Source organism: Serratia sp. EC4, from assembly GCF_059652115.1.
In genome coordinates this window covers 970,436-1,027,429 of record NZ_JBNIDE010000001.1, presented here as the reverse complement: position 1 = coordinate 1,027,429, position 56,994 = coordinate 970,436, and the positions used below count along the sequence as shown (strand labels likewise).

51 protein-coding genes, 2 tRNA genes and 1 pseudogene (1 of these 54 running past the window's edge) are annotated in these 56,994 nt (G+C 61.5%); 37 read left to right on the top strand and 17 right to left on the bottom strand.

The annotated features are described in order from the left end of the window. The first annotated feature begins 145 nt into the window (after positions 1–145). Positions 146–511 (top strand): diacylglycerol kinase, encoded by a 366-nt coding sequence (locus ACP39K_RS04820; RefSeq protein ID WP_004935528.1) that lies wholly within the window; start codon positions 146–148, stop codon positions 509–511. Positions 512–615: 104 nt separating this feature from the next. Further along, positions 616–1,515, top strand: coding sequence for an L-proline-binding transcription factor PsrA (psrA, locus tag ACP39K_RS04815; protein ID WP_016927033.1), 900 nt, complete (start codon positions 616–618; stop codon positions 1,513–1,515). Here the strand turns inward: psrA and ACP39K_RS04810 are convergent. Next, entirely contained in the window at positions 1,490–2,296 is an 807-nt protein-coding gene (locus tag ACP39K_RS04810) for a substrate-binding domain-containing protein (protein WP_497008324.1), read from the bottom strand. The two genes, psrA and ACP39K_RS04810, sit on opposite strands and share 26 nt — an antisense overlap. 27 nt (positions 2,297–2,323) lie before the next feature. Next, positions 2,324–3,619 (bottom strand): MFS transporter, encoded by a 1,296-nt coding sequence (locus tag ACP39K_RS04805; RefSeq protein ID WP_028127724.1) that lies wholly within the window; start codon positions 3,617–3,619, stop codon positions 2,324–2,326. A gap of 438 nt (positions 3,620–4,057) precedes the next feature. Between ACP39K_RS04805 and ACP39K_RS04800 the strand changes: the two are divergent. The 3 genes and pseudogenes from ACP39K_RS04800 (at position 4,058) to ACP39K_RS04790 (ending at position 6,350) form a co-directional block, all read left to right on the top strand. After that, positions 4,058–4,410 (top strand): annotated as a pseudogene (locus tag ACP39K_RS04800) (type II toxin-antitoxin system RelE/ParE family toxin). A 4-nt stretch (positions 4,411–4,414) separates the two neighbouring features. Then, on the top strand, positions 4,415–4,717 hold the full coding sequence (gene proR / locus ACP39K_RS04795) for a transcriptional regulator ProR (protein ID WP_016927038.1): 303 nt from the start codon (positions 4,415–4,417) through the stop codon (positions 4,715–4,717). A gap of 424 nt (positions 4,718–5,141) precedes the next feature. Beyond that, positions 5,142–6,350, top strand: a complete 1,209-nt coding sequence (locus ACP39K_RS04790) for an aldose 1-epimerase family protein (RefSeq protein ID WP_197829796.1) — start codon at positions 5,142–5,144, stop codon at positions 6,348–6,350. 71 nt (positions 6,351–6,421) lie between these two features. On the opposite strand, the gene ACP39K_RS04785 is transcribed toward ACP39K_RS04790, so the two are convergent. Continuing rightward, positions 6,422–6,497, bottom strand: a tRNA-Asn gene (locus ACP39K_RS04785). A gap of 455 nt (positions 6,498–6,952) precedes the next feature. On the opposite strand from ACP39K_RS04785, the gene ACP39K_RS04780 reads away from it, so the two are divergent. The 5 genes from ACP39K_RS04780 to ACP39K_RS04760 all read left to right on the top strand — a co-directional run bounded on the left by ACP39K_RS04780 (position 6,953) and on the right by ACP39K_RS04760 (position 11,991). Continuing rightward, a complete protein-coding gene (locus ACP39K_RS04780) occupies positions 6,953–8,071 on the top strand; it encodes a branched-chain amino acid ABC transporter substrate-binding protein (protein ID WP_212562425.1) in 1,119 nt (372 codons plus the stop codon). Positions 8,072–8,194: 123 nt separating this feature from the next. After that, positions 8,195–9,109 carry an ABC transporter permease subunit gene (locus ACP39K_RS04775; RefSeq protein WP_048797036.1) on the top strand — a complete coding sequence of 305 codons (915 nt, stop codon included), beginning with the start codon at positions 8,195–8,197 and terminating at the stop codon, positions 9,107–9,109. 10 nt (positions 9,110–9,119) lie between these two features. Continuing rightward, positions 9,120–10,406, top strand: a complete 1,287-nt coding sequence (livM, locus tag ACP39K_RS04770) for a high-affinity branched-chain amino acid ABC transporter permease LivM (protein ID WP_033639877.1) — start codon at positions 9,120–9,122, stop codon at positions 10,404–10,406. Then, a complete protein-coding gene (locus ACP39K_RS04765; RefSeq protein ID WP_016927043.1) occupies positions 10,403–11,278 on the top strand; it encodes an ABC transporter ATP-binding protein in 876 nt (291 codons plus the stop codon). The genes livM and ACP39K_RS04765 overlap by 4 nt, the downstream gene beginning before the upstream one ends. Then, positions 11,275–11,991, top strand: a complete 717-nt coding sequence (locus ACP39K_RS04760; RefSeq protein ID WP_004928599.1) for an ABC transporter ATP-binding protein — start codon at positions 11,275–11,277, stop codon at positions 11,989–11,991. The genes ACP39K_RS04765 and ACP39K_RS04760 overlap by 4 nt, the downstream gene beginning before the upstream one ends. A gap of 30 nt (positions 11,992–12,021) precedes the next feature. Here the strand turns inward: ACP39K_RS04760 and ACP39K_RS04755 are convergent, their stop codons facing one another. Further along, complete coding sequence (locus ACP39K_RS04755) at positions 12,022–12,444, bottom strand: winged helix-turn-helix transcriptional regulator (protein ID WP_497008323.1); 423 nt, start codon at positions 12,442–12,444, stop codon at positions 12,022–12,024. An 86-nt stretch (positions 12,445–12,530) separates the two neighbouring features. Here ACP39K_RS04755 and ACP39K_RS04750 point away from each other — a divergent pair, with 86 nt between their 5' ends. After that, positions 12,531–13,478 (top strand): aromatic alcohol reductase, encoded by a 948-nt coding sequence (locus ACP39K_RS04750; protein WP_033639879.1) that lies wholly within the window; start codon positions 12,531–12,533, stop codon positions 13,476–13,478. 17 nt (positions 13,479–13,495) lie between these two features. Here ACP39K_RS04750 and ACP39K_RS04745 read toward each other — a convergent pair whose 3' ends face one another. Beyond that, positions 13,496–14,182, bottom strand: a complete 687-nt coding sequence (locus ACP39K_RS04745; RefSeq protein WP_147882460.1) for an aspartyl/asparaginyl beta-hydroxylase domain-containing protein — start codon at positions 14,180–14,182, stop codon at positions 13,496–13,498. A gap of 260 nt (positions 14,183–14,442) precedes the next feature. Between ACP39K_RS04745 and ACP39K_RS04740 the strand changes: the two genes are divergently transcribed. From ACP39K_RS04740 to ACP39K_RS04715, 6 genes are all read left to right on the top strand, one after another. Beyond that, positions 14,443–15,633 (top strand): sugar transporter, encoded by a 1,191-nt coding sequence (locus ACP39K_RS04740; RefSeq protein ID WP_033632605.1) that lies wholly within the window; start codon positions 14,443–14,445, stop codon positions 15,631–15,633. 155 nt (positions 15,634–15,788) lie between these two features. Beyond that, the gene (locus ACP39K_RS04735) at positions 15,789–17,183 is read left to right on the top strand and encodes an MFS transporter (RefSeq protein WP_028128351.1); all 1,395 of its coding nucleotides are present in this window, start codon (positions 15,789–15,791) and stop codon (positions 17,181–17,183) included. A gap of 142 nt (positions 17,184–17,325) precedes the next feature. Continuing rightward, a complete protein-coding gene (locus ACP39K_RS04730) occupies positions 17,326–18,156 on the top strand; it encodes an alpha/beta fold hydrolase (protein ID WP_016927049.1) in 831 nt (276 codons plus the stop codon). 9 nt (positions 18,157–18,165) lie between these two features. Then, the gene (locus ACP39K_RS04725) at positions 18,166–18,591 is read left to right on the top strand and encodes a DoxX family protein (protein ID WP_033639880.1); all 426 of its coding nucleotides are present in this window, start codon (positions 18,166–18,168) and stop codon (positions 18,589–18,591) included. Further along, positions 18,584–20,194 carry an MFS transporter gene (locus tag ACP39K_RS04720; protein ID WP_212562422.1) on the top strand — a complete coding sequence of 537 codons (1,611 nt, stop codon included), beginning with the start codon at positions 18,584–18,586 and terminating at the stop codon, positions 20,192–20,194. The genes ACP39K_RS04725 and ACP39K_RS04720 overlap by 8 nt, the downstream gene beginning before the upstream one ends. 96 nt (positions 20,195–20,290) lie before the next feature. After that, on the top strand, positions 20,291–21,343 hold the full coding sequence (locus ACP39K_RS04715; RefSeq protein ID WP_016927052.1) for an NAD(P)H-dependent flavin oxidoreductase: 1,053 nt from the start codon (positions 20,291–20,293) through the stop codon (positions 21,341–21,343). Between the two features lie 107 nt (positions 21,344–21,450). Here ACP39K_RS04715 and ACP39K_RS04710 read toward each other — a convergent pair whose 3' ends face one another. The 5 genes from ACP39K_RS04710 to ACP39K_RS04690 all read right to left on the bottom strand — a co-directional run bounded on the left by ACP39K_RS04710 (position 21,451) and on the right by ACP39K_RS04690 (position 29,973). Further along, a complete protein-coding gene (locus ACP39K_RS04710; protein WP_497008322.1) occupies positions 21,451–22,833 on the bottom strand; it encodes a serralysin family metalloprotease in 1,383 nt (460 codons plus the stop codon). 502 nt (positions 22,834–23,335) lie between these two features. Beyond that, positions 23,336–24,625, bottom strand: a complete 1,290-nt coding sequence (locus ACP39K_RS04705) for an alginate export family protein (RefSeq protein ID WP_033639884.1) — start codon at positions 24,623–24,625, stop codon at positions 23,336–23,338. A gap of 41 nt (positions 24,626–24,666) precedes the next feature. Continuing rightward, on the bottom strand, positions 24,667–25,566 hold the full coding sequence (locus tag ACP39K_RS04700) for a VOC family protein (RefSeq protein WP_033639885.1): 900 nt from the start codon (positions 25,564–25,566) through the stop codon (positions 24,667–24,669). A gap of 527 nt (positions 25,567–26,093) precedes the next feature. Beyond that, positions 26,094–28,289 carry a catalase/peroxidase HPI gene (gene katG / locus ACP39K_RS04695; protein WP_251684053.1) on the bottom strand — a complete coding sequence of 732 codons (2,196 nt, stop codon included), beginning with the start codon at positions 28,287–28,289 and terminating at the stop codon, positions 26,094–26,096. Positions 28,290–28,548: 259 nt separating this feature from the next. Beyond that, positions 28,549–29,973, bottom strand: a complete 1,425-nt coding sequence (locus tag ACP39K_RS04690) for a coniferyl aldehyde dehydrogenase (protein WP_497008321.1) — start codon at positions 29,971–29,973, stop codon at positions 28,549–28,551. A 204-nt stretch (positions 29,974–30,177) separates the two neighbouring features. On the opposite strand from ACP39K_RS04690, the gene ACP39K_RS04685 reads away from it, so the two are divergent. The 4 genes from ACP39K_RS04685 to ACP39K_RS04670 all read left to right on the top strand — a co-directional run bounded on the left by ACP39K_RS04685 (position 30,178) and on the right by ACP39K_RS04670 (position 33,867). Further along, entirely contained in the window at positions 30,178–31,008 is an 831-nt protein-coding gene (locus tag ACP39K_RS04685) for an alpha/beta fold hydrolase (protein WP_016927061.1), read from the top strand. A gap of 67 nt (positions 31,009–31,075) precedes the next feature. Further along, positions 31,076–32,020: an NAD-dependent epimerase/dehydratase family protein gene (locus ACP39K_RS04680; protein WP_289526682.1), complete on the top strand. Its 945-nt coding sequence runs from the start codon at positions 31,076–31,078 to the stop codon at positions 32,018–32,020. 246 nt (positions 32,021–32,266) lie between these two features. Beyond that, entirely contained in the window at positions 32,267–33,142 is an 876-nt protein-coding gene (gene hchA, locus ACP39K_RS04675; RefSeq protein WP_043143133.1) for a glyoxalase III HchA, read from the top strand. Continuing rightward, positions 33,139–33,867 carry a PA1136 family autoinducer-binding transcriptional regulator gene (locus ACP39K_RS04670; protein WP_497008320.1) on the top strand — a complete coding sequence of 243 codons (729 nt, stop codon included), beginning with the start codon at positions 33,139–33,141 and terminating at the stop codon, positions 33,865–33,867. The genes hchA and ACP39K_RS04670 overlap by 4 nt, the downstream gene beginning before the upstream one ends. Here ACP39K_RS04670 and ACP39K_RS04665 read toward each other — a convergent pair. Further along, positions 33,864–34,754, bottom strand: coding sequence for a LysR substrate-binding domain-containing protein (locus tag ACP39K_RS04665; protein ID WP_497008319.1), 891 nt, complete (start codon positions 34,752–34,754; stop codon positions 33,864–33,866). The genes ACP39K_RS04670 and ACP39K_RS04665 overlap by 4 nt on opposite strands. Before the next feature lie 128 nt (positions 34,755–34,882). Between ACP39K_RS04665 and ACP39K_RS04660 the strand changes: the two genes are divergently transcribed. After that, on the top strand, positions 34,883–35,455 hold the full coding sequence (locus ACP39K_RS04660; RefSeq protein WP_306376869.1) for a hypothetical protein: 573 nt from the start codon (positions 34,883–34,885) through the stop codon (positions 35,453–35,455). A 204-nt stretch (positions 35,456–35,659) separates the two neighbouring features. Beyond that, positions 35,660–36,304, top strand: coding sequence for a leucine efflux protein LeuE (gene leuE / locus ACP39K_RS04655; protein WP_033639895.1), 645 nt, complete (start codon positions 35,660–35,662; stop codon positions 36,302–36,304). Positions 36,305–36,454: 150 nt separating this feature from the next. On the opposite strand, the gene ACP39K_RS04650 is transcribed toward leuE, so the two are convergent. Continuing rightward, entirely contained in the window at positions 36,455–37,339 is an 885-nt protein-coding gene (locus ACP39K_RS04650) for a LysR family transcriptional regulator (RefSeq protein ID WP_033639896.1), read from the bottom strand. A 262-nt stretch (positions 37,340–37,601) separates the two neighbouring features. Here ACP39K_RS04650 and ACP39K_RS04645 point away from each other — a divergent pair, with 262 nt between their 5' ends. Together ACP39K_RS04645 and ACP39K_RS04640 are read left to right on the top strand one after the other, a co-directional pair. After that, a complete protein-coding gene (locus ACP39K_RS04645; RefSeq protein WP_126186870.1) occupies positions 37,602–38,660 on the top strand; it encodes an alpha/beta hydrolase in 1,059 nt (352 codons plus the stop codon). A 138-nt stretch (positions 38,661–38,798) separates the two neighbouring features. Then, a complete protein-coding gene (locus tag ACP39K_RS04640) occupies positions 38,799–39,926 on the top strand; it encodes an MFS transporter (protein WP_497008381.1) in 1,128 nt (375 codons plus the stop codon). On the opposite strand, the gene ACP39K_RS04635 is transcribed toward ACP39K_RS04640, so the two are convergent. Both ACP39K_RS04635 and ACP39K_RS04630 read right to left on the bottom strand, forming a co-directional pair. Beyond that, positions 39,923–40,057: an Lrp/AsnC ligand binding domain-containing protein gene (locus ACP39K_RS04635; protein ID WP_315902113.1), complete on the bottom strand. Its 135-nt coding sequence runs from the start codon at positions 40,055–40,057 to the stop codon at positions 39,923–39,925. The two genes, ACP39K_RS04640 and ACP39K_RS04635, sit on opposite strands and share 4 nt — an antisense overlap. 165 nt (positions 40,058–40,222) lie before the next feature. Continuing rightward, positions 40,223–41,143 (bottom strand): AraC family transcriptional regulator, encoded by a 921-nt coding sequence (locus ACP39K_RS04630; protein WP_033639898.1) that lies wholly within the window; start codon positions 41,141–41,143, stop codon positions 40,223–40,225. A gap of 105 nt (positions 41,144–41,248) precedes the next feature. Here ACP39K_RS04630 and ACP39K_RS04625 point away from each other — a divergent pair, with 105 nt between their 5' ends. Then, positions 41,249–42,082 (top strand): oxidoreductase, encoded by an 834-nt coding sequence (locus tag ACP39K_RS04625; protein WP_033639899.1) that lies wholly within the window; start codon positions 41,249–41,251, stop codon positions 42,080–42,082. Between the two features lie 96 nt (positions 42,083–42,178). Here the strand turns inward: ACP39K_RS04625 and ACP39K_RS04620 are convergent. The 3 genes from ACP39K_RS04620 to dpiA all read right to left on the bottom strand — a co-directional run bounded on the left by ACP39K_RS04620 (position 42,179) and on the right by dpiA (position 46,247). Beyond that, a tRNA-Asn gene (locus tag ACP39K_RS04620) sits at positions 42,179–42,254 on the bottom strand. A 114-nt stretch (positions 42,255–42,368) separates the two neighbouring features. After that, positions 42,369–45,458: a beta-galactosidase gene (locus ACP39K_RS04615; RefSeq protein WP_222398223.1), complete on the bottom strand. Its 3,090-nt coding sequence runs from the start codon at positions 45,456–45,458 to the stop codon at positions 42,369–42,371. A gap of 102 nt (positions 45,459–45,560) precedes the next feature. Beyond that, complete coding sequence (gene dpiA, locus ACP39K_RS04610; protein ID WP_004940807.1) at positions 45,561–46,247, bottom strand: two-component response regulator DpiA; 687 nt, start codon at positions 46,245–46,247, stop codon at positions 45,561–45,563. A gap of 313 nt (positions 46,248–46,560) precedes the next feature. On the opposite strand from dpiA, the gene citC reads away from it, so the two are divergent. The 11 genes from citC to dhbA all read left to right on the top strand — a co-directional run. Continuing rightward, complete coding sequence (citC, locus tag ACP39K_RS04605) at positions 46,561–47,610, top strand: [citrate (pro-3S)-lyase] ligase (RefSeq protein ID WP_089184783.1); 1,050 nt, start codon at positions 46,561–46,563, stop codon at positions 47,608–47,610. A gap of 21 nt (positions 47,611–47,631) precedes the next feature. After that, complete coding sequence (gene citD / locus ACP39K_RS04600; RefSeq protein ID WP_019452464.1) at positions 47,632–47,940, top strand: citrate lyase acyl carrier protein; 309 nt, start codon at positions 47,632–47,634, stop codon at positions 47,938–47,940. Next, positions 47,924–48,844, top strand: a complete 921-nt coding sequence (gene citE / locus ACP39K_RS04595) for a citrate (pro-3S)-lyase subunit beta (RefSeq protein WP_016927085.1) — start codon at positions 47,924–47,926, stop codon at positions 48,842–48,844. Before citD ends, citE begins: the two co-directional genes overlap by 17 nt. Further along, entirely contained in the window at positions 48,844–50,349 is a 1,506-nt protein-coding gene (gene citF, locus ACP39K_RS04590) for a citrate lyase subunit alpha (RefSeq protein ID WP_028130661.1), read from the top strand. Before citE ends, citF begins: the two co-directional genes overlap by 1 nt. Before the next feature lie 3 nt (positions 50,350–50,352). After that, positions 50,353–50,901, top strand: coding sequence for a citrate lyase holo-[acyl-carrier protein] synthase (gene citX, locus ACP39K_RS04585; RefSeq protein WP_222398225.1), 549 nt, complete (start codon positions 50,353–50,355; stop codon positions 50,899–50,901). Beyond that, on the top strand, positions 50,882–51,766 hold the full coding sequence (gene citG / locus ACP39K_RS04580; protein ID WP_089184781.1) for a triphosphoribosyl-dephospho-CoA synthase CitG: 885 nt from the start codon (positions 50,882–50,884) through the stop codon (positions 51,764–51,766). Before citX ends, citG begins: the two co-directional genes overlap by 20 nt. 25 nt (positions 51,767–51,791) lie before the next feature. After that, the gene (locus tag ACP39K_RS04575) at positions 51,792–53,255 is read left to right on the top strand and encodes an anion permease (RefSeq protein WP_015378437.1); all 1,464 of its coding nucleotides are present in this window, start codon (positions 51,792–51,794) and stop codon (positions 53,253–53,255) included. A 146-nt stretch (positions 53,256–53,401) separates the two neighbouring features. Further along, positions 53,402–54,631: a bifunctional glucose-1-phosphatase/inositol phosphatase gene (gene agp / locus ACP39K_RS04570; protein ID WP_033639904.1), complete on the top strand. Its 1,230-nt coding sequence runs from the start codon at positions 53,402–53,404 to the stop codon at positions 54,629–54,631. A 161-nt stretch (positions 54,632–54,792) separates the two neighbouring features. Continuing rightward, positions 54,793–55,485: a 4'-phosphopantetheinyl transferase family protein gene (locus ACP39K_RS04565; RefSeq protein ID WP_060444566.1), complete on the top strand. Its 693-nt coding sequence runs from the start codon at positions 54,793–54,795 to the stop codon at positions 55,483–55,485. Positions 55,486–55,673: 188 nt separating this feature from the next. After that, entirely contained in the window at positions 55,674–56,864 is a 1,191-nt protein-coding gene (locus ACP39K_RS04560; protein WP_048796519.1) for an isochorismate synthase, read from the top strand. Between the two features lie 103 nt (positions 56,865–56,967). Then, positions 56,968–56,994 carry the 5' portion of a 2,3-dihydro-2,3-dihydroxybenzoate dehydrogenase gene (gene dhbA, locus ACP39K_RS04555; RefSeq protein ID WP_025303452.1) on the top strand. The gene runs 732 nt beyond the window's last position, so only the first 27 of its 759 coding nucleotides appear in the window; the start codon lies at positions 56,968–56,970; its stop codon lies off the right edge, out of view.

The following is a 56,994-nucleotide window of genomic DNA, read 5'->3' as shown; positions in this document are numbered from 1 at the left end:
TCAGGAGCAGGGTGACGGCGAGTGAGCGAATGCATCGTCTCCGGAAAGAGAACGGTTAAGGTTTTTAATTAATAAACTCAAGATAAATTCACGCTGCGTGATTTATTTGCGAGTGACTGTCGCAGTTTTGACGAGAGCTGATTGTATGCCTGTGGAAAAGAAAAAAGGAATAAGCCGATTAACCTACAGCATTAGGAATTCCTGGGCCGGGTTTATTGATGCCGTGCTTACCGAAGATGCGTTCCGCCAATTATTGGTTATTAATGCTATCTTACTGGTTGTTACATTTGGTTTAGATATTACAAATATAGAAAGGCTGTTATTAATCACCTGCAGTTTTCTGCTATTGGTGGTTGAGCTGCTTAATACGGCGATTGAAACCGTGGTCGATCGCATTTCGCTGGAATTGCATCCGTTATCCAAACGCGCCAAAGATTTGGGCGGCGCAGCGCAGCTGGTAGCCGTGGTGATGACTATCATTATTTGGGGAATGGTGCTGCTGGGGCGATAGGGGCCTTGGTGGTTCAACCACCAAAGCCGGTGAGCGTGGCGATATAAGCGGTTATCATCGTTGGTTTGCGTCTTATGCCATTTCAGCAAGGAGAGTTGGCCGTTATGCCCGTAAATTTTGATCTCAACGATCTCTATGCGTTTCGCGCGCTGGTGGAGTACGGCAATTTTCGGCTGGCCGCAGAGTCTATCTGCTTGTCGCAGTCGGCATTGAGCCGCAGGATTGAGAAACTGGAAAACGCGCTGGGCATCAAACTGTTTGATCGCACCACCCGGCGCGTGACCTTGACGCTGTACGGGCAGGCCTTTGCCGAACGTTCGGAGCAGTTGCTGATGAACGTCGAAGCGGTGATGGCCGATATCGATAAGGTCAGTCAAGAGCGGGTGGGGCTGGTTACCGTCGCCACGGTGCCCTCGGCGGCCTACTATTTCATGCCCGACGTGATACGGCGTTTCCGGCTGCGCTATCCGCGCGTGCGCGTCAAGCTGATCGACGGCAGCGCAGGCAATGTGATTGAGGCGGTCACCGGCGGCCAGGCCGATTTCGGCATCTGCTTTGCCGGGCGGCTGCAGCCTAATCTTGAATTTGTGCCGCTGGTGGGGGACGTCTACGTGGCCGCCTGCCGACGTGACCATCCGCTCGCCGGTAAAAAGAGCCTCACCTGGCGGGAATTTTATCAGCAGGATTACGTCTCGCTGGATAAAACCTCCGGCAATCGCAATCTGCTCGATCAGCGCCTGGAACACCTCGTGCCGGAACGCTCCAGCGTGTGTGAAACTCGCCATGTGACAACCATGCTGGGCATGGTTGAGGCGGGCATCGGCATTGCCGCCGTGCCCGCCATGTCGATGCCCGCTTCAGAACATTCGGTGTTGACGTCGGTGTCGCTGGTTGATCCGGTGGTGAAACGCACCGTCGGTCTGATCCGGCGCCGCGGCCGCATGCAGTCTTTCGTCGCCGCCGAGCTGGAAAAGCTGATTACTGAACAGTATCACTCTGCCTGACCGGCTGCTGCGCCGGCACGGTTCGCATGCCGGTCGCGCGAATGGTCGGCTGCGCCTGAGAGGAGGCGAGGAAGTTCAGCAGCGCTTTGCCTTCGCGGCGGTGCTCCGCCTTGGCGGTCACCGCGCCGGCGAAGCGGGTGATGTACTGCACGTTTTCCGGCAGCTCGCCGATAAAGGTGACGCCCGCCACGGGCAGCAATTCGCTGACTTGCTGGAAGCCCAGCGCGTATTTCCCCTGCGCCACTTCAGAGGCCACCGGAATGCGCTCAACCTTATGCGCTTTCCCTTTCACCTGTTCCTCGATGCCGAGCTTTTTGAACAGTTGGCCGCTGACATAGCGGCCGCTGGCGCTGTCGGAATAGGCGAAAGAGTCAGCTTGCAGCAAGACATTGCGCAGCTCGGCATCCGTTTTTATCGCCGGTTTGGGCGCGCCCTGTTTCACCACCATGCCGATCGGCGAGTCGGCCAGCTCTACGCGCGAACCCGGCCGGATCCAGCCGCCTTTGTCCAGTTGGGCCAGCGCGTCGCCCACCATGATTACCACATCGGCTTGCTCTCCACGCGCCAGCCGCGCGGGGATCGCCTGCGGCGTTTTACCCATCGAGGGGCCGGACACCAGAATGATTTTATCGCCGCTTTGAGCTTCATATTCCGGAGCCAGTTTTTCCAGCGCGGCTTTGAAGCCGCCTGAGATCATCACGGTCACGTCTTTGGCCAGCGCAGCCGTACTGCAGGAGGCGCACACCAGCGCGGCGAGGATCGAACGAGTGAGTTTCTGCATGACATGATTCCCTGTTGCGATTGCGGGTTAGCGTGCGGTTTGCAGCGGCATGGCGATGCGGCGATACAGATACAGCGTCGCCAGCAAGGCGCACAGCGCGGCGAAGCTCATCCAATAGCCCGGTGAAGCCTTATCGCCGGTGTATTCGATCAGGGCGGTGGAGATCACCGGCGTAAAGCCGCCGAACACCGCAGTCGCCAGGCTGTAGGCCAGCGAGAACCCGGCCACCCGCACTTCCGTTGGCATGATCTCCGTCAGGGCCGGGATCATGGCGCCGTTATAGAGGCCGTAAATGAAGGACAGCCACAGCAGCACGGCCAGCATCATGCCGAAGCTGGGGGCGGCGGCGAGCAGGCTCAGCGCCGGGTAAGCGGTGGCCAACGTCAGCAACGTCATGGCGACCAGCACCGGTTTGCGGCCGAAACGGTCCGACAGCGCGCCGCCGATGGGCAGCCAGATGAAGTTGGAGATCGCCACCAGCAGGGTGACCAGCAAGCTGTCGGAAGCGCTGAGCAGCAGCACCTTTTTGCCGAAGGTCGGCGCATAGACGGTGATCAGGTAAAACGCGGTGGTGGTCATGGCGACCATCAACATGCCGGCGATCACCACCGGCCAGTTTTTCAGCAGGGTTTTAAACACGTCGCGCATCGCCAGGTGGTGGCGGCGAGCGGTAAATTCCTGCGTTTCTTCCAGCTTGCGGCGCAGGAGGAAGATGAAGGGAACGATCAGGCAGCCGAACAGGAAAGGAATGCGCCAGCCCCATTCGCGAATGGCGCTTTCTTCCAGCGCCGCATTGAGCGCGAAGCCCATGGCCGCCGCCACCATAATCGCCACCTGCTGGCTGCCGGACTGCCAACTGGTGTAGAAGCCTTTACGGCCCGGCGTGGCGATTTCGGCCAGATAGACGGATACGCCGCCCAACTCCGCGCCCGCCGAGAAGCCTTGCAACAGGCGCCCGCACAGCACCAGCAGCGGCGCCCAAAGCCCGATGCTGTGGTAAGAGGGGATCAGCACGATCAGGAAGGTGCCCGCGGCCATGATCGACAGGGTCACGATCAGCCCTTTGCGGCGGCCGACTTTATCGATGTAAGCGCCCAGCACGATGGCGCCGATCGGGCGCATCAAAAAGCCCGCGCCGAACACCGCAAAGGTCATCATCAGTGAGGCGAACTCGCTGCTGGCCGGAAAAAAGGTGTGTGCGATGTAGGTGGCGTAAAAGCCGAACAGGAAAAAATCGAACTGCTCTAAAAAATTGCCGGAGGTGACGCGCAATATCGCGCCGGCTCTGGCCCGGGGAGTCATGGGTGAGGTAGAGGAATGCATCTTTATCTCCAGTTTGTTATTGGCGCCTGACGCCGCGCCTGTTGCTGAAGACTCGCTCAGGAAAATAAAGTAAATAAGCGCAATAAACGCATGGCGCGATGCGTTTGGCGCATCAATCGGCGTTAACAATGTTGCCTAACCCGATGTAACGTCGCGTTAACAAGTTTGCCGCTCACCGCCCGCTGCGTAGAACGTCGAAAACGTTATGCGCTTTTTGTGACAGGGTTCATAAAGGGGCGGCGGGGAAGCGCCCCGTGCCTCTGAACGATTGTTCGATACCGTACGTAAAAAGCTGAATGCCTCGCACTGCGTTTGCAAAATGCGTGGATGTACGTTCAGCCTTGCAGTATCCACGTATGCCTTTGCATGTTATCCCTGCGCCTCTCTGCTATAGCTTTACATCTATATAGTTGCTGATCTATATTTTAGGGCGGTCCCGTGTGGGAAATTAAAACAACGGATGCATTTGATCATTGGTTCAGATCACTCAGCGATGCCGATCGGGTCGGCGTACTTGCCGCATTGATGGTCCTGCGGGAAAAGGGGCCGGGGCTGCCCAGACCCTATGCCGATACGGTTAAAGGCTCACGTTACAGCAATATGAAAGAGTTGCGCATTCAGTGCCGAGGCGAACCGTTGCGGGCATTCTTCGCTTTCGATCCGTACCGTATTGGCATTGTGCTTTGCGCGGGCAATAAAGCCGGTAATGAAAGCGTTTTTACGATGGGATGATCCAGGTTGCCGATCGGGAATTCACGAACTGGCTGAACACATTAAACGAGAAGGAGTGACGCGATGGGCAGAACGTTGGAACAGCTTATTGCGGATGAAAAGCCCGAGGTCGTGGCCAAAGCGCAGGCGCTGGCGGCGGACATCATGCTGAACATTCACCTTGCCGAGCTGCGTGAAAAAGTACAGAAAACGCAGGTTGAAATGGCGCAGGCGCTGGGGATCAGGCAGCCGACCGTTGCCGTGATGGAAAAACCGGGCCGCGATCTGAAACTGTCTTCGCTTAAACGCTATGTTGAGGCGGCCGGTGGCAAACTGCGCCTGGACATTGAACTGCCGGACGGTTCGCACTACGAGTTTGTGCTGTAAGCGCTAACGGCAGAAAGGCACAAAGCCCGCTCAGATTCCCCGGAGCGGGCTTTGTGCACCAGGGCTCCTTTGACACAAGCAGGCGGCCGTAAAAGCAAAGAGGCGCAAGACGGGCAGGCTGTCTGAGCGCTTTCGTTTGGGCCGGATAGCGTTAAACAAGCCACCCGCACTCCCTTCACGATGTCTTGCTTGCCCGGAGCCGTCTCCTTGTCTTTTAGCTGAAACGATACAAATTATGTTGATAGGTGGCTCATTTTTCGTGCAAAAACTCAACGTCTTTCATTAAAACTGGGATGAAATTCGTATTTTTATCGCGCTATTTCTTCAAATACTCACCCGGTGAAGCTCATCACATTTCTTTAACCTGCTTAACAGTAGATTTTCCTTGTTTATAAAAAATCGATTCAGCTAAAGGGGAAGGGAAATGAAAAAGACATGGGTGATGGCGGTGTTTTCGGCCCTGATTTCAGGGCAGGCGGCGGCGCAGAGTTGGGTGCTGACCAGCGCTGAAGATGGCGTGGAGAAAGGAAACTGGAAGATTTCGAGCGAAGCGCTGAAGGTGAAGGATAAAACGTTCAGCATTGAGCAGAAGGTGTTGCACGGCGGTAAGCAAGAAGGCAGCAAAGTCGTGATTATCCGCAGCGAGGATGGCCTGACCATCACGCTGAGTCCCACCCGCGGCATGAACCTCCTGCGGGCAGAAGGATTTGGCGCGAAAATGGGATGGGATTCCCCGGTCAAAGAGGTGGTCAACCCCGCCTTTATCAACCTGGAAAGCCGCAATGGGCTCGGCTGGCTGGAAGGTTTCAATGAGATGATGGTGCGTTGTGGCTATGAGTGGACCGGTCATCCAGTGACCGAAGGAGGGCAAATTTACACGTTGCACGGCAAAGCGGGCAATACGCCGGCCTCGCGGGTTGAGGTTGAGGTCGCGGATACGGCGCCGTATGAAATTCGTGTTCGCGGCCTGATCAAAGAGAGCACATTCAAAAAAGCCGATCTGCAAACCCTGACCGAATTGCGCTATGTGCCCGGCAGCAACAGTTTCAGCCTGCATGATGTGTTAACCAACCGGGCGGATTATCCCCATGATTACCAGATTATTTATCACAGCAATTTCGGCGCGCCGATTCTGGAAAATGGCGCCCGCTTCCTGGCGCCGATGGCCAGCATCAGCCCGTTTAACGACTATGCCAAAGCCGGGCTGAAGACCTGGGCAACCTATGCCGGTCCAACCAAAGGGTTCGATGAAATGGTCTTTAACATTAAGCCATTATCGGATCCGAATCATCAGTCACTGGCGGCGCTGGTCAATAACGCGGGCGACAAAGGGGTGGCGATTCAGTTCGATACCCGCCAGTTGCCCGTCCTGACGCTGTGGAAGAATACCGATACGTTAAAACAGGGGTATGTAACGGGGATTGAGCCGGGCACCAGCTATGCCTACCCGGTCACTGTCGAGCGCGAACAAAAACGCGTTAAGCAGTTGCAGCCTGGCGCCAGTGCGCAGTTTGATCTGACCTATACCTTGCTGCACAGCAAAGCGCAGGTGGCGGATCTGGCGCAGAAGATTGCGGATATTCAGGGCAAGGTAAAAATTGATGAGAATGACGCGCCGATAGCCACAGAGTAACGCTGCCTCGATGCATTTAGCGTTAAAGCAAAAAGCCCGCTTAAGTTTCCTTAAGCGGGCTTCTCTAAATATGGCTCCTCTGACTGGACTCGAACCAGTGACATACGGATTAACAGTCCGCCGTTCTACCGACTGAACTACAGAGGAATCGTGTGAACGGGGCGAATAATAGCGGGGCGCCTGGGGTTTGTCAAAGCGCTAAACTGCAAAAAAAGCGCGTTTGCTGAGGGAATGAGCACCTTGCGCTGTTTTTCGGCATTTTCCATCGCTATGCGTTGATTTTTGCATCCCAAATCGTTTTGACGCCGCTTGCACAAGCCTTTGCACGGCGATGGTGCAGGGTCACTCTCGCTATCCTGCACCTTCCCATCTTGGCCGTACGGCCCAGCCCCTGTTATCCCCGCCACACGCCGCGCCGCAACTGATATGTAGGATGAATAAGCAAACAATATGTATTCGTCGTCACAATGGCTGGATTTTTGCTTACCCATTTTTGGGGAATGCGACTGCGCTCTCAAGAAAAATATTTTCCCCGTCTACACATAAAGTGACTGATCCGCGCCCTAGGGCGTTTCGCTACAACAGTGCTGAGGAAGATAACAATGTCATCGAAATTGATAAAAAGTCCGCTCGCTGCTTTGCTCATCGGTTGTTTAGGTACGGCGTTTTCCGCGCAGGCCGATATCGTCATCGGCGTTGCCGGGCCGTTCTCCGGGCCGAATGCCACCTATGGCGATCAGTATTGGCGCGGGGCTTCGCAGGCTGCGGCGGACATCAACGCCGCCGGCGGCATCAAAGGGGAAAAAATCAAACTGGTGCAGGGGGATGACGCCTGCGAACCGAAACAGGCGGTCGCGGTCGCCAACCGGCTGGTGGATCAGGACAAGGTCTCGGCGGTGGTCGGCCACTTCTGTTCCTCATCCACCATGCCCGCCTCCGAGGTGTATGACGAGGCCGGCATCATCGCCATTACCCCCGGCTCCACCAACCCGCAGATCACCGAGCGCGGCATGAAGACCATGTTCCGCATGTGCGGGCGCGACGATCAGCAGGGCGTCATCGCCACCGACTACATGCTGGATACCCTGAAGGCCAAACGCATCGCGGTGATCCACGATAAAGACACCTACGGCCAGGGGCTGGCGGACGCCGCCAAGGCGGCGATGAACAAGCGCGGGGTTAAAGAGGTGCTGTATGAGGGGCTGTCGCGCGGCGAGAAAGACTTCAACGCGCTGGTGACCAAGATCGCCTCGGTCAAACCTGACGTGGTCTACTTCGGCGGCTGCCATCCGGAAGCCGGGCCGCTGGTGCGCCAGATGCGCGAGCAGGGCGTGACCGCCAAGTTCTTCTCCGGCGACTGCGTGGTGACCGAAGAGCTGGTGACCGCCGCCGGCGGGCCGCAGTACACCAACGGCGTGCTGATGACCTTCGGCAACGATCCGCGCCAGATCGCGGAAGGCAAGGCGGTGATCGCCAAGTTCCGCGCCAGCGGCTTTGAGCCGGAAGGCTACACCCTTTACTCCTACGCTTCGATCCAGGCGATCGCCGCCGCCTTTAACGCCACCGGCGGCAAAGACAGCGCCAAGGCCGCCGAATGGCTGAAGTCGCACGACGTGGACACCGTGATGGGTAAAAAAGCCTGGGATCAGAAGGGCGATCTGAAGGTCTCCGACTACGTGGTCTATCAATGGGATGACAAGGGCAAATATCACCAACTGTAAACGGCCGAACCGTGAAGTTGTAACCCTATGACAGACGGGCCGCCGCCCTGGCGCGCCCGTTCCGCGACTACCTTTGGCCGCGTCGGACTGCGTTGGCGGCCTTACCAGGCGAGACTGCTCATTATGGATGTATTCTTTCTGCAACAGCTGATCAACGGCCTGACCCTCGGCGCGGTGTATGGCCTGATCGCCATCGGCTACACCATGGTTTACGGCATCATCGGCATGATCAACTTCGCCCACGGCGAGGTGTATATGATCTCCGCCTACCTGTGCGCCATCGGTCTGGCGCTGTTGTCGTTCTTCGGGCTGCACTCGTTCCCGCTGCTGATCCTCGGCACGCTGGTGTTCACCATCGTCATCACCGGGGTGTACGGCTGGGTGATCGAGCGCATCGCCTACAGGCCGCTGCGCAACTCCACCCGCCTGGCGCCGCTGATCTCCGCCATCGGCATGTCGTTAATCCTGCAAAACTACGCGCAGATCAGCCAGGGGCCGCGCCAGCAGGGCATCCCGACGCTGCTGAGCGGCGTGTTCCGCCTGGAGTTCGACGGCGGCGTGGTCCAGATCACCTACACCAAGGTGTTCATTCTGGTGGCGTCGCTGCTCGGCATGGCGATCCTCACCTACGTCATTCAGCGCACCCGGCTGGGGCGCATCTGCCGCGCCACCCAGCAGGATCGCAAAATGGCCTCGATTCTCGGCATCAATACCGATCGGGTGATCTCGCTGGTGTTCGTGATCGGCGCCGCCATGGCCGGGCTGGCCGGGGTGCTGATCACCATGAACTACGGCACCTTCGATTTTTACGTCGGCTTTATCATCGGCATCAAGGCCTTCACCGCCGCGGTGCTGGGCGGCATCGGTTCGCTGCCGGGCGCGATGCTCGGCGGGCTGCTGCTCGGCGTGGCGGAGGCGCAGTTCGCCGGCATGGTGAATTCGGATTACAAGGACGTGTTCTCCTTCGGGTTGCTGGTGGCGATCCTGATCTTCCGCCCGCAGGGCCTGCTCGGCCGGCCGCTGGTCGCCAAGGTTTAAGGAGAACGCCATGTCGCAATCCGTAATCAACGGCGGGCTGGACGTTAAACGCAGCCTGCTGGATGCCGTTTTGGCCGGGCTGATCGCCCTGATCGTGTTCGGGCCGATTGTCGGCATCGTGCTGAACGGCTACAGCTTCAACGTCGAGCCGCGCCGGCTGGTGTGGATCATCGTTGCGGTGATGGCCGGGCGGCTGCTGCTGAGCCTGTTCCTGCAAACCGCGCCGGGCCGCAAGGTGCTGGCGCGCTTCGACGGCGGCAACGACGGCGTGTACGTGCGTCCGCTGGGCTATAAATCCAATCTGCGCTGGTTCCTGCCGCTGATGGCGGCGATCGCGCTGCTGTTCCCGTTCGTCGCCACCAAATACCTGCTGACGGTGGCGATCCTCGGCCTGATCTATGTGCTGCTCGGGCTGGGGCTGAATATCGTGGTCGGGTTGGCGGGGCTGCTGGATCTGGGGTACGTGGCGTTTTACGCCATCGGCGCCTACGGGCTGGCGTTGGGCTACCAGTATCTCGGGCTCGGTTTTTGGGCGATGCTGCCGCTCGGGGCGCTGATGGCGGCGCTGGCCGGCGCGCTGCTGGGCTTTCCGGTGCTGCGTATGCACGGCGACTATCTCGCCATCGTCACGCTCGGGTTCGGCGAGATCATCCGGCTGGTGCTGAACAACTGGATGTCGCTCACCGGCGGGCCGAACGGCATTTCGGTGCCGGCGCCGACGGTGTTCGGCCTGGAGTTCGGCCGGCGCGCCAAGGACGGCGGAGTGCCGATCCACGAGTTTCTCGGCATCGATTACAATCCCAACCTCAAGTTCATCTTCATCTACGCGATGCTGTTTTTGGTGGTGCTGCTGGTGCTGTACATCAAGCACCGGCTGACGCGCATGCCGATCGGCCGCGCCTGGGAGGCGCTGCGCGAGGACGAGATCGCCTGCCGTTCTTTGGGGCTGAATCACGTGCTGGTGAAGCTGTCGGCGTTTATGCTCGGCGCCTCCACCGCCGGACTGGCGGGGGTGTTTTTCGCCACTTACCAGGGGTTCGTCAACCCGACTTCGTTCACCTTCTTCGAGTCGGCCCTGATCCTGGCGATCGTGGTGCTGGGCGGCATGGGCTCCACCCTCGGCGTGGTGCTGGCGGCCTTCGTGCTGACGGTGGCGCCGGAGCTGCTGCGCAGCTTCGCCGAATACCGGGTGCTGCTGTTTGGCGTGCTGATGGTGGCGATGATGATCTGGCGGCCGCGCGGGCTGGTGCGCATCAGCCGATCCAGCTTCGCCGAACGCAAGGGGGTGGCGCCATGAGCGACGCCATTTTGCGGGTGGAACACCTGATGATGCGCTTTGGCGGCATCAAGGCGCTGAACGACGTCAATCTGGAGGTGGAGCGCGGTTCCATCACCGCCCTGATCGGCCCCAACGGCGCCGGCAAGACCACGGTGTTCAACTGCCTGACCGGCTTTTACCGCGCCAGCGGCGGCGCGATCCTGCTCAATACCCACAAGCGGCCGACCGACGTGATCCAGGTGCTGGGGCAGAAGTTCCGCGCCGGCGACTGGATACGCCCGAAGCGGCTCGGTTCGCGCCTCTATTACAAGATGTTCGGCGGCACCCACCTGGTCAACCGCGCCGGGCTGGCGCGCACCTTCCAGAATATCCGCCTGTTCCGCGAAATGTCGGTGGTGGAGAACCTGCTGGTGGCGCAGCACATGCAGAGTAACCGCAACCTGATCGCCGGGGTGCTGAATACGCCGGGCTACCGCCGGGCGGAAAGCGCCGCGCTCGATCACGCCTTCTATTGGTTGGAGGTGGTGGATCTGGCGGACTGCGCCAACCGGCTGGCGGGGGAGATGTCCTACGGCCAGCAGCGGCGGCTGGAGATCGCGCGCGCCATGTGCACCGCGCCGGAGATGATCTGCCTCGACGAACCGGCCGCCGGGCTGAACCCGGTGGAGACGGCCGCGCTGAGCCGCATCATCCGCTTCCTGCGCCAGCATCACGGCATCACGGTGCTGCTGATCGAGCATGACATGGGCATGGTAATGGAGATCTCCGATCGGGTGATCGTGCTCGATCACGGCGATGTGATCGCCCGCGGCACGCCGCAAGAGATCCAGCACAACGAGGCGGTGATCGCCGCCTACTTGGGCGCGGACGAAGAGGAGCTGGCGGGATGAGCGAAGCGATGTTGGAATTTCGCGAAGTGGATGTGTTTTACGGGCCGATCCAGGCGCTGCGCCAGGTGTCGCTGCAGGTGAACGCCGGGGAGACGGTGGCGCTGATCGGCGCCAACGGCGCGGGCAAGTCCACGCTGTTGATGTCGATCTTCGGCCAGCCGCGCATCGCCGGCGGGCAGATCCTGTTTGGCGGCGAGGACATCAGCCGCCGCTCCACGCACTTTGTTGCCAGCAGCGGCATCGCGCAGGCGCCGGAGGGGCGGCGCATCTTTCCGGACATGAGCGTGGAGGAGAACCTGTTGATGGGCACCATCACCGTCGGCAATCGCTACCTGGAGGAGGATTTGCCGCGCATGTTCGAGCTGTTTCCGCGCCTCAAGGAGCGGCGCAACCAGCGGGCGATGACCATGTCCGGCGGCGAGCAGCAGATGCTGGCGATCGCCCGCGCGCTGATGAGCCGGCCGAAGCTGCTGCTGTTGGACGAGCCGAGCCTGGGGCTGGCGCCGATCGTGGTGCGGCAGATCTTCGGGGTGCTGCGCGAGCTGACCCGCAGCGGCATGACGCTGTTTCTGGTGGAGCAGAACGCCAACCACGCGTTGAAACTGTCCGATCGCGGCTATGTGATGGTCAACGGCCAGATCCGCCTCACCGGCAGCGGCCAGGAGCTGTTGAACGATCCGGAGGTGAGAAAGGCCTATCTGGGCGGCGGCTGAACGCCGCCTCACGGGCAAGGATGCCCGCGTTCATCCCTCGATGGCGCTTCGCTCTTGATCATCGTAGTGCGAGCGGGCCGCTCTGAAGGCGTCGGCGGAGGCGATAATCCACGACCAGAGCGGCAGCATGTTGAGCAGCATCTCTTCCCCCGCGTCGGTGATGGTGTAAACCACGCGGGGCAGTTTTTCCTGATAATCGCAGCGCGATATCAACCCATCCCGCTCGAGATGGCGCAGTGTCCGCGTCAGCATTCTCTGCGTCACGCCCGCTAATTGGCGGCTTATTTCGCCGTGGCGCAGCGGCCCGTGGGTGCCCAGGATATGCAATACCCCCAGCGACCAACGGTTGCCCGCATGCGCGAGGATCTCGCGCTTCAGCCCTTCATCGTCGTTGCTCAATGCTTCACAGAACACCTGCGAAAATTGCAGCAGCGCTTCCCGATCGCTCGTCATATTCCTCTCCGGTATCACGCGTGTACCTAATTGAACCCGTTTTTGTCAGCTGTCAGGATGACGCAGTGTCAAGACAGGAGGCAAGAATGAAATCCACAAATCCATCCATCAATACCGTGCTCATACTCGGCGCCGGTGAACTGGGGCTGCCGGTATTGCGTGCGATGAGCCGGCAGGCTCGGTTATATCCATCTTTAAAAATCAGCGTGCTGCTCCGGCCGGAGGCCGCCCGCGCCGTGAGCGGCCCGCTCCGGGCGCGGCGGGATGCGCTGGCGCGGCTCGGCATCGCCGTGGTGGAAGGCGATCTGCAGCAAAACGGCGTGGAGGCGCTGAGTGCGCTATTCCGTTCCTTCGACGCGGTGATCAACTGCAGCGGCTTTGTCGGCGGGGCGGGCACGCAGATAAAGATCACTCAGGCCGTCTTGCAAGCGGGCGTGGCGCGCTACTTCCCGTGGCAGTTCGGCGTGGACTACGATGTTGTCGGCAAAGGCAGCGGGCAACAGGTGTGGGATGAACAGCTCGAGGTGCGTCACCTGCTGCGTGCGCAGCGTGCGACGGAGTGGGTGATTGTTTCCACGGGCATTTTCACCAGCTACCTGTTTGACCCCGGCTTTGGCGTGGTGGACGCGGCAACCAAAACGGTGCGCGCGCTGGGCGACTGGCGCTACGCGGTGACGCTGACCACCCCCGAGGACATTGGCCGGCTGACGGCCGCGATTTTTTTCCATCGGCCCGCGTTTCGCAACCAGGTGGTCTATATCGCCGGCGACACGCTGACCTACCGCGAGCTTGCCGATGTCATGCAGGCGCGCTGGGGCGTGGAGGTCAACAGGATCCTGTTGGACAAAGAGCGGCTGCGGGAAGATGTGCGGAACCATCCGCGTGACGTCGGCGCCAAATACCGGCTGGCTTTCGCCCGGCCCGACGGCGTGGCGTGGGATAAGGCGAAAACCTTCAATGCGCGCCAGGGCATAGCCACCACCACCGCCGAACAGTGGCTGGCGCAGCAATGGCCGATCCCTCAGGACGGTTAATCGCCTGAGCGCCGCAGTCAGAACTGGCGCTGCATCCAGCGCACGTTCAGCCGCACCAGCGCGATGATGGCGCTGGAGAGCAGCCGCAGCCCGCCGGGCATGTCGCGGCGGCGAATGTCCAGCAGCAGCACGGTGCGCACCAGCGGGCTGTCGTTCCATACCTCGTGCTCGAAGGTATCGTCCCAGAGCATGAACTCCCCCTCGCGCAGCCGGTATTCGCGGCCGTCCACCTTCAGCACCGCCGCCGGCGCGCCGTCGGCGCGTTTGGGCATGTCCAGCACCAGATAGCCGCGCAGAATGCCGCGGAACGGACCGCGATGGGGCGGCACCTGTTTGCCGGGTGCCAGGAAGGAGAGCGACGCGGACAGCACGTCCGGCGAGGAGGCGATCAGCGCCGCCAGCGTCGGACAGCGCGCCAGGTTGCGGGGGATGGGCTGGCCATAGGCCTTCATGATGAACATGCGCCAGTCGCGCGCGTCGTTGGCGGAGATGGACGCCTGCTGGCTCATGATCTCGTGAAAGCGCGGGATATTGTGCAGATCGTGGGCGACCGTCAGCGCCTCTTCGCGGATCTGCCGCCATTGGGCGGTGAAGCGTTCGGCGTCGGGGAAGAGGGCCGCGCTGTCGAGCACCGGCTGGCCCTGGATGCGGCGATCGTAAACATTGCGCAGGGCAAGTACGGACCAATCATAAATCGCGGACATCATAATGACCTCGCCTCAGGAAACGCCAAAGGGACACTGCGCGCTTCTTCGGCGCGGCGCGTGGACGGCCGGGGAGAAACGGCAGGAAAAATTGGTACGCTTCAATAGATTAGCACAGCATTTGTGCAACCGTGTGTCTGCGAATGTGTCGAAATGCGGCGAAAAAAACCACACAATTAAAGTGTGACGCGTATCGCATTTAGCGGGCCGGTTGGTTAAAATATCGCGACTTGCCCGCACCTGTCCGGATTTTGTTTACCATGGAACACGCTCCCGTTTCGCGCTCAACCGCCTGGTTGCGCGTGGTCATCCTCGCCGTCTCGGCCTTTATTTTCAACACCACCGAGTTTATTCCAGTCGGTCTGCTGAGCGATATCGCCGCCAGCTTCTCGATGCAAACCGAACAGGTCGGCCTGATCATCACCATTTACGCCTGGATCGTCGCCGCCGCCTCGCTGGCGTGCATGCTGCTGACCAGCAAAATTGAGCGCCGCAAACTGTTGATCGGCGTGTTCATGCTGTTTATCGCCAGCCACGTGCTGACCGCCGTGGCCTGGAACTTCACCACGCTGGTTATCTCGCGCGCCGGCGTGGCGCTGGCGCACTCGGTGTTCTGGTCGATCACCGCCTCGCTGGCGATCCGCGTGGCGCCGCCGGGCAAGAAAGCCCAGGCGCTGAGCCTGCTGGCGGGCGGCACCGCGCTGGCGATGGTGCTCGGGTTGCCGCTCGGGCGGGTGGTCGGGCAACTGCTCGGCTGGCGCATGACCTTTATCGGCATCGCGGTGTGCGCCACGCTGGCGCTGGTGCTGCTGTGGCGCCTGCTGCCGGTGCTGAAAAGCGAGCACTCCGGTTCGCTGGCCAGCGTGCCGCTGCTGTTCAAACGCCCGGCGCTGGTGGCGCTGTACATGCTGACCATCATTGTGGTGACGGCGCACTTCACCGCCTACAGCTACATCGAGCCGTTTATCCAGACCGTGGCCGGGCTGTCGGAGAACTTCACCACGCTGATGCTGCTGCTGTTCGGCGCCGCCGGCATCGTCGGCAGCCTGCTGTTCAGCCGCTACAGCGAGCGGTTTCCTTCCGGCTTCTTCATCGGCGCCATCACGCTGCTGGCCTTGAGCCTGCTGCTGCTGTTGCCGGCGGCCGGCAGCGAAAGCCACCTGACGGTGCTGTGCATCTTCTGGGGGATGGCGATCATGGCGATCGGCCTGTCGATGCAGGCCAAAGTTCTGAGCCTGGCGCCGGACGCTACCGACGTGGCGATGGCGATTTTCTCCGGCCTGTACAACTTCGGCATCGGCAGCGGCGCGCTGCTGGGCAACCAGGTGAGTCTGCATCTGGGCATGGGCAACATCGGCTTCGTCGCCGCGCCGCTGGCGCTGATCGCCCTCGGCTGGTGCCTGTTGAGCGTCTACCGCAGCGAACGGCTGCAGCAGCACCACAGCCGTTAACCTGCGGCATCCCGCGCTGCATTTTCCTGCTATAAAACAGGCTGCTGCAGCGTTTTATGCTTAACTTTTTTTCATAGTCTGCTAATTAAAAATTTAACTCCGACGCCGCTTCGCTAGCATAGAAAGTCATCAAAAATGTTAATGCGAGGTTAACGGTGAGTGACTCTGTAGCGGCGTCGCCGATCCATGCGCGGGATTTGGCGGCCAGAATCGACGCCTTGCCCGCGTCGGCCGGCCTGTGGCGCTTTATCATTCTGCTGTCGCTGGGCGGCTTTTTCGAACTCTACGATCTGTTCCAGACCGGCTATATCAGCACCGGCCTTATCGCCGACGGCATTTTCCACACCGGCGCGCAGGGCGTCTTCGGCGTGTCGGATCAGGCGGCCTTCGCCTCCGCCACCTTTCTCGGCCTGTTCGTCGGCGCCAGCCTGCTGAGCCCGTACGCCGATCGCTTCGGCCGGCGCGCCACCTTTATGTTCGCCCTGATCTGGTATGGCGCCTTCTCGCTGCTGTTGGCGTTTCAACAGCAGGCGGAATGGGTGATCTTTCTGCGTTTTCTGGTGGGCGTCGGGCTCGGCATCGAGTTGGTGACCATCGATACCTACCTGACGGAGTGGGTGCCCGCGCATCTGCGTACCCGGGCTTTCGCCTTCGCGTTCTTCGTGCAGTTTCTGTCGGTGCCGGCGGTGGCGCTGATGTCCTGGTGGCTGGTGCCGCAGACGATTTGGGGCCTGAGCGGCTGGCGCTATGTGGTGATCGCCGGCGCGCTGGCTTCGCTGGTGATCTGGCTGGTGCGCAAGGGGCTGCCGGAGTCGCCGCGCTGGCTGGTGCAACAGCGGCGCTATGCGCAGGCCCGGCAGGTGATGCGGGACATGGAACGGCGCTGCGGCGTGGCGGCCGCGGACTTCCCGTCGCGCCCGGTTGACGATGCCGAGGGAGCGCCGCTGCGCGGCCGCTTTCGCGACATCTGGGCGCCGCAATATCGCGATCGCACGCTGATGCTGGTAGTGATGAATTTCTTTCAGGCCATCGGCTTCTTCGGCTTCGGCAACTGGTTGCCGGCGCTGCTGTCGGGCAAGGGCGCTTCGGTCACCCACAGCCTGCTGTACGCTTTCTTCATCACGCTGGCCTACCCGCTTGGCTCGCTGCTGTGCAGCTTCTACGCCGACAAGATGGAGAACAAGTGGCAGATCGTGTTGTCCTGCCTGGTGACGGTGATCTTCGGCTCGCTGTTCGCACTGCAGAACAACCCACTGTGGCTGATCCTGTGCGGTTTCTTCATCACCTGGTCCAACGCCTGGCTGACCTACAGCTACCACTCGTATCAATCCGAGATCTTCCCGACCCATATCCGCGCCCGCGCCGTCGGTTTCTGCTACTCCTTCAGCCGCCTGTCGACGGTATTCAGCAGCATCATCATCGGCATTATCTTGCAGTACGGCGGTTCGCTGGGGGTGATCGCGTTTATCGTCGCCAGCATGCTGATCGTGATGCTGGTGATCGGGCTGTTCGGCCCAAAAACGCGCGGTATCGATCTGGAAAACATCTGACGTTTTGCGCCGGCGGCGACGCCGGCTTCTTCAGCAAAAAAACTCGCGATCATGCGAAAATTATTCCGTTATCACTGCCTTTACGCCTGCCGTACTGTTAACCCGTACAAAATCCAATTCGATACCGAGCGGGGAACACGTCATGAGCACCCTTACCGCGCCCGATGGCGCACGCATTTTCTATAAGGATTGGGGCCGCGGCCAGCCGATCCTGTTCTCCCACGGTTGGCCGCTGTCCGCCGACGCCTGGGACAACCAGCTGCTGTTTTTCGGCCAGAGCGGATTCCGCGTGATCGCCCACGATCGCCGCGGCCACGGCCGTTCCGATCAAACCTGGCACGGCAACGACATCAATCAATACGCTGACGATCTGGCCCTGCTGATCGAAACGCTGGATCTGCGCGATCTGATCCTGGTCGGCCATTCCACCGGCGGTGGCGAAGTGGCGCGCTACATCGGCCGCCACGGCAGCGATCGGGTGGCGAAGGTGGTGCTGGTCGGCGCCGTACCGCCGCTGATGCTGCAAACGCCGGTCAACCCTGAGGGTACGCCGATGGCGGCCTTCGACGGCATTCGCAGCGGCGTGGCGGGCAACCGCTCGCAGTTCTTCAAAGATTTGGCGGTGCCGTTCTATGGCCTCCACTGCGACGAGGTGGAGAGCAATGCGGGGCTGATCGACCACTTCTGGCTGATGGGCATGCAGGGCGGCGTGAAAGGGCAGTACGAGTGTGTGCGCGCGTTCTCCGAAGTGGATTACACCGCCGACCTGCTGGCGATCGACAAGCCGACGCTGCTGGTGCACGGCGACGCCGATCAGATCGTGCCGATCGGCGCCTCGGCGCTGAAAGCCGCTAAGCTTATGCAACAGGCGGAGCTGAATGTTTACGCCGGCGGTTCTCACGGTTTGGCGCAGGTCGATCCCGATCGCTTCAACGCCGATCTGCTGGCCTTCATCCAAAATTCGCCGTTTTAAGGGGGCGCGATGAACCTGACTGCTATCGCCGCCCGCTGCGCACAGCGGCTGCATGCGCCCGCGGTGCGCTGGCTGCTGCTGCTCGCCATTTGCGCCGCCTATATTCAGGGCGGGTTGGTCAAAGCGCTGAACGTTGAGGGCGCGATTGCCGAAATGACCCACTTCGGCCTGCAGCCGGCGGCGCTGTTCGCCGTGCTGGTGACGCTGCTCGAACTGGCCGCGTCGGCGCTGATCCTGAGCGGCTTTTATCGCTGGCTCGGCGCGTTGGCGCTGGCCGGTTTTACCCTGATGGCGACGCTGATGGCCAATCCGTTCTGGCAGTTCGACGGGGCGGAGCGCGGCCAGATGATGAACGGATTTTTTGAACACCTCGGGCTGGCCGGCGCGCTGTTGCTGGTGGCATTTAACGATTTGAAGGAGCGAACGGATGGCTGAACAGACGGAAAACAAGGCGACGGCGGGCGGCTTCGCGCCGCTGAAAATTCCATTATTTGCGGTGCTGTGGGGTGCCACGGTGCTCGGCAACGTCGGCAGTTTTATGCGCGACGTCGCCAGCTCGTGGCTGATCACTGATCTGTCGAGCAACCCTTCGGCGGTGGCGCTGATGCAAACCGCCGCTACGCTGCCGGTGTTCCTGCTGGCGATCCCGGCCGGGGTGCTGTCGGACATTCTCGATCGGCGGCGCTTTCTGATCTTCGTGCAAATTCTGCTGGCCTGCGTGAGCGGCAGCCTGCTGGTGCTGTCGCAGACCGGTTCGCTGACGGTGGAATATTTGCTGGCGCTGACGTTCGTCGGCGGCATCGGCGCGGCGCTGATGGGGCCGACCTGGCAGGCGATCGTGCCGGAGCTGGTGCCGCGCGCCGAGCTGAAAAACGCCGTGGCGCTGAACTCGCTGGGCATCAACATCGCCCGTTCCATCGGCCCGGCGGCCGGCGGTCTGCTGCTGGCCAGCTTCGGCGCCGGCGCGGCCTACGGCGCGGACGTGATGAGCTATGTGCTGGTGATCGCGGCGCTGCTGTGGTGGAAGCGGCCGAAGGCCGAGGACAGCGGCCTGTCGGAGCACTTTTTCGGCGCCTTCCGCGCCGGGCTGCGCTATGCCCGTTCCAGCCGCGAGCTGCACGTGGTGCTGCTGCGGGCGGCGGTGTTCTTCGCCTTCTCCAGCTCGGTCTGGGCGCTGCTGCCGCTGGTGGCCCGCCGCATGCTGGGCGGCAGCGCCGGTTTTTACGGCGTCCTGCTGGGGGCGGTGGGCGCCGGGGCGATCCTCGGGGCGATCGTGCTGCCGCGCCTGCGCCAGCGGCTGAACGCCGACGGGCTGGTGTTGCTGGCGGCGGTGCTCACCGCCGTGGTGATGGCGGCCCTGTCGCTGGCGCCGCCGCAGTGGCTGGCGGTGGTGCTGCTGTTGGTGCTGGGCGCCGGCTGGATTATCGCGCTGACCACGCTCAACGGCGCGGCGCAGGGCGTGCTGCCCAACTGGGTGCGCGGCCGCGGCCTGGCCATTTACCTGATGGTGTTCAACGGCGCGATGGCGGCGGGCAGCCTGCTGTGGGGGCTGGTGGCGCAGGAGCTGGGCGTGGCCGCCACGCTGCTGGTCGGCGGCGTCGGCCTGTTGGCGGCGGGACTGCTGTTCCATCGCCTGCGCTTGCCGACCGGCGAGGCCGATCTGCAGCCGTCGAACCATTGGCCGGAGCCGCTGGTCAACACGCCGGTCGAGAACGATCGCGGCCCGGTGATGATCCAGGTGGAGTACCGCATCCGCGAACAGGATCGGCCGCAGTTCTTGCGCACGCTGCTGATGCTGGAGCGGGCGCGCCGCCGCGATGGCGCTTACGCCTGGGGCATCACCGAGCACACCGGCGATCCGGAATGCATCATGGAGTGGTTCCTGGTGGAGTCCTGGGCGGAGCACCTGCGGCAGCACCAGCGGGTGTCGCACGCCGACGCCGACCTGCAGCAGGAAGCGCTGCGCTTCCATATCGGCCCGGAGAAACCGGTGGTGCATCACTTCCTGTCGTTGGACAGGCGGCAGGTGAAGCATTAACTGCACGGCCAGGCGGTGAGAAGGTGCTATGCTTTTGGTCGGTTCGGCGGCGCGGCCGCCGTAAGACGAATGTAGTCAGCACAGGGAGACACATTGATGACGGCACCTTCTGCTTTTGCCCGCGAGCTTGGGCTGCGCTATCCGATCGTTCAGGGGCCGATGAACGGCGCGTCGCCGCCGGCATTGGCGGTGGCGGTGAGCAACGCCGGGGCGCTGGGATCGTGCGCGGCGGCGCTGTTTTCACCGGCGGTGATCCTCGAACGCGTGCAGCAGATCCGCGCGCAGACCGCCGCGCCGTTCAACATCAATCTGTTTCTGCTCGATGAGCAGCACCCGGATCTCGCCGAGCTCAAGCGCGCCCAGCACCTGCTGCGGCCGTTCCGCGAAGCGCTGGGGCTTAGCGAGCCGCCGCTCCCCACTCAATTCGCCGAAAACAACCGCGACCAGATCGCGGCCCTGCTGGAGGCTGCGCCGCCGGTGGTCAGCTTCACCTTCGGCGTGCTGCCGCGCGCCACGGTCACACAGTTCAAGAAGGCCGGCTCGCGGGTGATCGGCACCGCCACCACGGTGGCGGAAGCCCGCGCCTGGGAAGAGGCGGGCGCCGACTTCGTCTGCGTCTCGGGCGCGGAGGCGGGCGGCCACCGCCCGACCTTCCTCGGCGATATCGAACAGTCCTGCGTCGGGTTGATGGCCCTGTTACCGCAGGTGGCGGCGGCGGTGAAGATCCCGGCGATCGCCGCGGGCGGCATCATGAACGGGCGCGGCATCGCGGCGGCGCAATTGCTGGGCGCGCAGGCGGCGCAGCTGGGCACCGCGTTTCTGTGCAGCCCGGAGTCGGGCATCGCCGAAGCCTGGCGAGCGGCGCTGCGCAATGCCGGCGATGACAGCACGCGCCTGACGCGCGCCTTCAGCGGCCGCCCGGCGCGCGGCATCGTCAATGACTTCATGCGGCAGATGCGCGCGGAAGAGGCGCAGATCCTGCCTTATCCGGTGCAGAACGCGCTCACCGGCGATATTCGCCAGGCGGCGGCCAAGGCCGGGCGCGGGGAGTTTATGTCGCTGTGGGCCGGGCAGGGCGTGGGCCTAGCGCGGCCGATGCCGGCGGCGGAGCTGGTCGCCACCCTGGCGGCGGAGCTGGAAGCGGTGTGACCTCGTCTGCGCGATTTATTGCTGTGGCAATGTAAAAAGACGCCGGGGTAAGGCCTGAGAAGAGATGAACAGCCCGGCGTTCACGCCGGACTGCGGGTTTGCCTTGGCTAGACGAGAATATCGGCGGAAGCGTCGACCTGCCCAACGATTTTAACCAGAAAATCAGGCAATTGATTGCCGGAGAGATTGATGGCCAGATCGGTGACATTCTGCTGCGCGTCATAATTCAGCGCCGCTTCATACAACGAGCCGCTTAAACTATCCACGAAGTGCAGCTCGCTCCCTTCGGCCTTAGCCGTCTGGTTGAGCCACGACAGATCGATTTTATCCACCGCCGTCTGGAAATCGCGGATCCAATCCGGCGCGGCGGCTTGGCTGTCGCCGGCTTCGCGGAAGACGAAGGTGTCCGCGCCTGCATTGCCCCAGAGCTGATCGGCGCCGCCGGCACCGTAAATGATGTCGTTGCCTGCACCGCCTTTTAGCGTATTGTTCAGCGCGTTGCCCACTAAAATGTCTGCGCCGCTGCCGCCGATGATATTTTCAATCTGCGCGCCGTAGGCGATGGCGATATTTGCCTTCAAGCCGCCCACATCAGAGAATGCGCCTTCGTTAATGTTGATGCGCTGATCCTGGCTGTAGCCTGAAAAATCCAGCGTGTCATTGCCGCCGGCATCCCAGATAGCCGCCACGATTTTGTCCGTGGACGCCTTAACGCTCAGAAAGTCTCTGTCCGTATTCGAGTTGAAACCATAGGTGGTATCGCCGGTGCGCGTGGTGGTATTCGCGCCGTAAAGCTTCTGTATGGCGGTAATATCATCCAGCTGCGGCCCTGATGGCCAAACGCCTTTATAGTCAGCGCTGGTGTATTGTTCGTTAAAATAGCTCATCAAAGAATATTGATGGTCGTCTTCATAATACTTCGCCGAGTTGGCGTAGGTGGGGTAAGTGGCATTTGACGCATCATAATTGCCGGGATGAGAAAGCCCCAACGCATGCCCTATTTCATGAGTCAGCGTATCCCTGGCGTAGTTATTGGTTTGCGGATTGGAGGCGTCGTAGCCGTTATTGCCGCTGATCCAAATGGTGCTTTTGAGATTGCTCTGCGTACTTTCATACGAGGTGTAATTGCCCCCGCTGGCCGCCTTATAAAAACCAAACTTTATATCTGCATTTTTCGCGTCGTTGCCTTTAACCTCGGTGAACGTGATGTTGGCCACATCCGACCAGGATTGCAATGAAAGCTTGGTTTGGGCTTGCTGGGCGGCGGTAAGCTGCGCGGCGCCCGTCTTGTCGCTGCCGGTATAGACGGGGAAAGAGTAGGTCAAGGTAGCCGCATGGTCGGTCACGCCTTTGCCATTGGCGGAATAATGGCTCCTCAGCAGCAGATCTGAAACTTCTTGCGTGGTATATGACGGTTTACTGCTCCCCGCGTGATCGCCTCTTTCATAACTGGTTAAATAACCGGAAATCTTATCGGTCGCTAATGACATATCAAACTCCTTTGGACGTTGACAATATTGCACCTAACGCTCTATATGCTCGTACACAGGTTTGAAAATCAGGGGTAATTAATGTGATATCATTGGCTTGCCTCCTTGGTCCGGCTTGAATATTGTGTTCAAGCGGAATATATTCTTATCATTAATCACGGTGAGGAATTAATTGTGCACTGTGATTGAGTTAAAGCAGTATAAACACAATTATTTTATTAATGAGTTATTCTTATATGAATCTTTTACATAAGATATGCGTAAAAGGCGTGCTTAAATAACCAGGTGGAATTAAATCTTTATTTAATATTACACTGTAATTGGCTCGCGGAGTTTACGTGATTGATTTATCTTTTTGCTTTTATTTAGCTTTTATCTGTGAATGGCGGCGAGTAGCCGCCATTGCCGTAACGCATAGAGGCGGCCGCACGCCGGCTGTCGTCATTAATTGAGTACGGGATTATTAAGGGCGCCTGCGTACACCGATTAACTTACCTGATACTTAAAAACTGTAGGTGCCCTGCGCCAGCACGAAGTTCATGTTTTTCAGCCCGGCATGTTGCTGCAGGCTGTTGCTGACGTCGAAGTAGACGTAGGCCACCTTGAACTGGAGATCGCTTCTCGGCGTCCAGGTGGTTTCGACCTGGTACTGGTTGCCGATAAAGCGCGAGCCTTGTTCGCTGCCTTTCACCGGGCGCATTGGCCCGAGGTAGAAGGCGTCCTCGCGGCGTTGCCGCCATAAGGCGTCCCAGCTGAAGTCGATGGCCAGGGTTTGCCACGGCGTAATCGTGACCGAAGGATGGATGGCGATCAGGTTAGCCGGCGCCACCAGCCCGTTCTCGGTCAGGTAGGGCAGCTTGGGGTACATGGCGTTAAAGGTGTTAAGCTGCCCATCGTGACCGTTTTTATCGCCGCTGGCGATGCCAATCTTGCCGCCAAAGCGCGGCTGCCAGCGCCAGTCGCTCACCGTATAGCCGGCGTGCGCCGACGCCGACCAGGCGCGGATATCACGCTGCTCTGCGCTGCCGAACTGCCAGGCGGCTTCATTATCCCAGTCGAACCCCTGCGCCGCGCCGAAAATGCGCGCGCCGACGGTATAGCGCCGCTCTTGCCCGCTGAGCTGCGCGTAGTGGGCATCGTTATCCTCAAAGCCAAAGGTGTAGAGATCGAGCGAGGACGCCAGCGGCGTCAGCGGCGTGGTGCCGTACAGCCCCCACACCTTTTGGCTGTTGTCGGTATCGTCGTCGAAACTGCCGGTTTTAAGGGTGACAGGATGGCCGATAAAGGCATCGAGGCGGTTTTTATCTTTGACCCAGCTGGCGCGGATAGCATCGAAGGAACGGCGTACGTTGGGGCCGTCGCGGGTGCCCAGCAGGTGCAGCGAGCCCAGCGCAATCTCCTGGCGGCCGACCCGCAGGGTGCCGAGGCCGTAGGCAGTGGGCAGTTTCATATCCACATAGCCCTGGCCGAGGTAGGCATGATCTTCGTCGGTCGGCTTGCGCCCGCGATCGCGCGGCGTGGCCAGCGACGATCCCACTTGCACATAGGCGCCGAAATAGTCGCCGTAGTCGAGGCGCGCGCCAACCAGCAAGCGCTGCATGAAAGTGTCGTCGCGTCCGCCATTCAGATCCCGTTGATCCGTCCATTCATAGCGCTCGCGCAGTGAACCGTCGAAAGATAAGGTGGCCGCATCGCCCAACGGGATATTTTTCCAGGGGGAAGCGGCGGGCTCCGCCGCCAGCGCGGGGAGCGTGGAAAACAGCAACAGTGCGGGTAGCGTGCGTTTCATCATGAATATCCGAAGAAAAAAGCGCGCCGCAGCGCGCCTTGGGTTTATTTAGCCGTCTGGTGAATTTCGGCGATGTAGCCGCCGGGGAAACGCACCAGCGCCGAGGCGCGGCGTTCCGCCGCCGTCGAACGCCACAGCACCTGCGCGCCGGTGGCCGTCGCTTTGGCCAGTGTGGCCTGCAGATCCTCGACGCCATAGCCGGTGCGCTCATGGCCGAACGGATAAGGCAGATGCCCATCGGTGACGAAAATGCGCGTTTTGCCAAAGCGCGAGTCCAGTTCGATCTGGCGGATTTTGCCGTTATCGTTGCGGCCGATCGCCGCATCGCTGACCTGTTCGTCGCTCACCACGTTGCCGTGCGAGAACGTCTGATAGCTTTTCAGGAAGTCATCGATGCGGTAAGCGGAGAGGTACAGGCGGTTTTCCGGCAGGCTCAGCAGCGGTTTGTAGTTGGGCGCTTTGGTGTGCCAATAGAGCTGCATGTTGACGCCGCCGGGCCACTGGATCACTGCGTCGCGCCCAATCGGATCGTCGAAGGGTTCGACCAGCACATCGGCGCCGGCGGCCCTGGCCTGCCGGATGGCGGCGTCCATATCCCTGACCAGAAAACCGTTGCGCTCGGCGCCGAACGGGTACGGGATCGGCGTTTTGAAATCGAACACCGAGAAGCTGCCGGCCGGCGTCAGTATCAGCTGGGAGTAAGTTTCGCTGGGGGTAGGCGTGACGTTGACCAGCACGCGTTCAGTACTGGTGCCGCCGAAGGTTTTCAGGATGCTGTCGACAAAGGCGTCCATCTTGCCGCGTTCGACGTAGACATGGGTGGTGTCATATTGCGGCCCCACGGCAAGAGACGCCGTATCGGCCGCCCATGATACGGCAGGGAGCAGCAGCGCAAGGGCCGATATCCTCAGCCGACGAGAAGAAATACCGATAGTATGTTGCATGTTGACCTCCAGGTAGCGGTTATTTTCCTGAGTGAAACGTCATTTCCTATGAGCTTTCCCGTCGGCTGAAAAATAAAAGCTAAAAACGCAACGTGCGCCGTGAAACATTAACGAAGGGCGAACGTCAGACGCCTGAACGAATATCGCGCAGGTGCAGATCATCTATTTTTATGGCGTAAAACGATGGGGCGCCTTTGCCGGCCAAACCCATTGCCGCTAAGGAATGGCGATGGTCATTAGGCCCGCCTCGCCGCGTGTTGAGGTGAGTCGAGGATAATCCATAACGGTGTTCTCCTTGATGGGATATATCGTATTAGCGCGCTGAAGTTACGTTCTTCATTGCCCTCTAAATATAAATACAGCATTAAAAGAATTGCCGCCCATCAAATTTTTATATGACTTGTTGAGTAAATGCGAATAAGCGGGAAAAGAGAATATCGCAGCGCCTGACAGGGCTGACGTGGAGCGGAGGCGGTGTTGATCTCGGGAGAAAAAACGGCCCGCCGAAGCAGGCCGTTGGGGGGACGTTACGCCAGATCGAAACGATCGAGGTTCATCACTTTGTTCCAGGCGGCGACGAAGTCGTGGGCGAACTTCTCTTGCCCGTCGGCGCTGCCGTAGACTTCGGCCAACGCGCGCAGCTGCGCGTGCGAACCGAACACCAGATCGACGCGGGTGCCGGTCCACTTGACCGCGCCGCTGCGGCGATCGCGGCCTTCGAACAGGCCGTCTTCACCGACCGGGTGCCAGGTGGTGCCCATGTCGAGCAGGTTGACGAAGAAGTCGTTGGTCAGCGCCTGCGGCCGCTGGGTGAACACGCCGTGCTGCGTGCCGCCGACGTTGGCGCCGAGCACGCGCAGCCCGCCGACCAGCACCGTCATTTCCGGCGCGGTCAGGGTCAGCAACTGCGCCTTGTCGACCAGCAGCGTTTCGGCCGGCACGCGGTATTTGCCCTTCAGGAAGTTGCGGAAACCGTCGGCGAGCGGCTCCATCGCCTCGAAGGAGTCCACGTCGGTCTGTTCCTGCGAAGCGTCCATGCGGCCCGGCGCGAACGGCACCGTCAGGGCGAAACCGGCGTTCTTCGCCGCCTGTTCCACGCCCGCCGCGCCGGCCAGCACGATCAGATCCGCCAGCGAGACGCGCTTGCCGCCGGTCTGCGCGTCGTTGAAGGCGCGTTGAATGCTCTCCAGCTTGGCCAGCGTCGCGGCGAGCTGCGCAGGTTGGTTGACCGCCCAGTCCTTTTGCGGCGCCAGGCGAATGCGCGCGCCGTTGGCGCCGCCGCGTTTGTCTGAACCGCGGAAGCTGGAAGCCGAAGCCCAGGCGGTGGAGACCAGCGCGGACACCGACAGGCCGGAAGCCAGCACGGCGTTTTTCAGCGCGGCGATGTCCTGCTCGTCGATCAGCGGATGATCGACGGCCGGGATCGGATCCTGCCAAATCAGCTCTTCCTGCGGCACTTCCGGGCCAAGGTAGCGCGCGCGCGGCCCCATGTCGCGGTGGGTCAGCTTGAACCAGGCGCGGGCGAAGGCGTCGGCCAGTTCCTCCGGGTGTTCATAGAAGCGGCGCGAAATCTTCTCGTAGGCCGGATCGAAACGCAGCGACAGATCGGTGGTCAGCATGGTCGGGCGGCGCTTCTTGTTCGGATCGAAGGCGTCGGGAATGGTTTCGCCGATGTCTTTCGCCACCCACTGGTGCGCGCCGGCCGGGCTTTGGCTCAGCTCCCATTCGTATTCGAACAGGTGGCGGAAGAAGTCGTGGTTCCACTGGGTCGGGGTGGTAGTCCAGGTCACTTCCAGGCCGCTGGTGATGGCGTCTTTGCCGACGCCGGTGCCGAAGGTGCTGTGCCAGCCGAGGCCCTGCGCTTCCAGCCCGGCCGCTTCCGGATCGGCGCCGACGTGAGACGCCGGGCCGGCGCCGTGGGTCTTGCCGAAGGTGTGGCCGCCGGCGATCAACGCCACGGTTTCTTCGTCGTTCATCGCCATGCGGGCGAAGGTTTCACGGATGTCGCGCGCGGCGGCTACCGGATCGGGATTGCCGTCCGGGCCTTCCGGGTTAACATAGATCAGGCCCATCTGCACCGCCGCCAGCGGGTTTTCCAGATCGCGGTCGCCCGAGTAGCGGCTGTTCGGCCCGCCGCTCAGTTCCAGCCAGATCTTCTCAGAGCCCCAGTAGACGTCGTCCGGCTCCCAGGTGTCGGCGCGGCCGCCGGCGTAGCCGAAGGTTTTGAAGCCCATCGATTCCAGCGCCACGTTGCCGGTCAGGATCAGCAGATCGGCCCAGGAGATGTTGCGGCCGTATTTCTGCTTGATTGGCCACAGCAGGCGGCGCGCCTTGTCGAGGCTGACGTTGTCCGGCCAGCTGTTGAGCGGGGCGAAGCGCTGCTGGCCTTCGCCCGCGCCGCCGCGGCCGTCGCCGATGCGGTAGGTGCCGGCGCTGTGCCAGGCCATGCGGATGAACAGGCCGCCGTAGTGGCCGAAGTCCGCCGGCCACCATTCCTGCGAGTCGGTCATCAGGGCGTGCAGATCCTGTTTGACCGCCGCCAGATCGAGGCTGTTGAAGGCATCGGCGTAGTTGAAGTCTTTATCCATCGGATCGGACAGGGGGGAATGCTGATGCAGCGGTTTCAGGCTGAGCTGATTAGGCCACCAATCCTGATTGGTGGGGCCGTTCTGCGGTGCGGGCTGCTTGCCGCCCGAAAACGGGCATTTGCTTTCAGTTGTCATAATGCGCTCTCTGCTTCCGTAAAGATGCTCCAGCCGCCGGGCGTGGAGCGGTTAACAAGGCATGCGGGTAAGGCTTGCGTCGGGTATTGCGCTAAATAACTGAACTCAATCGATTTACGTCATCCTCACCGCCAACGGGCAAAGGGTGACTCATGGCTAAGCTTAGTCAGCGGCGGCGGAGAGATAAAATAGGAATGAGTGAATATTGTGATAGCTTGCGGCGATTTATGGGTGTGCTATTGATAGTCAACACGCCGCGTTATCGGCGCCGCAGCATGAACGCAAGCACCGCGTCCGCCAGCTTGCCGAACGGCGCGCGCAGCAGGTCGGTAAAGCGCCAGCGGCTCTGGATGAAAACGCCCTTGGCGTGGCTCAGCGCCCGAAATCCCTCGATGCCGTGACAGGCTCCCATGCCGCTGGGGCCGATGCCGCCGAACGGCAGGTCGTCCTGAGCGAAGTGCAGCAGGGTGGCGTTGATGCTGACGTTGCCGGAGGCGGTGCGCGCCAGCAGCCGATCCTGCTGCGCGTCTGCCGGGCCAAAGTAGTACAGCGCCAGCGGGCGCGGCCCGGCGTTGATAATGTCGATCGTTTCATCAAAGGCGGCGTAGGTGCGCACCGGCAGCAGCGGCCCGAAGATCTCTTCTTGCATGATCCGGCTGTCGTCGGGGGCGCCGACGACCAGCGTGGGGGCCAGGGTTTTCGGCCGTTCAGACGCCGAGTCCGGGCGATGGCCGACCGGAATGATTTGCGCGCCTCGCGCCTGGGCATCGGCGAGCAGATCGTGCAAGCGGTGGTAGTGCCTGTCGTTGATGATGGCGCCGTAGTCGTCGCCGGTTGGCCCGTCGGGATAAAAGGTTTTGACCGCCGCGTCGTAGAGCGCCATGAAGCTTGCCAGATCGTCCTGATGGATCAGCAGGTAATCGGGCGCGATGCAGGTTTGGCCCGCGTTCGACAGCTTGCCGAACGCCACGCTCTGGACGTTTCTGGCGTTAACCGCGCCGCGCGCCATGACGGCGGGGCTTTTGCCGCCCAGTTCTAGCGTTAACGGCACCAGATGTTTGCCGGCCGCCTGCATGACCTGACGGCCGATCGCCGTGCTGCCGGTGAACACCAGATGGTCGAACGCCAGCTCGCTGAATCTGGCTCCGATCTCCGGCCCGCCGGTCACCACGGCGACCTCATCGGCGGGAAACCGCGCCGCCAGCATCGTTTCGATGAGCTGGCTGGTATGCGGCGTGAGCTCCGAAGGTTTCAGCATCACGCGGTTGCCGGCGGCCAGGGCGGTGGCCAGCGGGATGAAGGTCAACGATAAAGGGTAGTTCCACGGCGCCATGACGCCAATCACGCCCTTGGGCTGATATTGCACATAGGCGCGCGCGGCCTGATACGGCAGGGCGACGTGGCGGCGCTCCGGCTGCATGAAGCGTTTCAGGTTGCGCAGCAGGTAATCGATCGCCTGCACGGTGACCAGAATCTCCAGAATGTCGGTTTCGTAAGGCGAACGGTGGCCGAAGTCCGCGCTGACGGCCGCCGCCAGCGCGGCGCGCTGAGCCAGAATGGCGCTCCGCAAGCGGCGCAGGGCGGCCTTGCGCTGTTGCAGCGTCGGCGCGCCGTCGCGCAGGAAGGCGTGGCGCTGGGCGGCAAGCCGTTGCTCCATCGTCGTGGCGGTGTCATCTCCTTGCACTTGAATACTCCTGATGCCGATCGCGTTACTGAGGGAAATACCGCTTGCCGGGCCACTATTGACCTTAAAGTGAACTTTAAACCTATACTCGTTAAACGATCAACGCAAGATCGTCGGCCAACCGGGATGAGGGAGCCAGAGATCCCGGCGCCGTGCGCAGTATAAACCTTCTTTTTTAACCATAGTGTAAATGGGAGAAACGACATGGGTTATGTAACGACCAGCGATGGCGTCGAGATTTTCTACAAGGATTGGGGCCCCAAAAACGGCAAGGTTATCTATTTCCACCACGGTTGGCCGCTGTCGAGCGATGACTGGGATGCCCAGATGCTGTTCTTCGTGAACAAAGGATTCCGCGTGGTTGCGCACGATCGCCGCGGCCACGGCCGCTCCAGCCAGGTGTGGGAAGGGCACGACATGGATCACTATGCCGATGACGTCGCCGCGGTGGTAAAACACCTCGGCGTACAGGGCGCCATGCACGTGGGCCACTCGACCGGCGGCGGCGAGGTGGTGCGCTACATCGTGCGCCACGGCGAGGACAAGGTGTCCAAAGCGGTGCTGATCAGCGCGGTGCCGCCGCTGATGGTGAAAACCGACGCCAATCCGCAGGGCACCCCAAAATCGGTATTCGATGATTTCCAGGCGCAGCTGGCCGCCAACCGGGCGCAGTTCTATTACGACGTGCCGGCCGGCCCGTTCTATGGCTATAACCGCCCGGGTGCCAAACCGTCGGAGGCCATTATCTGGAACTGGTGGCGGCAGGGCATGATGGGTGGCGCCAAGGCGCACTATGACGGCATCGTCGCCTTCTCGCAGACCGATTTCACCGAAGATCTCAAGAAGATTGCCATTCCGGTGCTGGTGATCCACGGCGACGACGATCAGGTGGTGCCTTATCAGGATTCCGGCGCGCTGTCGGCCAAGCTGGTGCAAAACGGCACGCTCCATACCTATAAGGGCGCGCCGCACGGCATACCGACCACCCATGCCGATCAGGTCAACGCCGATCTGCTGGCGTTCGTGAACAGTTAAGCGCGAACAAGCACTTTTGCTCCGCCCTGAGTGGGCGGAGTTTTTTTCATTGCGATAAGGAACGCCAATGCAAACGATCCTGGGCGCCAGTGGCCAGATCGCCCAAGAGCTAGCGCGTGAACTGAAGCGCGCGCACACCGATGATTTAAGATTGGTCAGCCGCAACCCGAGGAAGGTCAACGACAGCGATACGCTGGTCGCGGCCGACCTGCTCGACGCGCAGCAGACCCTGACGGCGGTGAAGGGCAGCGACGTGGTGTATTTCGCCGCCGGCCTGCCGCCGGATTCGGCGCTGTGGGAGCGGCAATTTCCGACCATGCTGCAGAATGCGTTGGACGCCAGCCGTACCGCGGGCGTGCCCTTTGTCTATTTCGACAATACCTATATGTATCCGCAGAACGGCGAGCCGCAGACGGAATCGACGCCGTTCGCGCCTCGGGGGCGCAAGGGACGGGTGCGTGCCCTGATGACCGAGAAGGTGCTCAACGAGATGGAGCGCAAGCAGATCCCCGTGCTGATCGGCCGTGCTCCTGAGTTTTATGGGCCGGGGAAAACGCAGAGCTTCACCAATGCGCTGATCGTCGACAGGCTGAAAGCGGGGGAAAAACCGCGCGTGCCGGTTCGCGACGACAGGCTGCGCACGCTGATCTGGACGCCCGACGCCAGCCGCGGGTTAGCCCGGCTCGGCAATACGCCCGACGCGTTCGGCCAGACGTGGCATCTCCCGTGCTGCGACGAACGGCTCACCTATGCGCAGTTCGCCGCCTTGGCCTGCGAGGTGTTTGGGAAGGACATTTCATATTCCGTCATCGGCAAACGGGCGTTGATCGCCGCAGGGCTGGTTTCATCCGGAGCGCGTGAGATGCGCGAGCTGCTGCCGCGCTACGAGCACGACAACCTGTTCGACTCGAGCAAGTTCAAGCAGCGCTTTCCCGACTTCGCCGTCACGACGTATCGCGCCGGGCTGGAAACGATTTGGCGGGAGTGGAAGAACGCGCAAGCGCGGCGTTAAGGCGTCTGTCGCGCCATGAGCAGGCGCATTCGGCACCCTGTCATCACTCTGCCCTCATGATCCTCTCGCACCGTCTCGATCGGCGCGAGCGAGCCTCGTCCTTCACCGGGCGGGGCTTTTTATTGGCTATGGCACCCCGCTTGAGCGCCGCCAGCGCGAGGGTGATTGAGGGATATCCCTCATTGCGGCCCCGCCGGCGGTTATTTAAGCTGAAAGGGCAATGCAACGGTGAATATGGAGATAATCATGACTGATTCAGTATCCAACGATCGTAATCCCACCCCGGATGTGGCGGAAGACAACGCGTTCTTCCCATCGCCTTACTCCCTCAGCCAGTACACTTCGTCTAAAACCGACTTCACGGGCGCCAGCTACCCGAACGCCTATCGCGGCGGCAAGTGGAAGGTGTTGATGATCGCCTCGCAGGAGCGCTACCTGCTGATGCAAAACGGCAAGTTCTTCTCCACCGGCAACCACCCGGTCGAGATGCTGCTGCCGATGTATCACCTGGATCTGGCCGGTTTCGAGATCGACATCGCCACGCCGTCCGGCGATCCGGTGAAGCTGGAGATGTGGGCGTTCCCGCATGAAGATGAAGCAGTCAAGGCCACCTACGAGAAGTACCGCAGCCAACTCAAGCAGCCGAAAAAGTTGACGGAAGTGGTGAAGGATCTGGATGGCGGTAACTACCTCGGCGTTTTCATTCCCGGCGGCCACGGCGTGCTCAATGATATCCCGTTCAGCGAAGAGGTGAAAAAGACCCTGCACTGGGCCCATGACCACGATCGCTACGTGATTTCGCTGTGCCACGGGCCGGCCGGTTTGCTGGCGGCGGGCATCGGCGAGAACAAAGAGGATTTCCTCTATCGTGGCTATGAGATGTGCGTGTTCCCGGACTCGCTCGATACCGGCGCCAACATCGACATCGGCTATATTCCCGGCCCGATGCCCTGGCTGGTGGGCGAACGCCTGCGCGAGCGGGGCGTGAAGATCGTCAACGCCGACATCACCGGCAAGGTGCATAAAGATCGGCGCCTGCTGACCGGCGACAGCCCGTTGGCTTCCAACAACCTCGGCAAACTGGCGGCAGAGACGCTGCTGGCCGACGTCGCCACGCGATGAGCGACGAGATCGCGCAGCACGCTTTCCAGACGGCGCTGGCGATGGACCACGAGCGAACCCTGTCCGCCATTCAGGAACGGGTTCGCGCCTTTGCCGCGCCGTTCGGCTTCGATCGCTTTGTGCTGTTTTCCGCTTCCGCCATGGCGGAAGCGGGGATCGAGCATATCTATTGGGTCGAGGGCGACTGGTTCGGTGAGGGGGAGGCGGTCGATGCGCTGACCTACGTGCGGCACTGCCCGGTGACGCGGCACATGCTGCGGGCTACCGAGCCGTTCTTCTGGACCAAGACCCGGGCGCGCCAGGGCGAGCGCTACCGGATTGTGCGCACGCCGCGCGGCGCGGGCCTGCACGGCGTGCAGATCCCGGTGTTCGGCCCCGCCGGCCTGGAGGGCGCCGTCAGCCTGGGAGGCGAGCGCATCGACGCCTCGCCGCCGGTGCGGTTGGCGCTGTCGCTCGTGGGCTCGGCGGCCTTTCTGGCGGCGCGGCGGCTGTTCGAACCGGCAGCCGGCAAAGAAGAAGGCCGGCTGTCGGCGCGCGAGCGCGAGGTGCTGAGCTGGACCGCCATTGGCCGGCGGCAGGCGGATATCGCCGCGATGCTCGGCCTGTCTGAACGCACGGTGGAAAACCACCTGCGCCGCATTCGCCAGCGTCTCGGCGCCGCCACCACCGCGCAGGCGATCAGCGTGGCGATCCGCCTGGGCGAAATCGCCCCCGAGAGCCGTTAGCCCGCCGCCATTTGCCGCAGCAGCCACGCGCGCAGCGCCATGATATCGGGACGCTGCGCGGTCTCTTCGGTGGTCATCAGATAGTAGTTGGCGCCGGGCAACGACATCTCGAACGGCGCGGCCAGCACGCCGCGCTGCAACAAATCGCGCGCCAGCAGCCGGCTGGCGATCACCACCCCCTGGCCGGCCACCGCCGCCTGCAGCGCATGGGTTTCGTCACTGAAGGTCAGCCCGGCTTCCACGTTCAATCCTTCCGGCCCGTAGCGCCGTCGCCAGTTCTCCCAGGTCGGCGAGTCGGCGGGCACCTGCCGATGCTCCACGTGAAACAGCGTCACCCGCTGCAAATCTTCGATGCGCTCCAGCGCCAGCGCCGGGCTGGCCACCACGATAAAACGATCCTCATGCAGCAGGGTGCAGTGCAGATCGCTTTCCGGCGTTTCACGGTAGCGGATGGCGACGTCCACGGTGCGCTGGTTGAGATCGACGCGCTCGACGCTGGTGTGCAGGCGCAGATCGATGGCGGGAAACTCCGCCTTGAAATCCGCCAGACGCGGCACCAGCCAGTGGGTGAGAAAGTTGGAGGTGGTGGTGACGGTCAGCGCCGGCGGCTGCTGGGCGCGGGTGATTTGGGCGACGGACTGCGCCAGCGCGGCGAAGGCGCGCTGGGTGCCGGCATACAGGATCTCGCCGGTCTCGGTCAGGCTGACGCCCTGCGCGCTGCGCTCGCACACCCGGCATTCCAGCACCGACTCCAGCAGCTTGATCTGGTGGCTGACCGCCGTCGCACTGACGCCCAGCTCCTCGGCGGCATGTTTAAAGCTGCGGCAGCCGGCCACGGCGTGGAAAGCGCGCAGCGCGCCCAGCGGCGGTAAACGGGTTTTTCTCATGGCTGAATTATTCTCATCCAAGGCTGAAAACTATGAGTTTGTCTGACCGATTATACAAGAGATAGGCTACTGACATGTGAACAGGGAAATGAATTTATTTCATCATTTCCATCATGTCGGAGTGAACGATGAGCCTCTATATCAACAACGGCGCCCTGGGCGCCATGGAACACACGGGAACGGCGGCGAGCGCCTTGGCGCTCAGCGTGCCGGTCGCGGCGGGTGCCTTGCTGCTGAAGACCGAAAATCTGCTGGGCATCGGCGCGACCCTGATGCTGCTGACGGCATTGGCGCTGGCGTTTCTCGGCGGCGCCGCGCTGGCCCGTCTACGGCCGCTGCGGAACAGGCCTGCGCTGGCGATTCTCCGCTACGGCTTTTTGCTGGCGGCGGCGGGATGGCTATTGATGCTGCTAATGCTGTTCGGCGGCCACGGCTGGCCGGCCCTGCTGCCGGGCATCGCCCTCGGCGGCCTGGGGCAGGGCGTCACCTACCGCACGGCAGTGGGGGAGCAAGCGGGGTTGGCCGTGGCGTGCAGGCTGACGACGGTGGTGACTATCGTGGCCGTAGTAGTTGCCGCTTCGCTGGTGCAAACCTATGCTGCTCCGGGGATAAAGGGAGCCTGTTTCGCGCTGGCGCTGCTGGTCGATCTGGCCTTGCTGGGGGCGTTGATGGCGCGGATTGCGGAGCGGGATGGGGGCTGAGAAATGGCTGAAGGTTAAAGGCCTGCCTGGAGGACGAGGCGGGTCTTTAGGTGTTTGTGGGGATTGGTAGGGTTAGCAATCTGATAGGGCGGTTTTGTGCCAGGAACAGACATTGATTGTGAATTGAAAGCTGTGGTGATGTGTTTCCATTAACGTAACTTTAATTAGAATAGCCTCGTTGAAAACGAGAGAACTGGAGTGAAAATGTTTGCTGATTTTGGTGTCGTGAATTTCTGGACGTACCTGCTTGGTGCGACGCTGATAGTCCTTGTGCCAGGCCCTGAAACCATGTTCGTGATTAAAACGAGCATTACCAGCGGCATCAAGCGAGGCTTTGCTGCAATATTTTCCATCCTCCTGAGCGACGTTATCCTTGTTCTTTTGGCCTGGTGCGGGCTGGCGGCAGTTATCAGCTCAACACCAGCCTTGTTTAACGCCATCAAATATGCAGGTGCTGCTTATCTGTTCTATCTCGGAGTCCAGACGATACGCGCTATCTTTAAGCCAGCGGTCGAAACGAGTGAGGAAAAGAAATCTTCAGCTGATGCTAAGGGGATCATCGGGCGCGGAATGCTGGTTACGCTATTGAATCCAAAGACGCTGCTGTTCTATATCTCTTTCTTCGCCCAGTTCATCAATGTTCAGGCTGAGCACTCCTGGATGGCGTTTATCATTCTTGCTGCAGTGATGTTCGCGATTACTCTCGTTTATTTCGGCTTCCTCGTTTTCTGCGGCTCTTATCTGCTCAGTCGTCTGAAAGGCAACCGTAGGTTATCTGCCACTGGAAACGCGCTGGTAGGTATGTTCTTCATTGGATTTGCAGCACGGCTCGCAAGCGCAACTTCCTGACTGGATAACTAAACCGCCGCGAGGCGGTTTTTTTACGTTCTTTCGCTGGATGGGACGTCCGCTCTTCGTATAGCAGCCCTTAGGATTGAAAGTACAAAAATACGACCTAACACCATTCTGCACAGTGAAGGCTCGGTCATCGCTAAACGCTCAGATTTTCAATGTTTCAATGACCATTCGCAGAGCGGGGGATACATTGCGATGAGGGTAATAGAGAAACAACCCCTCCATTCGCAGGCTGTAACGCTGTAAAACTCTGATAAGCGCCCCGCGTTCCAGATCATCTGTGACCAGTTCGACAGGAACATAGGCCAGCCCCAAGCCCAGCCGGGCGGCTTCTGCTTCCATATAACTGTCAGATAAGGCCCATTGCCCTTCAGGCCGATGAGTGATTTTTTTATCATCCTGACTGAGTTCCCACTGGTACACGCTGCCGTCGGCAAACTGATAGGCGATACAGGGATGCGTTGTTAAATCCGCCGGGGTTTGCGGAAAACCGTAGCGACGAAAATGCTCAGGGGTACCCACAATGGCCATCTCCATATCGGGCGTAATGCGTACAGCAACCATGCCAGGGCTTACTTCGGGCCCCAGGCGAACGCCCGCATCGAATCTTTCTTCGATAATATCGACGAACCTGCTCTCGTTTATGAGTTCCAGCCTGATATCAGGATAGCGCTGTTTAAATATCGCAAGCTTTGGCAGCAGGCATTTATCAATCGCGTGCTGGCTGGCATTGATACGAACCGTGCCGGAAGGGGTCTCGCGATAATGTGCCAGCGTGGCAAGCCCTAAATCTAGCGTATCAAATCCAGATGCCGTCTTCTGGTAGAGCTGCTCGCCCGCTTGCGTCAGCGACAGTTTACGCGTGGTGCGCATCAGTAGCTGGACACCCAGCCTTTCCTCAAGCTCACGAACGGAACGGCTGACCCCTGATTGAGCAAGCCCCAGCCGCTGAGCCGCCGCGGTAAAACTGCCTTCCCGTACCACTTGCATAAATAGGTACAACTCGTTGTAGTTCTCCCTTTTCGCCATTGAATAATCCCTCCTGAACGACAGCAAACTCAGCATTAATTTATAACAATATGGTATCAATCTTAGCAGTAATACCCCTCTAATCAGCACTAATTCTGCTCACTATAATGACCCCATCAAAACAAAGCACCGCAGCGTTGTCCGTAGGAAACCTGTATCTCTCTTGTTTTTCATGGGGATTTTTATGAAAACCTTCACCCGAACGCTAAAAACCGCGATGCCGGCCATGCTGTTATTCGCATCATTAAGTGGAGTCACGACAATGAGTTATGCTGATTCAACCAATCCGAACGCCCCTGTTTCCATGACAGATAAATGGGATAAAACGTTCGCCGAGAGCCAGAAAGTCGATCATCATAAAGTCTCGTTCCAGAATCGATATGGCATCACCTTAGTGGGCGATCTTTACCTGCCCAAAGATCGCGGCGATCGCAAGCTGGCGGCGATTGCGGTCAGTGGGCCTTTTGGCGCGGTGAAAGAGCAATCCAGCGGTCTGTATGCGCAGACGCTGGCGGAACAAGGGTTTATTACCCTGGCGTTTGATCCCTCTTACACGGGGGAAAGCGGCGGCTATCCGCGAAACGTCGCCTCACCGGATATCAACACGGAAGATTTCAGCGCGGCGGTGGATTTCTTAGGGCTGCAAAAAGAGGTGGACCGCAACCGTATCGGGCTGCTCGGCATTTGCGGCTGGGGTGGCATGGCGTTAAACGACGCCGCGATGGATACCCGCGTTAAAGCAGTGGCAACAAGCGTAATGTACGATATGAGTCGGGCGATGGGCCATGGCGTGGGGGATGGCAAAGACCGTTATTCCACCGCTGACCGTCGTGCCGTTCTGCAGTATCTGAATGAACAGCGCTGGAAGGATGCGGAAAGTGGAACGTTCGCTCACGGCGCTCATGATATTAACGTCGACAGAAATGGCAAGGTCAGCGCGGGTCAGCGCATTCTGCCAGAAACCCTGCCGGCCGATCCGCATCCGGTGCTGAAGGAGTTCTTTGATTACTACCGCATGCCGCGCGGTTTCCACGCGCGTTCCGTTAACTCTAAGGGAGCGTGGACGGCAACGATGCCGCTGTCGTTTATGAATATGCCGCTGCTGAGCTACGCCAGTGAAATCACCATCCCGACGCTTATCGTGACCGGCGAGAAAGCGCATTCACGCTATTTTGCCGAAGATGCTTATAAGGCGGTCGGCAGTAAAGACAAAGAGCTGGTGATTGTCCCCGGTGCAAATCATGTGGACCTGTACGATAACGTTGCCGGAAAAATACCTTTCGCTAAGTTCGAACAATTTTTCAAAGCCAATCTGAAATAAACCCTCTACTGACAACATTAAAAGCCACCTGTCTACGCGGTGGCTTTATTCTGACTTTTGTGAAATCTGACTATGTCTATACTTAGCCAAACACCATCACCGAATAATCAGCACGCTCACTGGAGCGCCATTTTTGCCATGACCCTATGCGTCTTTGTGCTGATTGCATCGGAATTTATGCCCGTCAGCCTGCTTACGCCGATTGCCCGTGATTTAGGCGTGACGGAGGGACTGGCAGGACAGGGGATTGCCATCTCCGGCGCGCTGGCCGTCCTGACCAGCCTGACGCTTTCGGCACTGGCTGGAAACAGGGATCGCAAGTCCCTGTTACTGGGGATGACGTTTCTGATGGCCGTGTCGGGGCTCGTTATCGCACTGGCCTCCAGTTATCTGGTGTATATGGCCGGTCGCGCGATGATAGGTATTGCGATCGGGGGGGTCTGGTCGATGTCTGCGGCAACGGCGATTCGTCTGGTGCCACAACATCAAGTCGCGCGTGCCCTGGCTATTTTCAACGCCGGCAATGCGCTGGCGACGGTAGTGGCAGCCCCGCTGGGGAGCTACCTTGGCGCCACTGTCGGATGGCGAGGCGCTTTCTTGTGCCTGGTTCCGATCGCGGTGGTGGCCTTTATCTGGCAGTGCGTTAGTTTGCCTGGTATGAACGGCAATAAAGCTCCTGCATCACGTGGAACCGTACTCCGCCTGTTCGCTCGTCCTGTTGTCTCTCTTGGCATGCTGGCCTGTGGCCTGTTCTTTATGGGGCAGTTTGCGCTATTTACCTATGTGCGCCCATTCCTGGAGACGGTGACGCGTGTTGATTCCTCTGGCTTGTCGTTGATTTTACTGATTATCGGCGTGGCCGGTTTTATTGGCACGCTGGTTGTCTCGGCATTCCTCAACAGGAAATTCTACCTAACGCTGATGGTTATCCCTGGGATGATGGCCGTCATTGCCGTCGCCCTGATTCTTACCGGGCATCACGTTTGGGCTGTCTCGCTGCTGTTAGGTCTCTGGGGCATGCTGGCCACCGCCGCCCCAACGGGATGGTGGACATGGATTGCCCGCACGCTTCCCGACAATGCGGAAGCCGGGGGCGGACTGATGGTTGCGGTGATTCAGCTCTCGATTGCGCTTGGTTCAACGACAGGAGGCATGGTGTTTGACCATCTCGGCTGGCAGAGCGCCTTTGCCATCAGTAGCATGCTGCTGCTTTGCGCCGGAGTGTTGACGTTTTTCACCTCACGCCAGAAGAGCAGAGCGCCTTAATCCGGCGAAGGCCCGCGCGCCAGAAACGTGGAAAGCGAGATGTCGCTGCGCACAGAGCGTACGCCCTCAAAGCTCTGGATCTTCATCAGGAAATTCTCCAGCGATTCGGTATCGGCGGCGCGTACTTTGATAAAGACGCAACCGTCCCCGGCAAAGGGTATGCAATTCTTCTACTTCCTTGCGGCTGGTGAACTGCAAAAGGGCGCGCGTTGCTTGATAGCTAAGCTGCTGGTATCGGTCACCAAAAACGTTACCACTTCATACCTCAAGGTCGCGTTCGCCATACCAAATAAGCCTCAGTGCGATGAAACAAATACCGACGCAGGCTGCGCGGGCGGAATGGCGAAGTGACGCTGCATGCGTTTTATCTCCTCTGCCGGTGGCAGGCCAAACAGACGTTTGAATTCGCGATTAAATTGCGATGGGCTTTCATAGCCAACGGCGTAACTCGCGGCGGCGGCGGTGATTTGTTGGCGCACCATCAGCATCCGTGCCTGGTGCAGGCGTACCGATTTCACATACTGCATCGGCGGCATCTGCGTTATCGCTTTGAAATGGCTATGAAAGGTCGGCACGCTCATGCCGGCCAGCATCGCCAGCTGCGTCAGCGTTAACGGCTCCGCGTAAGTGGCGTGGATGTGCTGCAACGCTTTACCGATTTTGCCAAACTGGCCTTGCAAGGCCAGCGCGGCACGCATCGCGTTGCCCTGTGCGCCTGTCAGCACGCGGAAATAGAGTTCACGCACCCGCGCCGGACCGAGGATCGCCGCCTCAAGCGGGTTGTCCAGGACGTCAAGTAGGCGAAGTACGGCCATTTTTACCGCGCCGTCCATGGGGCTCGACATCATGCTTTGCGGCGCGACGGGAGGATACGGGGCGCCATGCTGTTCAATCTGCAACATCAGTTCAGCGGCAAGCTGAAAATCCAGATGTATATAAATCGCCAGCAGCGGATGCGCTGCCGACGCGTCGGTTTCCATCACAAACGGCACCGGCACCGAAACCGCCAGGTAGTGCTGCTCATCATATAAATAGGTCTGTTGACCGAAATAACCGCGTTTGCTGCCCTGGCAGACAATCACGATCCCCGGATCGTACAGCACCGGCGTTCTGGCAAGCGGGCGATCGGAACGTAAAATTCGCACATCAGGTAGGGCAGTGAGGTTGTATCCCTCTTGCACCGCAAGTCTATTCATCAGGGCAATCATGTCGGACATCCCACCACCTCATAAAATCAGGCAAGAAAAAGAGAAGATACGGCCTAAAAATGCGGCAGAGCAGAGAATACCATGCAACCTTCTTGGTTCATGGGAGTTCTTTTTATGGCATCTGCAAAAACGATTTTAATCACTGGCGTCAGCAGTGGCTTTGGCCAGGCGCTGGCGCGGGAAGCCCTCGCCGTAGGGCATCGGGTTGTAGGGACGGTGCGCAACAGCGAAGCGCTGCAGGCTTTCGGCGCGCTCGATACGCAGCGGGCTTTTGGCTATCTGCTTGATGTCACGGACGTTGAGCGTATTGATGAGGTGGTTGGAGAGATTGAGTCCGCCGTCGGTCCGATAGATGTGCTGGTGAACAATGCCGGTTACGGCCACGAAGGCATTCTGGAAGAATCCCCGCTTGCAGAGCTGCGCCGCCAGTTTGACGTCAATGTGTTTGGCGCGGTGGCGATGATCAAAGCCGCGCTGCCGGGCATGCGCCAGCGCCGTCGCGGCCACATTATCAATATCACCTCAATGGGCAGTTTCATTACCTTGCCCGGTATCAGCTATTACTGCGGCAGCAAATTTGCACTGGAAGGGATATCAGAAGCGTTAAGTCAGGAGCTTACCCCGTTCAACATACACGTGACCGCAGTGGCGCCCGGTTCGTTTCGAACGGACTGGGCCGGGCGTTCAATGGTACGCAGCCCTCGCCGTCTCCCGGACTATGACGCGTTATTTGAACCTGTTCGTCAGGCGCGCCAGGAAAAAAGCGGCAAGCAACTCGGCGATCCGGTGAAGGCGGCTCACGCCATGCTGGCATTGATCGAGAGCCAGACCCCGCCAACGCATCTGTTGTTAGGCAGTGACGCATTAAGTTTGGTGCGGCAAAAGCTCGAGGCGTTAGGTCAGGAAATTAAACAATGGGAGAAACTGACCCGTTCAACGGATGGCTGAACGGTGTCGGGTAGGGAGGGCGTAGGGATCACCGATTATGATCCGCCCAACAGCAAAAAGCCCGCTTAAGTATCCTTAAGCGGGCTTCTCTAAATATGGCTCCTCTGACTGGACTCGAACCAGTGACATACGGATTAACAGTCCGCCGTTCTACCGACTGAACTACAGAGGAATCGTGTGAACGGGGCGAATAATAGCGAGGCGCCGTCGGCATGTCAAAGGCGGATTACACATTCTGTGACTGTTTGCTTACAGAATGCGCAACCCGTTGAGTTTTTTGGCAGATTTAGCCCTCTGGCGCTCGCTGCAGGCGCAGCTGATAGCGGTAAACGCCGGCGGTGAGCAGGTAATCCCGGTGCACGCTCGGGCTCCAGGAGTCGTCGCCGCCCACTCCCATATGGAAGCCGTCCAGGTGCAGCCAGGTGCCTGCTTCCGGCTGCAGCAGATGCTGGTGGCTGCAGGCCATCAGCTGTTGCAGGCCGTAGCGGCTGAGCGAGAAGTGGAAGCGGCCGTCGATGCGCCAGCCGCCGTAGCGCAGGCTGCGGGTGTCACAGCGCAGGCCGTTCTCGCCGGGGAAAATATACGGCGTATGCAGATCCGCCAGCGGCAGGCGCCAGCGCCCGTGCTGCGCGGCCAGGCGGCGATCCGGGTAGTTCTCGTGCGGGCCCAGGCCCAGCCATTCCGCCTGCGGCTGCACCGTCGCCAGTTGGCAGTGCAGGCCGATGCGCGCCGGCGGCGGCAGGGCGTCGGCCACCTCGACCTCCACGTTCACGCTCACCGCGCCCAGCGCGTCGAACAGCCACTGTTTGCGGCTGATCAGCAAAATCTCCCCTTCCACGCCGAACTGGTGTTCGCTCACCACCCGCACGCCGTTTTGCAGCGCATCCGCCTGCAGCCGCGTGTAGCGCTCTTCCAGCCGGTACAGGCCCGCCAGCTTCCAGCGTTCGACCCAGGCGTTGGGATCGATATGGTTCGCCTCGCTGACGCCGATGTCGTTATCGATCGGCGCGCGCGCAAAGCCGTCGCGCAGCGGCGTCAGCAGCTGCGGCTGCTCATTCTGCCACCACTGCGTCAGATGGCCGCTGCTGCGCTCGAAGCGCCAGCGCTGGTCGCCGTGGGTAAGCGTCAGCCCTTCATCATTTTCAATCAGCGTTGGCGGCACGCCCTGCGCCGGCGGCGGCGCGGGATGCAGCGCGCGCGGCACCCGCCACTGATCCCAGGCGCAGCGGTGGTGCGCTTCAGACCAGTCGGTGGCCTGCGGTTGCACCACCTCCACGTTCAGCCACAGTTCGCCGGGCTGATGCAGCATCGGCAGCCGGTCGAGCAGGGTGAAGCTAGCGCTGCCCTGCGGCGGCAGCGCCAGATCGAGACTGCCGCTGGCGCGCTCCACGCCGTCCAGCTCCAGCCGCCAGTTGAGCTGCTCGTTGTCGGTGTGGCGGAACAGGTAGTCGCTGGTGACGGTCAGCGTCAGCGAGGCGGCGTCGAAGGCGAAGCGGAACAGCTGCTGCGCCCGCTGCGCTTCGAACAGCGACGGGTGCGGGGTGCGATCCGCGAACACCAGCCCGTTCAGGCAGAACTGGCGATCGTTGGGGGTGTCGCCGAAGTCGCCGCCGTAGGCCCAGAATTCTTCGCCGCGTTCGTCGCGCCGGATCAGCGCCTGATCGACCCAGTCCCAGACAAAGCCGCCCTGCAGGCGCGGATGTGCGTGGAACGCTCGCCAGTAGCGCTCAAAGCCGCCGAAGCTGTTGCCCATCGCATGGGCGTATTCGCACAGGATCAGCGGGCGCTGTTCCTCCGGCAGGCCGATCCACTTGCCGATCGCCCATTTGGGCACCGCCGGGAACGGCTGATCCTGATCCACCCGCGCATACATCGGGCAGATAATGTCGGTGGCGGCAGTGTCGGCACCGCCGCCTTCATATTGCACCGGGCGGGTCGGATCCTGGCTTTTCACCCAGCGGTACAGCGCGTCGTGGTTCACGCCGTGGCCGGACTCGTTGCCCAGGGACCAGATAATGATGCAAGGGTGGTTGCGATCGCGCTGCACCATGCGGGTGACGCGCTCGCTCATCGCCGGCAGCCACAGCGGATCGTCAGCCAGGCGGTTCATCGGCTGCATGCCGTGGGTCTCGATATTGGCTTCGTCCACCACGTACAGCCCGTAGCGGTCGCACAACCGATACCACAGCGGGTGGTTGGGATAGTGCGAGCAGCGCACCGCGTTGAAGTTGTGCTGCTTCATCAGCAGGATATCGTGGCGCATCGTCGCCTCGTCCATCACCTGGCCGTGGCGCGGGTGATGCTCGTGGCGGTTAACGCCGCGGATCAGCAGCGGCTGCCCGTTGAGCTTCAACAGCCCGCCGCTGATTTCCACCTGGCGAAAGCCGACGTCATAGGCTTCCACCTCGATAATCACCCCTTCGGGCGAGAGCAGGGCGACGGTGGCGCGATACAGCGCGGGCGTTTCGGCGCTCCACAGCGCCGGGCGTTCCACCGGCAGGCGCAGCGTGACGCGATCGTCATAGGCGCCGCGTTCGTCCACGATCTCGCTGCCGAGCGGCTGGGTGCGTTCGGCTACCCGCGCGCCATCGCGCCACAGCTGAACCTGCACCAGCAGCGGGCCGGGCCGGCTGGCGCGCGCCGTCACCACCAGTTCGCCGCGGGTAAAGCCGTCATGCATCGGGGTGGTGATGCGCACATCGCTCAGGTGCGCGGCGGGTTTGTGCAGCAGGCTGACGTCGCGGAAGATGCCGCTCATGCGCCACATGTCCTGATCTTCCAGATAGCTGCCGTCGCACCAGCGCAGCACCATCACCGCCAGCCGATTTTCACCCGGCCGCAGCCACGGGCCGAGATCGAACTCCGCCGGCAGGCGGCTGTCCTGCGAATAGCCGACCCAGTGGCCGTTGCACCATAAATAGAACGCCGAGTTGACGCCGTCGAAGATGACGCGCGTCTGGCCGGCGGCCAGCCAGGCCGGATCGACGTCGAAGGTGCGTGAATAGCAGCCGGTCGGATTGTCTTCCGGCACGCGCGGCGGATCGACCGGGAACGGATAGCGCACGTTGGTGTAAATCGGCGCGTCGTAGCCGGCGAGCTGCCAGTTGCTCGGCACCGCCAGCGGGGCGGCGTCCGGCAGATCCTGCTGCAGCCAGCTCTCCGGCGCCGCCTCTGGGCGCGGGAAATAGCTGAAGCGCCACTCGCCGTTCAGCGACCGGCGGCTGGCGCTGGGGGCGTCATCGCGCGCGTCTTCCACCGTGCGCCAGCTGGCGAACGGCGGGTGAGCGTCCAGCCGGCGGTAGTGGGTGCAGGCCGGGTTTTGCCAGTCACGGCGGGCGAGGATTTCGGTCAGGGAAGCATGGGGCGCAGCAGGCATCGGCGATCGTCCAGTCGGCTAGGTGATGCTCACCAAGATGCTGACCGGCGCATAAAAAGTAAAGCGGTTACACGCAACCTTGCTAGGGCGATCAAATAACCGTTAATGCGGTTCGCCGGCGCGGTAGATCCGCTGTGGGCGGCCGACCTTGCCGTAAATGATCTCGGCGCGCAGCTGCTGTGCGGCGGTGCAAAACTCCAGATAACGGCGCGCGGTGGTGCGGCTGAGCCCCATTTTTTGCGCAACGCTTTCAGCGGTGTGGCGCGCGGCGGGTTCGGCGAACAGCGCGCGGATCTTGCCCAGCGTCAGTTCGTCGATGCCGGCGGGCAGCGCCGCCTGCTGCTCGCCGCGGGCATAGGTGTTGAACATCTCGTCGATGCGGCGCTGGTTGAGGCGCGCTTTGTCCTTCAACGCTTCGCGGCGCTGGCTGAAGCGCTGCAATGTCTGGCTCAGCCGGTCATAGGCCAGCGGTTTGATCAGGTAGTCGAACACGCCGTAGCGCAACGCCTCGGCCACGGTGGCCATGTCGCTGGCGGCGGTGATGAACACGATGCCGCCGCGATACCCGCTCAGCGTCAGTTCGCGCAGCAGGGTGATGCCCTGGCCGTCGGGCAGAAAGTTGTCCAGCAGGATCAGGTCCGGCTTGAAGCGCTCGGTCATGGCGCGCGCCTGCGCCAGGGTGCCGGCCAGCCAAATCTGGCGGCAGCCGCCGTTCTGGCGGATAAACTCCGCGTGCATCTCCGCCAGCGGCGTTTCGTCTTCAACGATCAGGATGTTCAGCCATTCCATAATGAAACCTACTATTGCAATCAAGATGCTAAATGAATGTAAGTAAATTGCGGCGCTAAATAAAGATTATCTCAATAATAAACACCATAAGATTAATTAAGCAAATAAAGAACATTAAATAACTTATTAACCGGGATCGGTTTGTGAAATAGGTCAATAATCGGCGTTTTTTTTCTGTTTACCATTGATTTACCGAACGCGAAGTGGCGTTTATCTTCATGGTTTTTAAGGTTTTAATTGCCGTCATTGATGTTAATTAAAATGCCTTTTTGTATTTAACTTGTTGTTTGCCAGTTAACCCAGAGAGCGTGTTATGTTAGGCGATGCCGTATTTAATCGGGTAAAGCGATCGGATCATAAAGCGATTTCGGAAATAAGCGCCTTCTTGCGCAGTAACGATCTGAATATCGACACCACGGTTGAAATATTTATTACCGTTACCCAGCACGACAAATTGGTCGCCTGCGGCGGCATCGCCGACAATATTATCAAATGCGTCGCCATCAGTCCGCTGATGCGCGGCGAAGGGTTGGCGCTGGCGCTGGCGACCGAGCTGGTGAACCTGGCCTACGAGCGCCACCACACCCAGCTGTTTATCTACACCAAGGTGCAGAACGAGCCGCTGTTCCGCCAGTGCGGTTTCTACCCGATCGCCACCGTGCCGGGCATCGTGGTGCTGATGGAAAACAGCCCGTGCCGCCTGAAGCGCTACGCCGCCCAGCTGGCGAGCCAGCGCCGGCCGGGCGAGACCATCGGCAGCATCGTGATGAACGCCAACCCCTTCACACGCGGGCATCAGTATCTGGTGCGTCAGGCGGCCAAACGCTGCGACTGGCTGCACCTGTTTCTGGTGAAGGAAAACACCTCGCGCTTCAGCTATGAAGACCGCCGCCGGCTGGTGCTGGCCGGCACTGCCGATATCCCCAACCTCACGGTACACGAAGGCTCGCAGTACGTGATCTCGCGCGCCACCTTCCCCTGTTACTTCATCAAGGATCAGGGCGTGGCCGACGACTGTTACACCGAAATCGATCTGAAGATCTTCCGCCAGTATCTGGCGCCCGCGCTGGGGATTACCCACCGCTTTGTCGGCAACGAGCCGTTCTGCGCGGTGACCGCGAAATACAACCGCGACATGCGCTACTGGCTGGAAACGCCGGCGCTGCCCAGCCCGCCGATCGCGCTGGTGGAAATCGAGCGTTTGCAATATCAGGGCACGGCGATCTCCGCCTCCTGGGTGCGCAAGCTGCTGGCGGCGGGGGACTTCCACGCCGCCGCGCCGCTGGTGCCGCCGGACACCCTGTACTACCTGCAGGATCTGCAAACGCAGCGCCGGGCCAAGGCGGCCCCGCATCCCTTTTGAGTCCGCACAATCAGGTGAATGATGAAAATTATCCGAGAAGCAATGGCCGGCACGCTGGAATCCAGCGATGTCATGGTGCGCATCGCGCCCGCCGAGGGGCCGCAGCACGATCTGTTGATCGCCAGCAGCGTGGAAAAACAGTTCGGCGCGGCGATACGCCACACCCTGCTGGAGGTGCTGCAGCGCTATGAGGTGGAGCCGGTGCAGGTGATCGTCGACGACAAGGGGGCGCTGGACTGCGTGCTGCGCGCCCGGCTGGAAACCGCGCTGATGCGCGCCTGCGAGGGCGGCCAACTGCCGTGGGAGGCGAAAGATGAAAACGCTGAATAAAACCCGGCTGCGTCGCAGCATGCTGTTCGTTCCCGGCGCCAATGCGGCGATGGTCAGCAATGCCTTTATCTACCAGGCCGATGCGCTGATGTTCGATCTGGAAGACTCGGTGATCCTGCGTGAAAAAGACGCGGCGCGCCGGCTGGTGTACCACGCGCTGCAGCATCCGCTGTATCAGGAGGTGGAAACCATCGTGCGCGTCAATGCGCTCGACTCCGCCTACGGCCTGGCGGACCTGCAGGCGGTGGTACGCGGCGGCGCGGACATCGTGCGCCTGCCGAAGACCGACAGCGCGCAGGACGTTGTCGACATGGAGCGCGAGATCGCCGCCATCGAGGCGGCCTGCGGCCGGCCGGTCGGCAGCACCGGGCTGCTGGCGGCGATCGAATCGGCGCAGGGCATCACCAACGCGGTGGCGATCGCGCACGCTTCGCCGCGTCTTATCGGCATCGCGCTGGGGGCGGAAGACTATGTGCGCAACCTGCGCACCGAACGCTCGCCGGAGGGCATCGAGCTGCTGTTCGCCCGCTGCTCGCTGCTGCAGGCGGCGCGCGCCGCCGGCATTCAGGCGTTCGACACCGTGTATTCCGACGCCAACAACGAAGCCGGCTTCCTGCAGGAAGCGGCGCTGATCAAACAGCTCGGCTTCGACGGCAAATCGCTGATCAACCCGCGCCAGATTGAGCTGCTGCACAACCTGTACGCGCCGACCGCCAAAGAGGTGGCGCACGCGCAGCGGGTGGTGGACGCCGCCGAGGCGGCGGAGCGGGAAGGGCGCGGCGTGGTGTCGCTCAACGGAAAAATGGTCGACAGCCCGGTGATTGAACGCGCCCGGCTGGTGCTGGAGCGCGCCGCGCTGTCCGGCTTACGGGAAGAACCGGCGCAGCACGGGGAGGAAGCATGATGAACCGCCAACAACGATTGATGACCTTCGCCAACCCGGCGGATCTGCCGGGCTATCAGGACGTGTCCAAAGCCAACCTGCAGGCGCGCAAACCGCGCGATCTCAAGCTGTGCGACTCCTTGCAGGAAGCGGTGCGCCGCAGCGGGCTGCAGGACGGCATGACCATCTCCTTCCACCATGCGTTTCGCGGCGGCGATCTGGCGCTCAATCAGGTGATGGAGACGCTGGCGGCGATGGGGTTCCGCAACCTGACGCTGGCCTCCAGTTCGCTGACCGACTGCCATGCGCCGTTGGTTGAGCATATCCGCCACGGCGTGGTGAGCCGCATTTACACCTCCGGGCTGCGCGGCCCGCTGGCGGACGCCGTTTCGCGCGGCCTGCTGGCGGAGCCGGTGCAAATTCACTCGCACGGCGGCCGGGTCAACCTGATTGAATCCGGCGAGCTGAAGATAGACGTGGCCTTCCTCGGCGTGCCGGCCTGCGATGAGTTCGGCAACGCCAACGGCTACAGCGGTGAAGCCTGCTGCGGCTCGCTCGGCTATGCGCGGGTGGACGCCGAGGCGGCGGGCACCGTGGTGCTGCTGACCGAGCAGCTGGTGCCGTATCCGCATCATCCAGCCAGCCTGGCGCAGGATCGGGTGGATCTGATCGTGCAGCTGGAGCGGGTGGGCGACGCCGACAAGATCGGCGCCGACGCCACGCGCATGACCTCGAACCCGCGCGAGCTGCTGATTGCCCGCCGCGCCGCCGAGGTGATCGCCGGTTCAGGCTACTTCACCGAAGGGTTTTCGCTGCAAACCGGCACCGGCGGCGCCTCGCTGGCGGTGACCCGTTTCCTGGAGGACAAGATGCGCGCCCGCGGCATTCGCGCCGCGTTCGCCCTTGGCGGCATCACCTCGACCATGGTGGATCTGCACGAGAAAGGGTTGATCGGCAAGCTGCTGGACGTGCAGAGCTTCGATCGGGCGGCGGCGACCTCGCTGGCGCGCAACCCGCGCCATATCGAAATCAGCGCCAACCAGTACGCCAACTTCAGCTCCAAGGGCGCGTCGGTCGATCGGCTCGACGTGGTGGTGCTGAGCGCGCTGGAAATCGACACCGGCTTCAACGTTAACGTGCTGACCGGTTCCGACGGCGTGCTGCGCGGCGCGTCCGGCGGCCACTGCGACACCGCCGCCGCCGCGCGGCTGGCGATCATCGTCGCGCCGCTGGTGCGCGGGCGCATCCCGACGCTGGTGGAGCAGGTGACCACCTGCGTCACGCCGGGTTCCAGCATCGACATTCTGGTGACCGACCACGGCATCGCCGTCAACCCGGCGCGGCCGGAGCTGGCGCAGCGCCTGCGGGAAGCCGGGCTCGAGGTGGTGAGCATCGACTGGCTGCGCGCCCGCGCGCTGCAGCTGACCGGCGAACCGCAGCCGATCGCCTTTACCGACAAGGTGGTGGCGGTGGTGCGCTACCGCGACGGCTCGGTGATCGACGTGGTGCATCAGGTGGCGGAGTAACCGATGGCCGCCGTCGATACCCAACTGGCCGCCGAACGCGCGGTCAGCCTGCCGGAGCTGCTCACCAGCCGCGAATGCCGTCAGGCGCGCCAGCAGGCGTGGCTGGCGCAGCACGAGTGCACGCTGCTGGTGCTGACGCTGGTCGTCCCCGGCCCGGTGAAGGACAGCGCGCTGACGCGCGGCATCTTCAACCTCGGGTGGGCGGCGCTGCTGCGGCTGTGCGCCGAGCAGGGCTGGCCCAGCCCGCAGGCCGAGGCGCTGGCGCTTTCCACCGGCTGCGAAGGGTTTGTGGCGCTGCGCGCCGACGCCCAGCGGGTGAAAGATTGCGCCATGCAGCTGGAGGTGAGTCGCCCGATCGGCCGGCTGTGGGATATCGACGTGCTGGATGCGCAGGGGCGCATTTTGTCGCGCCGCGACATCGGCCTGCCGGAACGGCGCTGCCTGCTGTGCGGCCAACCGGCCAAGATCTGCGCCCGCCAGCGGCGGCATGGCAGCGAGCAGCTGCTGCAAGAAATGGAAAGGATGTTCAACGATGCGATCTCTGCCGATTAATCCACCCGCCCGCCGAGCCGAGCCGGCCTGCGACTTCGCCCGCGCCGCTTTCCGCGCGCTGCTGGTGGAGGTCAACCTCACGCCCAAACCGGGGCTGGTGGATCGTCATAACACCGGCGCCCACCGTGACATGGATCTCGGGCACTTCTACCGCAGCGCCCGCGCCATCGGCGTGTGGCTGCCGCGCTTTATCCAACGCGGGCGCGAAGACGCGGCTCTGCCGGCAGAGCAGCAGCTGGCGCGGCTGCGGCCGCTGGGCCTGGCCTGCGAAAACCAGATGTTTCGCGCCACCGGCGGCATTAACACCCACAAGGGCAGCGTGTTCTCACTCGGGTTGCTGTGCACCGCCTTCGGCCGCCTGCAGCAGCAGGGCCGTGACATCGGCGCGGAGGCGCTGTGCGGCGAGGTAGCGGCGATGTGTCGGGGGCTGGTGGACCGTGAGCTGCGGCGCAACAACACCGGGCAGACCGCCGGCCAGCGCTTGTTCGCTGCGCATGGCCTCAGCGGCGCGCGCGGCGAGGCGGAGTCCGGTTTTCGGTTGGTGCTTGACGGCGCGCTGCCGCTGTATCGGCAACGGCTGGCCGCCGGCGGCGACGAACAGCGGGCGCTGCTGGACAGCCTGCTGTGGCTGATGGCCCACAACGATGACACCAACGTCGCCTCGCGCGGCGGCCTGCGCGGGCTGCGCTGGCTGCGGCGCCGGGCGGCCTGGCTGCTGGCGCAGGGCGGCTCGGCGGGGGAGGCTGGCCTGGCGCGCCTGCGGCGCTTCGATGCCGACTGCATTGCCCGCAACCTCAGCCCAGGCGGCAGCGCCGACTTGTTGATAGTGACCTGGCTGCTGGCGCAGCTGGGTGCCCAAGAATAATAACCAAGCCTTCAGGAGAGTCCCTATGTCCCAAACCCAGGAAAAGATCTGGAAAGCGATAGCGCCGCTGGCGGTGCTCGCGATCCTGTTATTGATACCGGTGCCCGACGGCATGCCGCCGCAGGCGTGGCACTATTTCGCCATCTTCGTGGCGATGATCGTCGGCATGATTCTGGAGCCGATCCCGGCCACCGCCATCAGCTTTATCGCGGTGACCGTCAGCGTGCTCAGCGCCAACTGGGTGCTGTTCGGCGCGCAGGAACTGGCGGAGCCGGGCTTCAAAGCCGGTAAAGAGGCGCTGAAATGGGGGCTGGCGGGCTTCTCCAGCACCACCGTCTGGCTGGTGTTCGGCGCCTTTATCTTCGCGCTGGGCTACGAGGCCACCGGGCTGGGGCGGCGCATCGCGCTGTTCCTGGTGAAGTTCATGGGCAAGCGCACGCTGACGCTGGGCTATGCGGTGGTGATCATCGATATTCTGCTGGCGCCATTCACGCCGTCCAACACCGCGCGCACCGGCGGCACGGTGTTCCCGGTGGTGAAAAACCTGCCGCCGCTGTTCGATTCCTTCCCTAACGATCCCTCTTCGCGCCGCATCGGCGGTTACCTGATGTGGATGATGGTGGTCGGCACCAGCATCAGTTCCTCGATGTTCGTCACCGGCGCCGCGCCGAACGTGCTGGGCATCGAGTTCGTCGGCAAGATAGCCGGGGTGCACATCAGCTGGATGCAGTGGTTCCTGGCGTTCCTGCCGGTCGGCCTGCTGCTGCTGATCATCGCGCCGCTGATCTCCTACTACCTGTACAAACCGGGCGTGACCCACAGCAGCGAAGTGGCCGCCTGGGCGGATACCGCGCTGGGGGAAATGGGCAAGCTGACGCGCAAGGAGTACACCCTGATCGGCCTGGTGCTGCTCAGCCTGTGCCTGTGGGTGTTCGGCGGCAAGGTGCTGGACGCCACCGCGGTGTGCCTGTTGGCGGTGTCGCTGATGCTGGCGCTGCACGTGGTGTCGTGGAAAGAGATCACCAAATATTCCAGCGCCTGGAATACGCTGGTTAACCTGGCGACGCTGGTGGTGATGGCCAACGGCCTGACGCGCTCCGGCTTTATCGACTGGTTCGCCCAGACCATGAGCACCCACCTGGACGGCTTCTCGCCGAACATGACGGTGGTGGCGCTGGTGCTGGTGTTCTACTTCGCCCACTACCTGTTCGCCAGCCTGTCGGCGCACACCGCCACCATGCTGCCGGTGATCCTGGCGGTCGGCAAAGGGTTGCCGGGCGTGCCGATGGAGCAGCTGTCGATGCTGCTGGTGCTGTCGATCGGCATCATGGGCGTGCTGACGCCGTACGCCACCGGGCCGGGGGTGATCATCTACGGCTGCGGCTACGTGAAATCGAAAGACTACTGGCGCCTAGGCGGCATTCTCGGCGTGGTGTACATCGCCGCGCTGCTGCTGATCGGCTGGCCGATCATGAGCCTGTGGTACTGAGTTGACGCACAGCGGCCGCCGCCCGGTGGCCGCTGGTACGATCTTTTCCCGTGAACCCTGTCACACACTTGTCACACTAACCCCGCCATCATACGCAGGCAAACGCTAACACCTTAAAAATAATCATTTTCCGGGAGCCTCTGCGGATGAGAAAAAAAACGTTATTGCTGTGCCTGCCCTTGTTATTCACCGGGAACGCGCTGGCGGACGCCGGCGGTTATCAACTGGAACAGGTGCTGGTGATGAGCCGCCATAACCTGCGCGCGCCGCTGGCCAACAACGGCAGCGTGCTGGCGCAGTCCACGCCGAAGGCCTGGCCGGTCTGGGAAACGCCGGGCGGCCAGTTGACCACCAAGGGCGGGGTGCTGGAAGTGTATATGGGGCACTATTTCAACGCCTGGCTGAAGCAGACCGGCCTGTTGCCGCAAGAGGGCTGCCCGACCGCCGGCAGCGTGTACGTCTACGCCAACAGCCTGCAGCGCACGGTGGCCACCGCGCAGTTCTTCAGCAACGGCGCGTTCCCCGGCTGCGACGTCAGCGTGCACCATCAGGACAAGATGGGCGAGATGGATCCGACCTTCAACCCGATCATCACCGATACCAGCGAAGCCTTCAACCAGCAGGCGCTGGCGGCGATGAACGCCGCGCTGGGCTCGCTGAAGCTGGACGCCTCTTACCAACAGCTGGCGAAGATCATCGACTACAAGGATTCCGCCGCCTGCAAGACCGACAAACACTGCGACCTGACCAAAGAAGCCAGCGTGATGAGCGCGGTGCCGGGCAAAGAGCCGGGCGTCTCCGGCCCGCTGCGGGTGGGCAACTCGCTGGTGGACGCCTTTATGCTGCAGTATTACGAAGGTTTCCCGATGAAAGAGGTGGCCTGGGGCAAAATCGCCACCCCGCAGCAGTGGAAGCAGCTGGCGCAGTTGAAAGACGGCTATCAGGATTCGCTGTTCACCTCGCCGGTGGTGGCGCAGAACGTCGCCAAACCGCTGCTGACCTACATCAACAACGCGCTGCTCGGCGAGCGCAAACCGGACGCGCCGAAGCTGACGGTGCTGGTCGGCCACGACTCCAATATCGCCTCGCTGCTGTCGGCCATGCAGTTCCAGCCGTATCAGCTGCCGCAGCAGTACGAGAAAACGCCGATAGGCGGCAAACTGGTGTTCCAGCGCTGGCGCGACGCGCAAAACAACCGTGAATTGCTGAAGATTGAGTACGTCTATCAGTCCACCGAACAGCTGCGCAAGGCGACGCCGCTGACGCTGCAAACCCCGCCGCAGCGCGTGACGCTGGCGCTGAAAGGCTGCCCGATCGACAAGGACGGTTTCTGCGCCTGGAGCGATTTCGAAAAGACCATGAAAGGCATCTTGTAATGCCCAGCCTCTCTCCCGATCGCGGGGGAGAGGCCTCTCCCCATCCCGGCTAACGTGCCGCCGTACGAGCCTTAACGCCATTTATTTTGCCCAGGGTCATTGTTGCAGGCGGTTTCGGGGGCTAACATCATCAGCCTGCCTGCTTATCATGGATACCGCCGTTGCCCACTTTTATCCGCAATATCGAGTTTTTCACGCCGGACGGCTATCCGGGCCAGGTGGCGCGTTGCCATTTTGCGCTGGCGGAGTATCGCGACGAGAGTTTTCCCGAGGCGGGCTTTGCGCTGCCGGACCATCTGGCGCGCGCGGTGCCGAAACGCCGCGCGGAGTATTTGGCCGGGCGTGTTCTCGCGCGCCAGCTATTGGCGCCGCTCGGTTTTGCCGATTTCACCCTGACGCGCGGCGAAGATCGCGCGCCGCAGTGGCCGCCGGGCATCGCCGGGGCGCTGAGCCATAATTCGGATACCGCGCTGTGCGCCGTACACCGCGAGAGCGGGCTGGGCGGCGTTGGGTTGGATGTGGAGACGCTGCTCTCCGACGTGCGGGCGGAGGAGCTGTGGGGGGCGATCGTTTCGGCGGGGGAGCGCGAGGCGTTGCTGCGCGAAACGCTGCCGTTCAACGAGCTGCTGACGCTGACGTTTTCCGCCAAAGAGAGCCTGTTCAAGGCGCTTTATCCGCAGGTGCGCTGTTACTTCGATTTTCTCGATGCGCGCATGGTCGCCGTGGATACGCAGCGGCAGACGTTCGTATTAGCGTTGCTTAAGACCTTGACGCCAAATTGCCCCGCCGGCCGCCGGTTCAGCGGGCGTTTTTGGCGTGAAGGTGACGACGTCACGACCTTTATTTTTTGCTAAAATACAATAATAACAGTGTGTTATTTCTTGCTGCGCCGTAACGTGGATTTGCCGCAGCGAGCGGAAAGATTCATTCATCGGAGATTGACCCTCGGTGGGGAATCGGTGTAATTTATCCTCCTTTTACAGCTAATGATAATTATTCGCATAAACATTATCATTGGTGAGGCGCAACAAAGGAGTGGTCTGTGGCGACACTGACGACAGAAAACCAAACCTTCCCCGGGTTTGCGTACGCCGAACAATCGACCTTTTTGTACCGGTCCGAATTCCGTTCCCTCTCCGCCAGCGGCGTGTTCGAACGGATTGAGACGCCGGCGTTCGGCGGCGAGCAGGAAGGCAGCGCGCTGGCGCAGCATATTCGCCAGGCGCTGGCGCGAGCCAACGCCGCCGGCCAGGAGACGCCGGTGGTGGTGGGCGCCATTCCGTTCGACACGCGCCGGCCTTCCTGCCTGTATGTGCCTGAAAGTTACGAGTTTGTCGCCAACGACAGCTTTACCCGCGCCGCGCGCCCGATGCTGCAACAGCCGCATCGCCTGGCCGCCTGCACCAGCATTCCGGACGAGCCGCGCTTCAAGCACGCGGTGGCGGAAGCGGTCAGCCGCTTTAAACAAGGCAAGCTGGACAAGGCGGTGCTGTCGCGCATCCTCGACATCGAGCTTGAGCAGCCGGTGGCGGGCCACCAGATCCTCAATAACCTGATGGTGCAGAACCCGACCGGTTACCACTTTTCCCTGCCGCTGGCCGATGGCGGCGTATTGATCGGCGCCAGCCCGGAACTGCTGATCCGCAAGCAGGGCGGCGAGATCCACACCAACCCGCTGGCGGGTTCGGCGCGCCGTCAGGACGATCCGCAGCAGGATCGCCTCGGCAGCGAGCGCCTGATGCGCTCGACCAAAGACAAATACGAACACAAGCTGGTGATCGACGACATCCGTCGGCACCTGGCGCCGCTGTGCGCCAGCCTGAGCGTGCCCAGCGGCCCGTCGCTGCTCAGTACCGGCACCATGTGGCATTTGTCCACCCGCATTCGCGGCGAGCTGCTGAACCCGAATCTCAACGTGATGCAGCTGGCCTGCCTGCTGCATCCGACGCCGGCGCTGTGCGGCTTCCCGACCGAGAGCGCCCGCCAGCTGATCGCCGATCTGGAACCGCACGATCGCGGCCTGTTCAGCGGCATCGTCGGCTGGTGCGACGCCAACGGCGACGGCGAGTGGGCGATCGTCATCCGCAGCGGCCTGCTGCGCGGCAACCGGGTGCGGCTGTTCGCCGGCGCGGGGATCGTCGCCGCCTCGACGCCGCAGTCCGAGTGGCTGGAAACCGCCGCCAAACTGGGCACCATGCTCAACGCTTTCGGCCTGAACAGCGGCGCGCTGTAGGGCCACTTTTGCGGCGCAGCGCGCGCCGCATCCTATCCTTTTCGCAGGAGACAACGATGAACAACAACATGACCCGGCTGTGCGCCCGGATGGCGGTGCGCGCATGAGCATTCAGATGGATTTCACCGGC

Coding starts and splice junctions, on each gene's coding strand:
- citC (WP_089184783.1), top strand. CDS start 46,561: ATGTTAGGCGATGCCGTATTTAATCGGGTAAAGCGATCGGATCATAAA.
- ACP39K_RS04665 (WP_497008319.1), bottom strand. CDS start 34,754: ATGAGAAAAACCCGTTTACCGCCGCTGGGCGCGCTGCGCGCTTTCCAC.
- ACP39K_RS04750 (WP_033639879.1), top strand. CDS start 12,531: ATGAAATCCACAAATCCATCCATCAATACCGTGCTCATACTCGGCGCC.
- ACP39K_RS04725 (WP_033639880.1), top strand. CDS start 18,166: ATGAACCTGACTGCTATCGCCGCCCGCTGCGCACAGCGGCTGCATGCG.
- ACP39K_RS04715 (WP_016927052.1), top strand. CDS start 20,291: ATGACGGCACCTTCTGCTTTTGCCCGCGAGCTTGGGCTGCGCTATCCG.
- ACP39K_RS04670 (WP_497008320.1), top strand. CDS start 33,139: ATGAGCGACGAGATCGCGCAGCACGCTTTCCAGACGGCGCTGGCGATG.
- ACP39K_RS04700 (WP_033639885.1), bottom strand. CDS start 25,566: ATGCAACATACTATCGGTATTTCTTCTCGTCGGCTGAGGATATCGGCC.
- ACP39K_RS04615 (WP_222398223.1), bottom strand. CDS start 45,458: ATGCCTGCTGCGCCCCATGCTTCCCTGACCGAAATCCTCGCCCGCCGT.
- ACP39K_RS04720 (WP_212562422.1), top strand. CDS start 18,584: ATGGCTGAACAGACGGAAAACAAGGCGACGGCGGGCGGCTTCGCGCCG.
- citD (WP_019452464.1), top strand. CDS start 47,632: ATGAAAATTATCCGAGAAGCAATGGCCGGCACGCTGGAATCCAGCGAT.
- ACP39K_RS04680 (WP_289526682.1), top strand. CDS start 31,076: ATGCAAACGATCCTGGGCGCCAGTGGCCAGATCGCCCAAGAGCTAGCG.
- ACP39K_RS04660 (WP_306376869.1), top strand. CDS start 34,883: ATGAGCCTCTATATCAACAACGGCGCCCTGGGCGCCATGGAACACACG.
- ACP39K_RS04705 (WP_033639884.1), bottom strand. CDS start 24,625: ATGATGAAACGCACGCTACCCGCACTGTTGCTGTTTTCCACGCTCCCC.
- ACP39K_RS04755 (WP_497008323.1), bottom strand. CDS start 12,444: ATGACGAGCGATCGGGAAGCGCTGCTGCAATTTTCGCAGGTGTTCTGT.
- ACP39K_RS04630 (WP_033639898.1), bottom strand. CDS start 41,143: ATGTCCGACATGATTGCCCTGATGAATAGACTTGCGGTGCAAGAGGGA.
- citX (WP_222398225.1), top strand. CDS start 50,353: ATGGCCGCCGTCGATACCCAACTGGCCGCCGAACGCGCGGTCAGCCTG.
- ACP39K_RS04730 (WP_016927049.1), top strand. CDS start 17,326: ATGAGCACCCTTACCGCGCCCGATGGCGCACGCATTTTCTATAAGGAT.
- ACP39K_RS04820 (WP_004935528.1), top strand. CDS start 146: ATGCCTGTGGAAAAGAAAAAAGGAATAAGCCGATTAACCTACAGCATT.
- ACP39K_RS04685 (WP_016927061.1), top strand. CDS start 30,178: ATGGGTTATGTAACGACCAGCGATGGCGTCGAGATTTTCTACAAGGAT.
- ACP39K_RS04740 (WP_033632605.1), top strand. CDS start 14,443: ATGGAACACGCTCCCGTTTCGCGCTCAACCGCCTGGTTGCGCGTGGTC.
- citF (WP_028130661.1), top strand. CDS start 48,844: ATGAACCGCCAACAACGATTGATGACCTTCGCCAACCCGGCGGATCTG.
- livM (WP_033639877.1), top strand. CDS start 9,120: ATGTCGCAATCCGTAATCAACGGCGGGCTGGACGTTAAACGCAGCCTG.
- ACP39K_RS04810 (WP_497008324.1), bottom strand. CDS start 2,296: ATGCAGAAACTCACTCGTTCGATCCTCGCCGCGCTGGTGTGCGCCTCC.
- ACP39K_RS04645 (WP_126186870.1), top strand. CDS start 37,602: ATGAGTTATGCTGATTCAACCAATCCGAACGCCCCTGTTTCCATGACA.
- ACP39K_RS04625 (WP_033639899.1), top strand. CDS start 41,249: ATGGCATCTGCAAAAACGATTTTAATCACTGGCGTCAGCAGTGGCTTT.
- ACP39K_RS04775 (WP_048797036.1), top strand. CDS start 8,195: ATGGATGTATTCTTTCTGCAACAGCTGATCAACGGCCTGACCCTCGGC.
- ACP39K_RS04710 (WP_497008322.1), bottom strand. CDS start 22,833: ATGTCATTAGCGACCGATAAGATTTCCGGTTATTTAACCAGTTATGAA.
- ACP39K_RS04790 (WP_197829796.1), top strand. CDS start 5,142: ATGAAAAAGACATGGGTGATGGCGGTGTTTTCGGCCCTGATTTCAGGG.
- ACP39K_RS04575 (WP_015378437.1), top strand. CDS start 51,792: ATGTCCCAAACCCAGGAAAAGATCTGGAAAGCGATAGCGCCGCTGGCG.
- ACP39K_RS04760 (WP_004928599.1), top strand. CDS start 11,275: ATGAGCGAAGCGATGTTGGAATTTCGCGAAGTGGATGTGTTTTACGGG.
- ACP39K_RS04640 (WP_497008381.1), top strand. CDS start 38,799: ATGACCCTATGCGTCTTTGTGCTGATTGCATCGGAATTTATGCCCGTC.
- proR (WP_016927038.1), top strand. CDS start 4,415: ATGGGCAGAACGTTGGAACAGCTTATTGCGGATGAAAAGCCCGAGGTC.
- psrA (WP_016927033.1), top strand. CDS start 616: ATGCCCGTAAATTTTGATCTCAACGATCTCTATGCGTTTCGCGCGCTG.
- leuE (WP_033639895.1), top strand. CDS start 35,660: ATGTTTGCTGATTTTGGTGTCGTGAATTTCTGGACGTACCTGCTTGGT.
- hchA (WP_043143133.1), top strand. CDS start 32,267: ATGACTGATTCAGTATCCAACGATCGTAATCCCACCCCGGATGTGGCG.
- agp (WP_033639904.1), top strand. CDS start 53,402: ATGAGAAAAAAAACGTTATTGCTGTGCCTGCCCTTGTTATTCACCGGG.
- katG (WP_251684053.1), bottom strand. CDS start 28,289: ATGACAACTGAAAGCAAATGCCCGTTTTCGGGCGGCAAGCAGCCCGCA.
- ACP39K_RS04780 (WP_212562425.1), top strand. CDS start 6,953: ATGTCATCGAAATTGATAAAAAGTCCGCTCGCTGCTTTGCTCATCGGT.
- citE (WP_016927085.1), top strand. CDS start 47,924: ATGAAAACGCTGAATAAAACCCGGCTGCGTCGCAGCATGCTGTTCGTT.
- ACP39K_RS04650 (WP_033639896.1), bottom strand. CDS start 37,339: ATGGCGAAAAGGGAGAACTACAACGAGTTGTACCTATTTATGCAAGTG.
- dpiA (WP_004940807.1), bottom strand. CDS start 46,247: ATGGAATGGCTGAACATCCTGATCGTTGAAGACGAAACGCCGCTGGCG.
- ACP39K_RS04805 (WP_028127724.1), bottom strand. CDS start 3,619: ATGCATTCCTCTACCTCACCCATGACTCCCCGGGCCAGAGCCGGCGCG.
- ACP39K_RS04745 (WP_147882460.1), bottom strand. CDS start 14,182: ATGTCCGCGATTTATGATTGGTCCGTACTTGCCCTGCGCAATGTTTAC.
- citG (WP_089184781.1), top strand. CDS start 50,882: ATGCGATCTCTGCCGATTAATCCACCCGCCCGCCGAGCCGAGCCGGCC.
- ACP39K_RS04765 (WP_016927043.1), top strand. CDS start 10,403: ATGAGCGACGCCATTTTGCGGGTGGAACACCTGATGATGCGCTTTGGC.